The 56,866-nt window shown below is 64.2% G+C and carries 55 protein-coding genes, 2 tRNA genes and 1 rRNA gene (1 of these 58 cut by a window edge); 31 read left to right on the top strand and 27 right to left on the bottom strand.

Annotated features, from left to right (window positions below; translation table 11 throughout):
* Positions 1-523 carry the 5' portion of a creatininase family protein gene (locus KF857_11320; protein MBX3112588.1) on the bottom strand. The gene continues 179 nt to the left of window position 1, outside the view, so only the first 523 of its 702 coding nucleotides appear in the window; the start codon lies at positions 521-523; its stop codon lies beyond the left edge, outside the window.
* A gap of 97 nt (positions 524-620) precedes the next feature.
* On the opposite strand from KF857_11320, the gene KF857_11315 reads away from it, so the two are divergent.
* Genes KF857_11315 through KF857_11300 form a run of 4 tightly spaced genes read left to right on the top strand, consistent with a single transcriptional unit; the run spans position 621 to position 4,840 of the window.
* Positions 621-1,616 (top strand): substrate-binding domain-containing protein, encoded by a 996-nt coding sequence (locus KF857_11315; protein ID MBX3112587.1) that lies wholly within the window; start codon positions 621-623, stop codon positions 1,614-1,616.
* A 4-nt stretch (positions 1,617-1,620) separates the two neighbouring features.
* Positions 1,621-3,069, top strand: coding sequence for a sugar ABC transporter ATP-binding protein (locus KF857_11310; GenBank protein ID MBX3112586.1), 1,449 nt, complete (start codon positions 1,621-1,623; stop codon positions 3,067-3,069).
* On the top strand, positions 3,066-4,028 hold the full coding sequence (locus KF857_11305) for an ABC transporter permease (GenBank protein ID MBX3112585.1): 963 nt from the start codon (positions 3,066-3,068) through the stop codon (positions 4,026-4,028). Before KF857_11310 ends, KF857_11305 begins: the two co-directional genes overlap by 4 nt.
* The gene (locus tag KF857_11300; protein ID MBX3112584.1) at positions 4,025-4,840 is read left to right on the top strand and encodes an amidohydrolase family protein; all 816 of its coding nucleotides are present in this window, start codon (positions 4,025-4,027) and stop codon (positions 4,838-4,840) included. The genes KF857_11305 and KF857_11300 overlap by 4 nt, the downstream gene beginning before the upstream one ends.
* Here KF857_11300 and KF857_11295 read toward each other — a convergent pair.
* Genes KF857_11295 through KF857_11275 form a run of 5 tightly spaced genes read right to left on the bottom strand, consistent with a single transcriptional unit; the run spans position 4,822 to position 9,147 of the window.
* Positions 4,822-5,904, bottom strand: a complete 1,083-nt coding sequence (locus tag KF857_11295) for a Gfo/Idh/MocA family oxidoreductase (protein ID MBX3112583.1) — start codon at positions 5,902-5,904, stop codon at positions 4,822-4,824. The genes KF857_11300 and KF857_11295 overlap by 19 nt on opposite strands.
* Entirely contained in the window at positions 5,901-6,410 is a 510-nt protein-coding gene (locus KF857_11290) for a VOC family protein (GenBank protein ID MBX3112582.1), read from the bottom strand. Before KF857_11290 ends, KF857_11295 begins: the two co-directional genes overlap by 4 nt.
* Before the next feature lie 3 nt (positions 6,411-6,413).
* Positions 6,414-7,178 (bottom strand): SDR family oxidoreductase, encoded by a 765-nt coding sequence (locus KF857_11285; GenBank protein MBX3112581.1) that lies wholly within the window; start codon positions 7,176-7,178, stop codon positions 6,414-6,416.
* Positions 7,175-8,164 carry an alpha-ketoacid dehydrogenase subunit beta gene (locus tag KF857_11280; GenBank protein MBX3112580.1) on the bottom strand — a complete coding sequence of 330 codons (990 nt, stop codon included), beginning with the start codon at positions 8,162-8,164 and terminating at the stop codon, positions 7,175-7,177. Before KF857_11280 ends, KF857_11285 begins: the two co-directional genes overlap by 4 nt.
* Positions 8,161-9,147: a thiamine pyrophosphate-dependent dehydrogenase E1 component subunit alpha gene (locus KF857_11275; protein ID MBX3112579.1), complete on the bottom strand. Its 987-nt coding sequence runs from the start codon at positions 9,145-9,147 to the stop codon at positions 8,161-8,163. The genes KF857_11280 and KF857_11275 overlap by 4 nt, the downstream gene beginning before the upstream one ends.
* Positions 9,148-9,260: 113 nt before the next feature.
* Between KF857_11275 and KF857_11270 the strand changes: the two genes are divergently transcribed.
* Positions 9,261-10,007: a hypothetical protein gene (locus tag KF857_11270; GenBank protein ID MBX3112578.1), complete on the top strand. Its 747-nt coding sequence runs from the start codon at positions 9,261-9,263 to the stop codon at positions 10,005-10,007.
* Here KF857_11270 and KF857_11265 read toward each other — a convergent pair.
* Genes KF857_11265 through KF857_11255 form a run of 3 tightly spaced genes read right to left on the bottom strand, consistent with a single transcriptional unit; the run spans position 10,004 to position 12,748 of the window.
* Positions 10,004-11,083, bottom strand: coding sequence for a glycosyltransferase (locus tag KF857_11265; GenBank protein ID MBX3112577.1), 1,080 nt, complete (start codon positions 11,081-11,083; stop codon positions 10,004-10,006). The two genes, KF857_11270 and KF857_11265, sit on opposite strands and share 4 nt — an antisense overlap.
* Positions 11,083-11,931: a hypothetical protein gene (locus KF857_11260; GenBank protein MBX3112576.1), complete on the bottom strand. Its 849-nt coding sequence runs from the start codon at positions 11,929-11,931 to the stop codon at positions 11,083-11,085. The genes KF857_11265 and KF857_11260 overlap by 1 nt, the downstream gene beginning before the upstream one ends.
* A 4-nt stretch (positions 11,932-11,935) precedes the next feature.
* Positions 11,936-12,748, bottom strand: coding sequence for a UDP-2,3-diacylglucosamine diphosphatase (locus tag KF857_11255; protein ID MBX3112575.1), 813 nt, complete (start codon positions 12,746-12,748; stop codon positions 11,936-11,938).
* A gap of 123 nt (positions 12,749-12,871) precedes the next feature.
* Between KF857_11255 and KF857_11250 the strand changes: the two genes are divergently transcribed.
* From KF857_11250 to KF857_11235, 4 genes are all read left to right on the top strand, one after another.
* Positions 12,872-14,443 carry a glycosyltransferase family 39 protein gene (locus tag KF857_11250; protein ID MBX3112574.1) on the top strand — a complete coding sequence of 524 codons (1,572 nt, stop codon included), beginning with the start codon at positions 12,872-12,874 and terminating at the stop codon, positions 14,441-14,443.
* A 135-nt stretch (positions 14,444-14,578) separates the two neighbouring features.
* Positions 14,579-15,112: a hypothetical protein gene (locus tag KF857_11245; GenBank protein ID MBX3112573.1), complete on the top strand. Its 534-nt coding sequence runs from the start codon at positions 14,579-14,581 to the stop codon at positions 15,110-15,112.
* Between the two features lie 45 nt (positions 15,113-15,157).
* Complete coding sequence (locus KF857_11240) at positions 15,158-16,342, top strand: rhomboid family intramembrane serine protease (GenBank protein ID MBX3112572.1); 1,185 nt, start codon at positions 15,158-15,160, stop codon at positions 16,340-16,342.
* 317 nt (positions 16,343-16,659) lie between these two features.
* Positions 16,660-18,171, top strand: a 16S ribosomal RNA gene (locus tag KF857_11235).
* Positions 18,172-18,300: 129 nt separating this feature from the next.
* On the opposite strand, the gene KF857_11230 is transcribed toward KF857_11235, so the two are convergent.
* Positions 18,301-19,320 (bottom strand): c-type cytochrome, encoded by a 1,020-nt coding sequence (locus KF857_11230; GenBank protein ID MBX3112571.1) that lies wholly within the window; start codon positions 19,318-19,320, stop codon positions 18,301-18,303.
* Positions 19,321-19,393: 73 nt separating this feature from the next.
* Here KF857_11230 and KF857_11225 point away from each other — a divergent pair, with 73 nt between their 5' ends.
* From KF857_11225 to KF857_11210, 4 genes are all read left to right on the top strand, one after another.
* Positions 19,394-20,446 (top strand): 3-deoxy-7-phosphoheptulonate synthase, encoded by a 1,053-nt coding sequence (locus tag KF857_11225; GenBank protein ID MBX3112570.1) that lies wholly within the window; start codon positions 19,394-19,396, stop codon positions 20,444-20,446.
* 71 nt (positions 20,447-20,517) lie between these two features.
* A complete protein-coding gene (locus tag KF857_11220; protein MBX3112569.1) occupies positions 20,518-21,381 on the top strand; it encodes an SPFH domain-containing protein in 864 nt (287 codons plus the stop codon).
* A gap of 7 nt (positions 21,382-21,388) precedes the next feature.
* Positions 21,389-21,601: an Arc family DNA-binding protein gene (locus KF857_11215; GenBank protein MBX3112568.1), complete on the top strand. Its 213-nt coding sequence runs from the start codon at positions 21,389-21,391 to the stop codon at positions 21,599-21,601.
* A 9-nt stretch (positions 21,602-21,610) separates the two neighbouring features.
* Positions 21,611-22,051: a hypothetical protein gene (locus KF857_11210; GenBank protein MBX3112567.1), complete on the top strand. Its 441-nt coding sequence runs from the start codon at positions 21,611-21,613 to the stop codon at positions 22,049-22,051.
* A 5-nt stretch (positions 22,052-22,056) separates the two neighbouring features.
* On the opposite strand, the gene KF857_11205 is transcribed toward KF857_11210, so the two are convergent.
* The 4 genes from KF857_11205 to KF857_11190 form a co-directional block, all read right to left on the bottom strand.
* Complete coding sequence (locus tag KF857_11205; GenBank protein ID MBX3112566.1) at positions 22,057-22,677, bottom strand: acetyltransferase; 621 nt, start codon at positions 22,675-22,677, stop codon at positions 22,057-22,059.
* A gap of 10 nt (positions 22,678-22,687) precedes the next feature.
* A tRNA-Gly gene (locus KF857_11200) sits at positions 22,688-22,762 on the bottom strand.
* A gap of 13 nt (positions 22,763-22,775) precedes the next feature.
* Positions 22,776-22,849: transfer RNA gene (locus KF857_11195), tRNA-Gly, on the bottom strand.
* Positions 22,850-22,914: 65 nt separating this feature from the next.
* On the bottom strand, positions 22,915-23,721 hold the full coding sequence (locus tag KF857_11190; GenBank protein MBX3112565.1) for a hypothetical protein: 807 nt from the start codon (positions 23,719-23,721) through the stop codon (positions 22,915-22,917).
* 49 nt (positions 23,722-23,770) lie between these two features.
* Here KF857_11190 and KF857_11185 point away from each other — a divergent pair, with 49 nt between their 5' ends.
* Genes KF857_11185 through asnB form a run of 6 tightly spaced genes read left to right on the top strand, consistent with a single transcriptional unit; the run spans position 23,771 to position 30,941 of the window.
* The gene (locus tag KF857_11185; GenBank protein ID MBX3112564.1) at positions 23,771-25,018 is read left to right on the top strand and encodes a hypothetical protein; all 1,248 of its coding nucleotides are present in this window, start codon (positions 23,771-23,773) and stop codon (positions 25,016-25,018) included.
* The gene (locus KF857_11180) at positions 25,015-26,211 is read left to right on the top strand and encodes a hypothetical protein (protein ID MBX3112563.1); all 1,197 of its coding nucleotides are present in this window, start codon (positions 25,015-25,017) and stop codon (positions 26,209-26,211) included. The genes KF857_11185 and KF857_11180 overlap by 4 nt, the downstream gene beginning before the upstream one ends.
* Complete coding sequence (locus tag KF857_11175; protein MBX3112562.1) at positions 26,208-27,716, top strand: hypothetical protein; 1,509 nt, start codon at positions 26,208-26,210, stop codon at positions 27,714-27,716. The genes KF857_11180 and KF857_11175 overlap by 4 nt, the downstream gene beginning before the upstream one ends.
* Entirely contained in the window at positions 27,713-28,579 is an 867-nt protein-coding gene (locus KF857_11170; GenBank protein MBX3112561.1) for a hypothetical protein, read from the top strand. The genes KF857_11175 and KF857_11170 overlap by 4 nt, the downstream gene beginning before the upstream one ends.
* Entirely contained in the window at positions 28,563-29,117 is a 555-nt protein-coding gene (locus tag KF857_11165; protein MBX3112560.1) for a sugar transferase, read from the top strand. The genes KF857_11170 and KF857_11165 overlap by 17 nt, the downstream gene beginning before the upstream one ends.
* A gap of 6 nt (positions 29,118-29,123) precedes the next feature.
* Positions 29,124-30,941 (top strand): asparagine synthase (glutamine-hydrolyzing), encoded by a 1,818-nt coding sequence (gene asnB / locus KF857_11160; GenBank protein MBX3112559.1) that lies wholly within the window; start codon positions 29,124-29,126, stop codon positions 30,939-30,941.
* Here the strand turns inward: asnB and KF857_11155 are convergent.
* From KF857_11155 to KF857_11110, 10 genes are all read right to left on the bottom strand, one after another.
* Positions 30,925-31,995: an acyltransferase gene (locus tag KF857_11155; GenBank protein ID MBX3112558.1), complete on the bottom strand. Its 1,071-nt coding sequence runs from the start codon at positions 31,993-31,995 to the stop codon at positions 30,925-30,927. The genes asnB and KF857_11155 overlap by 17 nt on opposite strands.
* Complete coding sequence (locus KF857_11150; protein MBX3112557.1) at positions 31,992-32,978, bottom strand: hypothetical protein; 987 nt, start codon at positions 32,976-32,978, stop codon at positions 31,992-31,994. The genes KF857_11155 and KF857_11150 overlap by 4 nt, the downstream gene beginning before the upstream one ends.
* 12 nt (positions 32,979-32,990) lie before the next feature.
* Entirely contained in the window at positions 32,991-34,145 is a 1,155-nt protein-coding gene (locus KF857_11145; protein ID MBX3112556.1) for a LegC family aminotransferase, read from the bottom strand.
* Positions 34,135-35,118: an SDR family NAD(P)-dependent oxidoreductase gene (locus KF857_11140; protein ID MBX3112555.1), complete on the bottom strand. Its 984-nt coding sequence runs from the start codon at positions 35,116-35,118 to the stop codon at positions 34,135-34,137. Before KF857_11140 ends, KF857_11145 begins: the two co-directional genes overlap by 11 nt.
* A complete protein-coding gene (locus KF857_11135; GenBank protein ID MBX3112554.1) occupies positions 35,115-36,119 on the bottom strand; it encodes a nucleotidyltransferase family protein in 1,005 nt (334 codons plus the stop codon). Before KF857_11135 ends, KF857_11140 begins: the two co-directional genes overlap by 4 nt.
* Positions 36,120-36,319: 200 nt before the next feature.
* Entirely contained in the window at positions 36,320-37,474 is a 1,155-nt protein-coding gene (gene neuC / locus KF857_11130) for a UDP-N-acetylglucosamine 2-epimerase (hydrolyzing) (GenBank protein MBX3112553.1), read from the bottom strand.
* Positions 37,456-38,460: an N-acetylneuraminate synthase gene (gene neuB / locus KF857_11125; GenBank protein ID MBX3112552.1), complete on the bottom strand. Its 1,005-nt coding sequence runs from the start codon at positions 38,458-38,460 to the stop codon at positions 37,456-37,458. The genes neuC and neuB overlap by 19 nt, the downstream gene beginning before the upstream one ends.
* Entirely contained in the window at positions 38,457-39,212 is a 756-nt protein-coding gene (locus KF857_11120) for an SDR family oxidoreductase (GenBank protein ID MBX3112551.1), read from the bottom strand. Before KF857_11120 ends, neuB begins: the two co-directional genes overlap by 4 nt.
* On the bottom strand, positions 39,209-39,931 hold the full coding sequence (locus tag KF857_11115; GenBank protein ID MBX3112550.1) for an acylneuraminate cytidylyltransferase family protein: 723 nt from the start codon (positions 39,929-39,931) through the stop codon (positions 39,209-39,211). Before KF857_11115 ends, KF857_11120 begins: the two co-directional genes overlap by 4 nt.
* A complete protein-coding gene (locus KF857_11110; GenBank protein ID MBX3112549.1) occupies positions 39,898-40,884 on the bottom strand; it encodes a Gfo/Idh/MocA family oxidoreductase in 987 nt (328 codons plus the stop codon). Before KF857_11110 ends, KF857_11115 begins: the two co-directional genes overlap by 34 nt.
* 48 nt (positions 40,885-40,932) lie before the next feature.
* Between KF857_11110 and KF857_11105 the strand changes: the two genes are divergently transcribed.
* From KF857_11105 to KF857_11080, 6 genes are all read left to right on the top strand, one after another.
* Positions 40,933-42,309, top strand: coding sequence for an SLBB domain-containing protein (locus KF857_11105; protein MBX3112548.1), 1,377 nt, complete (start codon positions 40,933-40,935; stop codon positions 42,307-42,309).
* Position 42,310: 1 nt separating this feature from the next.
* Positions 42,311-44,167, top strand: a complete 1,857-nt coding sequence (locus KF857_11100) for a polysaccharide biosynthesis protein (protein ID MBX3112547.1) — start codon at positions 42,311-42,313, stop codon at positions 44,165-44,167.
* A gap of 224 nt (positions 44,168-44,391) precedes the next feature.
* Positions 44,392-46,524: an ABC transporter ATP-binding protein gene (locus KF857_11095; GenBank protein ID MBX3112546.1), complete on the top strand. Its 2,133-nt coding sequence runs from the start codon at positions 44,392-44,394 to the stop codon at positions 46,522-46,524.
* A complete protein-coding gene (locus tag KF857_11090) occupies positions 46,521-47,108 on the top strand; it encodes a GNAT family N-acetyltransferase (GenBank protein MBX3112545.1) in 588 nt (195 codons plus the stop codon). The genes KF857_11095 and KF857_11090 overlap by 4 nt, the downstream gene beginning before the upstream one ends.
* Positions 47,105-47,566 carry a DUF1854 domain-containing protein gene (locus KF857_11085; GenBank protein MBX3112544.1) on the top strand — a complete coding sequence of 154 codons (462 nt, stop codon included), beginning with the start codon at positions 47,105-47,107 and terminating at the stop codon, positions 47,564-47,566. The genes KF857_11090 and KF857_11085 overlap by 4 nt, the downstream gene beginning before the upstream one ends.
* A 44-nt stretch (positions 47,567-47,610) precedes the next feature.
* Positions 47,611-47,718: a type II toxin-antitoxin system VapB family antitoxin gene (locus KF857_11080; GenBank protein MBX3112543.1), complete on the top strand. Its 108-nt coding sequence runs from the start codon at positions 47,611-47,613 to the stop codon at positions 47,716-47,718.
* Positions 47,719-48,103: 385 nt separating this feature from the next.
* Here the strand turns inward: KF857_11080 and KF857_11075 are convergent, their stop codons facing one another.
* From KF857_11075 to KF857_11065, 3 genes are all read right to left on the bottom strand, one after another.
* A complete protein-coding gene (locus KF857_11075) occupies positions 48,104-48,607 on the bottom strand; it encodes a hypothetical protein (protein ID MBX3112542.1) in 504 nt (167 codons plus the stop codon).
* A complete protein-coding gene (locus KF857_11070; GenBank protein MBX3112541.1) occupies positions 48,586-49,326 on the bottom strand; it encodes a TIGR04255 family protein in 741 nt (246 codons plus the stop codon). The genes KF857_11075 and KF857_11070 overlap by 22 nt, the downstream gene beginning before the upstream one ends.
* A gap of 124 nt (positions 49,327-49,450) precedes the next feature.
* Entirely contained in the window at positions 49,451-50,116 is a 666-nt protein-coding gene (locus tag KF857_11065; protein ID MBX3112540.1) for a hypothetical protein, read from the bottom strand.
* Positions 50,117-51,281: 1,165 nt separating this feature from the next.
* Between KF857_11065 and KF857_11060 the strand changes: the two genes are divergently transcribed.
* From KF857_11060 to KF857_11035, 6 genes are all read left to right on the top strand, one after another.
* Positions 51,282-51,710 (top strand): hypothetical protein, encoded by a 429-nt coding sequence (locus KF857_11060; protein ID MBX3112539.1) that lies wholly within the window; start codon positions 51,282-51,284, stop codon positions 51,708-51,710.
* 2,119 nt (positions 51,711-53,829) lie between these two features.
* Positions 53,830-54,024 (top strand): hypothetical protein, encoded by a 195-nt coding sequence (locus tag KF857_11055; protein MBX3112538.1) that lies wholly within the window; start codon positions 53,830-53,832, stop codon positions 54,022-54,024.
* 52 nt (positions 54,025-54,076) lie between these two features.
* A complete protein-coding gene (locus KF857_11050) occupies positions 54,077-54,388 on the top strand; it encodes a hypothetical protein (protein ID MBX3112537.1) in 312 nt (103 codons plus the stop codon).
* Between the two features lie 167 nt (positions 54,389-54,555).
* Complete coding sequence (locus KF857_11045) at positions 54,556-54,798, top strand: hypothetical protein (GenBank protein ID MBX3112536.1); 243 nt, start codon at positions 54,556-54,558, stop codon at positions 54,796-54,798.
* Positions 54,799-55,789: 991 nt separating this feature from the next.
* Positions 55,790-56,488: a hypothetical protein gene (locus KF857_11040; protein MBX3112535.1), complete on the top strand. Its 699-nt coding sequence runs from the start codon at positions 55,790-55,792 to the stop codon at positions 56,486-56,488.
* A 43-nt stretch (positions 56,489-56,531) separates the two neighbouring features.
* A partial coding sequence (locus KF857_11035; protein MBX3112534.1) for a DUF1343 domain-containing protein occupies positions 56,532-56,866 on the top strand: 335 nt, incomplete at its 3' end.

Genomic DNA, 56,866 nt, shown 5'->3' with positions numbered 1-56,866 from the left:
GGGGCTCGGCACCCTCGACCCGGGTCCAGGGGAAGTTCTCCATCCAGTTGGCGTGGGTGCCCTGGGGGTCGAGTTCGTCCACCTTCGCCCGGGTCAAAGGGGCGTTCCACCAGTCGTGCCAGGCCACGCGGACTCCCGGGAGCGGGCAGGCCGCCGCCCATTCGTAAGCCGTCGCGGCACAAGGGGTGTTGCCGCCGTGGCCGTTCACAAAGAGGAACCGGCGGAAGCCCTGGCCCGACAGGCATTCGAGGATGTCGACGATGATCGCCCCCAATGTGGTGACGCGGAGACTCACCGTGCCTGGATATGCGGAAAAGGCCGGTGTGACACCGTAAGGCTGGACGGGGAACACGGGCACGCCAAGAGGCCCGGCAGCCTCGACGGCGACCCGGAACGCCAAGGTGCTGTCGGTGGCGAGGCTGAGGTAGGCGTGCTGCTCGGTACAGCCCAGCGGGACGACGCACCGGTCGTCCTCGGCCAGCCGAGACTCAACCTGCCGCCAGTTGCACTCGTCAATTCTCATCTTGCGCTTGTACCTCCGGCCACGGGGCGGCCGCGGCGGTCCGATTCACGGAGAATGCGGCGATCTGAGCCCAAAATCGGGCAAACTGGGCTTCACCATGAAACGGCTCGCATTGCCGCTGGCCCTGGTCGGGCTGGCCGGCCTCTTCCTGACCGCCTGCAATCCGCCGGCCGAACCCGCGAAAGACGGGGCGGCGGCAAAGCCTGCCGCCTCGGGCAAGCTGACGATCGCGATGATCCCCAAGGGCACCTCCCACGTCTTTTGGAAATCGGTCGAGGCCGGGGCCAAGAAGGCGGGCGACGAGTTGGGCGTCGAGGTGATTTGGAAAGGCCCCCTGAAGGAGGACGACAAGGACGGACAAGTCAAAGTCGTCGAAGACTTCACCGCCAAGAAGGTGAGTGCTATCGGCCTCGCCCCGCTGGACAACAGCGTCCTGCGCGTGCCGGTGACCAACGCCCAAGACGCCGGCATTCCCGTGCTGATCTTCGACTCCGGCCTGAAAGACGTCGACACAGTTAGCTTTGTCGCCACCGACAACAAGGCGGCGGGCAAGCTCGGCGGCGAACGTCTGGCCAAGCTCTTGGGTGGTAAGGGCAAGGTCATCCTCCTCCGCTACATGGAGGGCTCGGCGAGCACGATGGAACGTGAGGACGGCTTTATGGAAGCGATGAAGGAGAACCCCGGGATCACCGTCATCAGTGAGAACCAGCACGCCGGGGCGTCGGTGGAGTCGGCCCAACAGGTTGCCGAGAACCTGCTGCAGCGGTTCAAGGACGTGGAGGGCATCTTCTGTCCCAACGAGTCAAGCGCTTTCGGCATGCTCCGGACGCTCCAAAACGCCGGGCTGGCCGGAAAGATCAAGTTTGTCGGCTTTGATGCCAGCGACCAGTTGCTCACCGCGCTGGAGAAGGGCGAGATCGACGCCTTGGTGGTGCAAAACCCCGAAAAGATGGGTTACCTGTCGGTCAAGACCCTCGTCGCCCACCTGAAGGGTGAGAAGGTCGAGAAGCGCATCGACACGGGCGCGGCGGTGGTCGACAAGGAAAACATGAAGACCCCTGAGATCAACGACCTCCTGCACCCCAAACTCTGACGGCATGGCTCTGCTGGAGGCCCGCGGGATCCGCAAGGCGTTTGGCGCCAACCTTGCGCTAGACAACGTGGATTTCACCCTTGACCAGGGTGAGATCCACGCTCTTGTTGGCGAGAACGGCAGCGGCAAGAGCACTCTGATGCGGATACTGCACGGGGAACTGGCCCCTGACGCGGGGACCCTTACCCTTGACGGCAAGCCATACGCGCCACGCTCGGTCGGGGACGCCCGCGAGGCGGGGGTCGCCCTGGTCCACCAGGAACTCGCCGTGTGCGCCCACCTCACCGTGGCCGAGAACATCTTTCTGGGACAAGAGGTCCGGAGCGGCCTGTTGCGCGACCGACGTAAGATGGACGCGGAGGCCCGCCGGCACCTGGGGGCCCTTGGGGTGGGAGACCTCGCCCCGGACCGGATGCTGTCCAGCCTGTCGCCCGCCCAGCGCCAGCTCGTCGAGATCGCGCGGGCGATGATGTCAGACGCACGGGTGGTGCTCTTTGACGAACCCACGTCGAGTCTGGGCCAGAAAGACGTCGGCCACCTTTTCGAAGTCGTCAAGCGGTTGGCCTCGTTGGGCAAGGGGGTCGTCTACATCAGTCACTTCTTGGACGAAGTCAAGGAGGTCTGTGACCGGGCGACCTTCCTTCGCGACGGGGTCTTGGTCGGCCACGTCGAGGTCTCGGAGACTGACACCGACGGGATGACCCGGCTGATGGCGGGGCGCGAGATCGGGCAGATGTACGTCCGGTCGGACCGCTCGCCAGGCGAGGTGGTGCTGTCGACATCCGGCCTGCACGGCCCCCGGCTGCCCCTCGGAGTTGACCTAGAGCTTCGCTCGGGCGAGGTGCTCGGGCTTGCCGGGCTTAACGGGTCGGGCCGCACGGAGTACGTCCGGTGTCTCTTTGGTCTCGACCGGCTGAAGGCCGGGAAGGTCTCGACGGCGACGGGCCGGGCGGTGGGATGGCCGTGGGCCGGTATGGTCAGCGAAGACCGTAAGACCGAGGGGCTCGCCCAGGCGCTCAGCATCGCCGACAACCTGACATTGCCGCGTCCGGGCCGGGTGAGCGTGCGCGAATCCGACTTGCGGCAACGCACCGACGCCGTCGTCACCGCGCTCAACGTCAAGTGCCGTTCGCCTTGGCAGCCGATCGGGTCGCTGAGCGGGGGTAACCAGCAAAAGGTCGCGATCGGGAGGCTGTTCGACCAGTCTTCGTCGGTGTGGTTCTTGGACGAGCCGACGCGCGGGATCGACGTGGGGAGCAAGGCAGAGATCTACAAGATCATCGACCGGGGGGCGTGCGAAGGGAAGGCGGTGTTGCTGGTCAGTAGCCACCTTCCGGAGTTGCTGGGTCTCTGTGACCGCATCGCCGTCTTCCGGCGCGGCGAGGTCGTGACGGTTTTGGACGGGAGGGCGACGGACGAACAGACGTTGCTCGGGTGGTGCACTGGCGCATGAAGGCGTGGAAGAAAGCTCTTGGACTGGTCTTGGTTTGGGTGGCGATTGTCATCGCCTTCAACGTGGCGTTGAACGGATCGTTCGCCACGCCGGTGAACTTCGAGATCATGATCCGGCAGACGGTCATCACCGGCTTCACCGCCATCGGAATGACCTTCATCATCATCACGGGGGCGATCGACCTTTCGGTCGGGTCCTTAGTGGCCTTGGTCACGGTCGTCATTGCCTTTTGTCTCAAGTCGGGGATGGCCCCATTGCCTTCCGCATTGGTCGGTGTTCTGTCGGGAGGGGTAGCCGGATGGGCGAACGGGTTCCTGACGACCAAACTAAAGGTCGGATCGTTCATTGTCACCCTTGCGACCTTGTTGGCGTTCCGGGGCATCGCCAAGGGCGTTGCGAACGAACAAAAGATCGACGTGCCAATGAACTGGCTGCGCAACATGACCGGTGCGCTGCCCCCAGACCAACGGTGGCAGATCCTGCCGCCAGGGGGATGGATGGTCATCGCCCTGGGGGTGCTGGCCCACTGGGTGCTCAACTCGTCCGTTTTCGGCCGCCACGTCGTGGCGACGGGCTCGAACGAAGCGACGGCGCGGATGTGCGGGATCAACACCGACCGGGTGAGCCTGTGGGTGTTCGGCCTCGCCGGGTTGTGCTTCGGGCTTGCCGGCCTCACCCAGTTCTCGCGGTTGACGGTGGGTGACCCCACCGTCGCGGTCGGACTGGAACTCTCGGTCATCGCCGCCGTGGTCATCGGAGGAGCGAGTTTGAACGGGGGCGAGGGGTCGATCTTCGGCTCGCTGGTCGGGGCGCTGATCATGACCACGATCGCGTCGGGAGGCTCTCAGTCCGGTTGGCCCAACTGGGTCCAGGAGATCGTGACCGGCGCGATCATCCTCACGGCGGTGGCCCTCGACCGGTGGCGGCTGGCCCGAGCGGCGGCGGCCGGGGCCGAGTGACCGTGCGGATCGACGCCCACCAACACTATTGGCGCTACGACCCGGTCGAGTTCGCGTGGATCACGGACGAAATGGCGGTGTGCCGCCGTGATTTTCTGCCTGCCGACCTCGCGCCGCTCTTGGCCGAGGCCGGGATGGTCGGGTCGGTCGCGGTGCAGGCGCGGTCGTCAGAGGTCGAGAACGATTTCCTGCTCGGCCTCGACGACTCGGTCCTTGGCGTCGTCGGCTGGGTGGACTTGACGTCCCGCGACGTGGACGACCGGCTCGCCAAGTGGGCCTCCCGACCGCGCTTCCGCGGGGTCAGGGAGGCGGCCCAGGGCGAACCTCCTGGGTTCTTGACGCGCCCCGAGTTCATCGCCGGGGCGAAGCGGCTGGCGGCGCACGGGCTCACCTACGACCTGTTGGTCTATGCCGACCAGTTGGTCGAGACTTGCCAGTTTGCCGACGCGGTCAGTTGTCCGCTCGTCTTGGACCATTGTGCCAAGCCTGGGATCAGGCGCGGCGAGTGGGAGCCGTGGGCGACCCACGTCCGCGAGTTGTCTCGGCGCGAGCACGTGTGGTGCAAGGTTTCGGGCCTGGCCTTTGAAGCGGACTGGCCGACGTGGGACGAGGCGACCCTCGGCCCCTACGTGCATCACGTGTTGGAATGTTTCGGCCCGGGTAGGTGCATGGTCGGTTCCGACTGGCCGGTGTGTCTGCCGGCCGGCTCTTACGGACGGGTGGTCGGATCGCTTGAGTCCTGCCTCTCGGGGACCGACCGCGACGGTGTCATGGGACTGAACGCGGCCCGGTTCTACGGGCTCGGCCAGTAGGAGCGGGGGTCGACCCCGGGCGTGGCCGCGTCGGTGTAAGCCGCCTCGACCAAGGCCATCGTGCGGAAAGCGTCCTCAAAGTGGGTCTCGGGGACGGCCTGTGGGTCGGCCGCCCATCGCATCATGGCGGCCATGGGGCCGCGGAAAGCGTGGGGGAACCAACTCCCCTCAAGCGGGACCGCCTCCCAGCCGGCCCCGGTGTTGACCTCCAGCCAGTCCGGTGCGCCAGTGGGGTAGTCCATGTTCAGTCCCATTTGGAAATGGAGCGCGCCCTCGGTGCCCTCAAGGGCGACCCGGCTGGTCTGGTGCTTGAGCCCGTAGTCGTGGGCGTGGAAGGTGACGACCTGGGCGCGGACGGCATGCCCTTGGGGCGAGGCCCCGAAGTCCATGAGCACCGCCGACCGGCTCGAATGCAATTTGGGGCTGGCGGGGTGCCGGTGGGTGGTCGCCTTCACCCACCGGGGTTCGCCGAGGAGCGCCCGCACGAAGTCGAGGTAGTGGATGGAGTGGTAGACGATTTCCATCCTCGGCGACAGTTCAAGGAACGGCCAGATCGCCCAGGGCATATGCACGTGGACCTTGATGTCGACCTCGACGAGGTCGCCGAGGAGCCCTTGGCCGACAGCGTCCCGAGCGGCCAACGCATAGGGTGCGGACCGGAGTTGGAAGTTGACCGCCGCCCTCAACCGTTTGGTCAGGCAGATGTCGTGGATCTCTCGGGCCTGTCCGAGGTCTTCGCCCATCGGCTTTTGCATGAGGACGAGGGACTGGTCGGGCAGTTGCCGCAGGACGTCGGCGGTGGCCTTGGCGGGGACGGCCAGGTCGTAAACGCAGTCTTGGGAGCCAGCGGCGACGATCTCTTCCACCGTGCCGGCGACAAGGGGGACTCCGAACTCCTTGGCCAGTTCTTCGGCCCTGGGCCGGTCGACGTCGCAGATCGCCTCGACCTTCCAACCGCACATGGCGTAGGCGGGGAGGTGGGCGTGCCTGACGATCCCGCCCGCGCCGATCGACTTGATCGGCAGGGGCTTGACCAAAAGGTCAGGATGCTGACGCAACGTCATGGTTTGGTGACTTCGCGGCCGTCCATCGTGCCCCAAGGCCGGCCGGGTGGCGGTTGCAACATTTCCAGGGTGATGTCGTCAGGGTCAAGGAAGTAGACCGTGTAGCCGCCCTTGTTCACACCGGCGACGATCTCGACGGGGGCAGGGGCGCGGAACCGGACCCCCGCGGCGCTGAGCCGCTCGTAGTCGCCGTGGATGTCGTCGGTGACAAAACACAGGTGGGGCGAACCGGGCCGGTTCGTCGCCACGTCGGTCTTGTCGCCTCGGGGGTGGACGTATTCCACCAACTCCAAATGGTGGTTCGAGGGACCGACAAACGCTCCGGGGATCCGGAGCATCGCGACCTTGAGATGGGCGCCCTCGTAGCCGACCAGCTTGGCGGTGTACTCGTTGTGCTGGACTTGCTGGTGGTAGAGCTCAAGCCCGAGCAAGTCGCAGTAGAAGGCTACGGACGTTTCGATGTCCGAGACGGTGAAACTGGTGTGCCAAACGCCGTTGTATGCCATGGGTCATCTCATGAGGGTGCCGCCGCAGACGTCGATGGTCTGGCCGGTCACATAGCTGGACTCCTCGCTGAGGAGGAACGCGACCGTTTGGGCGACGTCGTCGGGGGTGCCGACGCGCCCCATGGGGACGGTCTTGAGGAGCAAATCGAGTTGTTCTTGTGGGGTCGTGCCGCGCGCCAGCGCCCGGTTTTGGGCGTTGGCCTGGGTCATCGGCGTGTCGATCATTCCGGGGGCGACCGCGTTGAAGCGCACCCCGTGCCCGGCATAGACAAGGGCCAGCGACCGGGTGAGGCTCACGAGGGCGGCCTTTGAGGCGCCGTAGTCGATTTGTTCGAGTTTGGGCAAGAACGCCGACACCGACGCCATGTTGACGACGGCACCCGGTGCGCCTCGGCTGACGAGTCGGTCGGCAACGGCGCGGCTGAGGAAAAACGGCCCGTGGACATTGACGGCGAAGGTCAAGGCAAACTCCTCCGGCGTCACCTTGTCGACTGGCCGGGTCAGGCAGACCCCGGCGACGTTGACGAGGGCGTCGACCGGCCCCAAGTCGGCTTCGATGTCGGCCAGGAGGGCGGGGAAGCGGGCCACATCGGCGACGTCGGCCGCATAGGCCCGGCCACCGACGGTGTCGGCGATGACGCGGGCCGTCTCCGCGGTACGGTCGAGACAGGCCACCTTGACCCCCGCCGCAGCGAGCCGACGGGCGACCGCCGCGCCGATGCCTTGGCCGGCGCCGGTCACCAGGGCGACGCGGGCAGTCAGGGTCATCTTCCGAGGCACTCCAAGACGCGGGCCTTGATCTTGTCGGCCGAAGGCAGCACAGCGTCCTCAAGGTTCTTGGCGAACGGGACGGGCACATCGGCGGCGCACAGGCGCAGGACGGGGGCGTCGAGTTCGTCGAACCACTTCTCTTGCACCTGGGCGGCCAGGTCGGCGCCAAATCCGCACCGGGCGTGGGCCTCGTGGGTCACGACAAGGTGGTGGGTCCGGCGAAGGCTCGCCCCCACGGTCTCCAAGTCGAGGGGATTGAGGGTCCGCACGTCGACGACCTCGGCCTCGACGCCGTCGGCGGCGAGGGACTCGGCGGCTTGGAGAGCCAGATGGACGGTGTACGAATAGCTGACGATGGTGACGTCGCGTCCTTCGCGGACGACCCGGCACTGACCTAGGGGCTGCTCGGCCCCCACCGCCACCGGCCCCGACGTCCCGTACAGTTGCTTGTGCTCGATGAAGAGGACGGGGTTGTCGTCACGGATGGCGGCGAGAAGGAGTCCATGGGCGTCTGCCGGAGTGCCGGGGGTGACGACTTTCAGCCCGGGAATGTGGAGGAACAACGCCTCCAGCATCTGGGAGTGTTGGGCCGCAGCGCCTTTGTAGCCGCCCCCTTGCGTCCGGATGACGAGCGGCACGGGCAGGCCACCCGACATCGCCGTGGTCTTGGCGAGTTGGTTGACCAGCTGGTCCATCGCGACCAGGGAAAAGTCGAAGAACATCAGTTCGACCACCGGACGCAGGCCGGTCATCGCGGCGCCAAGTGCCATGCCGATGAACCCGGCCTCCGAGATCGGCGTGTCGAGGACGCGCTGCGCGCCAAACTCGTCGATCAGCCCCTTCGTGACCTGGAACATGCCGCCGTGGTGGGCGACGTCTTCTCCCAGGAGGACGACCCGGGGGTCACGCCGCATCTCGACTGCGACCGCGGCTCTGACAGCCTGGCTGTAGGTCATCGTCTCCACGGCACCGGCGACGCTCATACGAACACCCCCGCGAGGATCCGGTCGACGGCGGGTTCTGGCGACGCCAGGGCAAACTCAAACGCGGAGTCAACCGTCGCCTTTGCTTGGGCGTCGAGCTGGGCGAGCCCTTTCTTGTCGGTGAGTTTCTCCTGGACAAGCCAGTCGCCGAAGCGCTTGGTGGGTGAAGCCGCCTCCCACTTCGCGACCTCCTCCTTGGTCCGGTAGCCGACGCCAGGGTCGAGTTGGTAGTGGCCGCAGGTCCGGTAGGTCATCGCCTGCAAGAAGTACGGCCCGTCGCCCGCACGGCAACCCGCGGCGGCCTGGGCGACTTGGTCATAGACCTCAAGGACGTCGTTGCCGTCGAAGGTCGCGGTGCGCATGCCAAAGGACGCGAACCGCTTGGCAAGGTCCTCTTCGGCCGTGCTCCGGCTGAGGGGCGTCATCTCCGCATAGAGGTTGTTCTCGCACAGGAAGATGACGGGCAGCTTCATGACGGCGGCAAGGTTGAAGCACTCCATCGCCACGCCTTGGTTGACGGCCCCGTCACCGAAGACGGTCAACGCGACGTTGCCGAGACCTTGGTGTGCCGACGACCACGCCGCGCCGACAGCGGTAGGGATCCCACCGGCGACGATCCCATTGGCGCCGAGGAGGCCGTGGCTCGGGTCAAAGAGGTGCATTTTGCCGCCTTGTCCGCCGCAGAGCCCGTCGCGTCGGCCGAGGATTTCGGCGGCGACGCGGTTCAAATCGACGCCCTTGGCCAGGGCATAGCCGTGGCCCCGATAAGTCATCGTCAGGTAGTCGGTCTGACGCAAGGCCTTGCACGCCCCCGCGGGCAGGGCTTCTTGTCCCCGGGCCAAGTGAAGGGAGCCCCGGAGGTTCCCGGCCTGGGATTCGGCGAGGAGGCGCTCCTCAAACCGCACCATCAAGGCGATCTGTCCGAACAGCCCCAGCAGGTCGTCGCGCGTCAGGTTTGCGCGCGGTTTTTTGGCGGGTGGCACTGGGTAACAATACCCTTGGCCGGGGTCGCCTGAAGCCTCGCGGCGGGACAGGCGTAGTCAGGAGGAGAGGTAAGATGGCCCCTCGCCGACAATAAGACACGGGCTGTCGACACGTGGTGGAGGGCAAGGCGTTCATGGAGCAAGACGCGGCGACAAATGCGGATGTGACCCCCGTCAATCGGGAGGGTGCCGCGATGAAATCCCTTCGCCGCCTTGGGGAGATGCTCAACCCTGCCTATCACGTCCGCCAGATGAAGGAGGACATGGGCGCCTTCAAGCTGGCGATGGCCAACCGCCAGCGGTTGTTGCACGAGGGCGACCACAGCGACCTAGAGGACCTCTTTCGCGGACGCTTGCTCGGCACCTTCTATCTGAGCGGGCCGTCGAACCTCGTCGGCATCGGCCTGACGTCTCTGATCCAGATTGCGAGCGGCCTACCTTACATGGCGCTCCTCATGCCGGTCGTGTGCTACATCACAACCGCGGTCGCCTACCAGGCGGTATGGGCCTACGAGAACCGTAAGCTGTACGCTTGGCTACCGGGCAACTTCGGGACGCGGTTCATGGCCATGGAGCGTGACCTGTGGCCCGTGCATAAGGCGTCGTTCCGCTACGCCCTGTTCTTCTACTTCCTTCTCACCGTCACCCAGCCGATTGTGATCTGGGCAGTGGACAGTTTCAGCCACAAGATCGCCCAGAAGGTGCCGTTCCCCGTGATCATGACCGTGGTCGAGTTCCTCATGATCAGCGCGCCGTTTGTACGGAACATGAGTGACTTCTTTGAGAAGTACGCGCCGGAAATCGCGGAGCGGTACCGGGCCATCTGCGTCGCCCACCAGACGGGCGGCGGGCGCGGCTAGAGGCTGACAAGTCCGTCGACGATCTTCGCCGTCGCGTCGGGCATGGCCTGGGCCTTCGACTGTGCCGCCATGCGCAGACGTCGGCCAGGGTCCGAGACAAGGCCCGCGACCGCCTTGCCGAGTCCGTCCGGGTCGTCGACGATGACGCCGGCGCCCGACTTCACGAGGAAATCAGCGTTGCCCTCTTCTTGGCCCGGGATAAGGAACGGCCGGTAGACGACGAACGGGAGCTCCATCGCCAGGCTCTCAAAGGTCGTCAGGCCCCCCGGTTTGGCGACGATCAAGTGGCTTTGCTCCATCAGCCCCGCCATCGCGGCCTGGTCGACGTGTCCGAAGACCTCGACATGGGGGTCAGCGGCAAATGCGGCACTCGCCGCCTGCCGGAGCGCCTCGTTGCGGCCGGTGACGACAAGGAGCCGGACGCCGGTCTGGGCCACCGCCTGGGTGGCCGCTAGGAGTGGCCCGCCGCCGATACCGCCGCTTGTCATGAGGACGGTGACCGGTGCCTCCGGCGCGGCCTTGGTGCGTCTGAACAGCTTGGACACCGGCATGCCGGACACGGTGACCTTCCCCTTGGACCATGGGGCACGGCGCTCCAGGATATCGCGGGTCCATTCCTGGGGGACGAAGTACCAGTCGGGGCGGCCCCGGAGCCACATCCGGTGGGGGTAGAGGTCGGTGACGACGACGGCGGTGCGGTAGCGGAACTGCCGGCGCAGGGTGGCCAGGGTGGGCTGGGGTAGAGAGTGGGTGCAGACCACCCAGTCCGGCGCCTGGTCGGTCAACAGCCTCCTCAGGCCGCGGCACATCGTCGAGTCCAGTCGGGTTTGGAACCAGTAGTTGAACAGGGGTCGGTCGGAGGTCCGGTAGAGGTGGCCCCACGCCTCTGGCCGGCGGCGCACCAGGGTCTCATAGCCTCCCCGGTACCACGATTGGAAGCCCTTCGGCGTGAAATCGAGGGTGTCGACATGGTCGGCGTGGAGACCTCGGCCCCGAGCTTCGGCAACGATCGCGTCTGCCGCGCTGAGATGGCCGTTTCCCGTCGAAGCGGACAGCACCAGGAGGCGGGGGGCCATCATCTCAGGCTGGCCGCTCCGGTCCGCTCAGTTTTTTTTTGCAGCTTTCGTTGTTCCCTTGCCCGGTAGCGTTCAAGGAGACCGGTGACGCGTAGCCGGTGGAACCGTTGTAGCAGGGCCAGCCAACTGTCGCCCCAGAGAAGGAACCCAAGGTAGACCATCCACGGCCATTCGGTCTTGAAGTGCAGGGCGCAGACCACGACAGGGCCGAGGTCAAGGACGGCAAAGACCCAGTGGGCGAGCTCACCCAGGCGGGTGCCGGCCTCAAACCGTGCGAGGTCGGCAGGTGACTGCTTGCCCAGGTACTCGACTTTTTCGCCGGATTTCCGCTCGACCCGCTTGAGGCGGGTGATCTCGACGTACGTCGTCACGACCTCTTGGAACCAGCCCATACCGAGCCAGTGGTAGAGCGTCTCGGTCTCCCACTTGCGGTTCTTCCAGAACCAGTTGCCCCAGGGGAGGGCTTCGCCGACGGTCAGCACGGAGTGCTCGGAGTGCGAGACGGCGGTCTCGTCCGGGGTGATCCGCCGGGCGACTCCCGACTTGTAAACCTCCAGCACCACGCAGAGGACATGGAACGCGACGATCACCGAGAAGACGGTGAGGAATCCCCGGGCCTGGTTTTGGGCCAAGAACACCAACACGGGCAAGTGCAAGATCAGTCGGACAAAATTGGCGATACCAAAGTACCGGGCGCCTTCGAAGAGTTCATCAAGGTCGGACTTGCTCCAGCCGGGCGTCTCCGCCGCACGCGAGGCGGTGGGGAGGAGTTGCCCCGAGATGTCCCCGCCGGTCAGCCGGTAGACGAACCGGATGCCCAAGAGTTCGAGGATCCGAAGCCACACCATTTCGTCACTTGATCCCCGTCCGGAAGCGTTTGAACAACGGGGCGGCGAGAGCCTCGTCAGCCTGTTCGTCGGGGTCTGTCCACCAGACTAACTCCAGGCGGCCGTCGTCATGCTCGACGACTCCGGTCGAGTGTTCGACCCAGTCGCCCGTGTTGACATAGACGAACCCGTCGGGCTCGACCGAGATACGTGGCCGGTGGACATGTCCGCAGATCACCCCGTCGAACCCGCCTTCCCGGGCAAACGCGATGATCTGGCCTTCGTAGTCGGACTTCTTGGCGATGAACGACTTGACACCCTTCTTGACCGACGCGGCCATGTCGAGAGGGCGTTTGCCCTTAGCCTCGCGGTTCTTGTTGACGGCGGTGTTGATGACGGCCAGGTACTCGTTCATGTAGGCCCCGATGTAGGCGAGGGGCCGGTACTTGGTGACACTTGCGTCGAAGAGGTCGCCATGGACGACGAGGAACGACTTGCCGTCGGCGGTGGTGTGGATGAACGAGTGGTCGATGACCACGTTGCCGAGTTCGCCCCCGTTCAAGCGACGGACAAAGTCGTCGTGGTTACCCGGGGTGTAGAAGATCTGGCAGCCCCGTTTGGCCGCCCCGAGGATGGTGCGGATGACGTCAGTGTGCTCCTGCTTCCACTTCTTGTCCTGTTTGCCCACCCAGCCGTCGATGAGGTCACCGACGAGGTACAACCGCTCGTAGCTGTAGCTGCGCAGAAAGTCCTGGACTCGCGCGCTCTTGCAACCGTGGCTGCCCAGATGGATATCAGAGACAAAGGCCGCGCGGACGTGGGATGGCGAGACGCTCATGCTGGACGTGGGGGTTTGGACACGGGGGAAACGACGTCCACCACATTGTACGCGATCCTTCCGACGGGGTTCCGGCGCGTTTCCCACGGCTAGGACGTCTACGGTTTTGAAGGCAAGGAAGGCATGGGACTGTCGCAGACGATAGACCGCACGCGGAGCGCGGTGGTGACCGGCTCCCGTGCCACGGTCGCCAAACCGGCCGTCGCCGTCCTCCCTCTCGCACTGGCCTCCGTGGCCGTCGCGGTCCTGCACATCGTCTGCATCAGCCAGTACGGCTACTTCCGCGACGAGCTGTACTACCTGGCTTGCGCCAAGCACCTTGCGTGGGGTTACGTCGACCACCCCCCCCTGTGTGTGGGGCTCCTCCGCCTTGTGACCGACTTCTTCGGCGACTCGTTGGTCGCCGTCCGATCGATCGGGGTGGTGGCGGGCTTCCTTTCCGTTTGGGTGGCGGGCCTGGTCGCCCGTGAGCACGGCGGCAAGGCGTGGGCGCAGGGAATGGCGGGCCTCGCCGTCGCCGCGGCCCCGACCGTCCTGGTGGTCACGCACCTCTATTCGATGAACGGGGTCGACGTCCTCCTGTGGGCGCTGACGGCCTTGGTCTTTGCCAAGCTCACGAAAAAGCCCTCGCCGGCCCTCTGGTTGCTGTTGGGCGGGCTGCTCGGGCTCGGACTGCTCAACAAATTAAGCGTCCTGTGGTTGATGGCGGGCCTCGCCGTCGCGGTGGTCGCGACAGACCGGCGCAAGGACCTGCGGTCCCCGTGGCCATGGGCTGCGCTCGTCACCGCGCTCCTTGTCGCCAGCCCGTTCATCATCTGGCAGGTCCAGAACGGGTTCCCTACCCTTGAGTTCGCACGGAACGCCAACGACACCAAGCTCACCCCGATCGAACCGTGGATGTTTCTGGCCCGGGAAGTCTTTGTCTTCAACCCTCTCGCTGTGCCGTTCTGGGTCGTCGGGGCGGTGGTGGGGCTCCGCGAACCCAAATGGCGGGGGACGACTCTGGTGTTCTTGACCGTCTTGGCCGTCCTTCTGCTGAACGGGAGGAGCCGGGAAAACTATCTCACCCCGGCATACGTCTTTGTCCTCGCCCCCGGGGTGGTCGCGGTGGAACGCTGGTTGGCCAAGCGCCCTGGCCTGGCCAAGGCCTATAGCGGGGCTTATGCGGCGACATTGCCGGCGATGGCCGTCCTCACCCTGCCCCTGCTGCCCGTGCAGAAGCTGGCCGAGGTCTACGCGCTGAAGCCGGTCGCGACCCCCGCGAGCGAGAAGAGCGGACAGAGCCCCATCTATGGGTTCGCGGACATGTTCGGCTGGCGGAACATGGCCCGGGCCGTCGAAGCCACATGGGGCAGCCTGCCCGAGGCAGACCGGCGAAGGGCCGTCGTCATCGCGGCGAACTATGGCGAGGCCGCCGCCGTGCAAAGGTTCGCGACGGGCTCCGTCCGTGACCGGGTGGTCGGTCGCCACAACAACTATTGGATGTGGGGGACCAAGGACTGGGACGGCCAGACAGCGGTCGTGGTCGGCGACATGCCGCCAACGCTCCTCGCCCAGTTCAAATCGGTCGCCTTGGTCGGGCGGTTGGACGAGAGGCTTGCCGTCACCGAGGAGGCCCACGCTCCGATCTATATCGTCCGGGGCCTTAAGTCGAGCGTCCCCGATTTTTGGGCCCAGGCCCGGCTCTTCCGCTGAACCCCGGTAATTGGCACGGTTTGTGCCGCACCTTCAGGACGGAGGTTTGACGACATCCTGAGGCCCGGACCGCATAAGACACGTCCCCTTGCGGGGAACGCGGCGGACCTGGCGACGTCTGACCCTAGAGGCACGATGCAGATTCTCACCGGGCTTTATGGCCAGCGGACGAACGGTCACGACCCCGCCGTTCGCCGGACGGTGCCTGTGAACCCGACGCCCTCCGAAGGAAGGGCCGCGACGGTCGACGCGACCGCGCGGGTCGTCGAAGGTGTCTTGGGCCAAGTGGTGGACCTGCTCAAGTCGGTGGCCGCAGGCGTCGAGGCGAACCGGGCGAACCACCGGCCTCCGGTCGCTGACCAGCGCCTTTTCGAGGGAGCCTCGGCGGTCATGGCCGACTTGGTCGAGCACACGCGTGTCGGCGAGGAACGGCCCTTGGCCGGTGACGTCCGTCCCCGCCTTGTCTATGGAGGGGGCGCTCCGGTCGCGGCGAGCCGCGCCTGGCTGGCGGACGTCCGGCAACAGGTGGCGGGGCTGCGGGGGTTCCTCGACCAAGTGGCCTCAGGCGGCCTGAACCCTGCCCGGGTTGAATCTCTCCACGAATGGCAGGAGCGGGTGGCGGGTCTGGTGTCGGCCCCACCCGCCGGACCGCTTGACTTGACCGCCTGACCGTCGCCCTTAGGCTTCGCATTGTCGCATCATGCAGATGCGGCGATGATCCTGCCGATTCGGTCGAAGAACCCTCCCGAGTCCATACCGTGGGCGACGTGCACGCTCATCGGGCTCAACGTCGTCATGTTCCTGGCTACCAGCGAAGGCGGGGAGATCCGGGACAGCGCGCTGCGGGAAGGCGGACTGACCGTCCAGAACGCCAGCCCCCTCACCTTTCTCAGTTCGATGTTCCTGCACGCCGACTTCTTCCACTTGGCGGGGAACATGTGGTTCCTCTACTTGTTCGGGTTCGCCGTCGAAGGACGGCTGAAGTGGTATCGGTTTCTGCCGGTCTACCTCCTCTCCGGGGTCGCGGGAGACCTGTTCCAGTGGGCGTTGGGCGAGGGAGCGAGGAGCGTTCCCAGCCTGGGGGCAAGCGGGGCGATCATGGGCGTCCTTGGTGCAGGCCTCTGGATGTTTCCGTACGCGAAGATCGACGTCGTCTACTTCTTCAGTTGGTGGTGGTACGGGATCTACGAAGCCTCCCTGTGGTTGGTGGGTCTCTACTACCTGGGGGTCGACTTCCTCTTGGGCAGCCTCATGTCGTTGGGCGGGGCAAGCGGGGGCGTCGCCCACTGGGCCCATGTGGGAGGCGCGGTCGTGGGCTTCTTGACCGTGGCCGTCCTCCGCCAGCGCAGGGACAGTTCCCAGACGAGCACGTCCAAGAGCACTTGGGCGGAGTCGAAGGACATCAGGCTCTTGGCACCGTGGGAGCTTCGCGACTTAGCGGAGGGATCGCCGCACGACACATACCTGGCTCATTCGTGGATGTGGCAGAGCCTGCAACGTCGCCAGGTGTCCAAGGAATGCTTGGCGCATTTCTTGGGCCTCTTGCCGGAGTTGGTCGACGAAGAGGACCCCGAAGCCTTGGCCGGGACCCTTGCCGCCCTTTGCACGAGCCCGGTGGTCCTCCCGGCCGGGCCGATCATGGGCGCCGCGGCCTCGCTGGAAGCCAAGGGCGTGAGCAACCATTTGGAGACGGTCTACCTTGCCGTCCGCCAGTGGCGGCACGCCACCGACGCCGACCTGGAAGTCGCCACGTTCCGCCTGGCCAAGCTCAAGCAACGGCGGTCGCGGCGGTCTGAGGACGCGGCGCGCCTCTATGAGGAGGTGGTGCGGAGGTGGCCGATGGGTCCCTTCGCCGGGCCGGCGGCGCAGGCCGTCCGAGAGATCAGGCAAAGCCCCTAGGGAACCTGGGGCGGGAACGGCCAATACATCTTTCCAGACGGTGTTATCCACGGAAATGGACCCGGAAAGAGAAAAACTGACCGGGACCCCTTGACGGGGCCCGTGGTGCCTGCCTATAATTTCCCTTGCCCTCGGGGTGACCCGGAGGCCGCACATTGAAAGCTCCATAGCAGAAAGTGACACAGCGCAACAGCCTTTGGCTCGACGCAGCAATGCGAAGTGACAAAGGAAACTAGAACCAAAAGCTCGTGAACCCAAATTCACAAGTAGAGGTCAACTCAAAAAAGAACACGAACCCGGAAACGGGATCGCAAATTTCTTCGGAGAGTTTGATCATGGCTCAGGACGAACGCTGGCGGCGTGCCTAAGACATGCAAGTCGAACGAGGGAGCAATCCCTAGTGGCGAACGGCGGAGTAAGACATAAGCAACGTGCCCTGAAGACTGGGATATACGGTCGAAAGACCGGGTAATACCGGATGTGGCCGAGACTCGGCATCGAGACTCGACTAAATGGTTTTTCGCTTCAGGAGCGGCTTATGACACATCAGGTAGTTGGTGGGGTAACGGCCTACCAAGCCGACGACGTGTAGGGGGTCTGAGAGGATGATCCCCCCGAGTGGGACTGAGACACGGCCCACACACCTACGGGTGGCAGCAGTTAGGAATCTTGCCCAATGGGGGAAACCCTGAGGCAGCGACGCCGCGTGGAGGATGAAGGATTTAGGTCTGTAAACTCCTTTTACCAGGAAAGACTTAGGACGGTACCTGGTGAATAAGCCCCGGCTAACTCCGTGCCAGCAGCCGCGGTAATACGGAGGGGGCGAGCGTTGTCCGGATTTACTGGGCGTAAAGGGCGCGTAGGCGGTTTGTTAAGTGTGAAGTGAAATCCCCAGGGCTCAACCCGGGAACTGCTTTGCAAACTGGCAGACTGGAGGAAGGTAGAGGTGTGTAGAATTCCTGGTGGAACGGTGACATGTGTAGATATCAGGAGGAATACCCATGGCGAAGGCAGCACACTGGACCTTTCCTGACGCTGAGGCGCGAAAGCGTGGGTAGCAAACAGAATTAGATACTCTGGTAGTCCACGCCCTAAACGATGGATACTAGGCGTTAGGGGTATCGACCCCCCTAGTGCCGCAGCTAACGCATTAAGTATCCCGCCTGGGGAGTACGGCCGCAAGGTTGAAACTCAAATGAATTGACGGGGACCCGCACAAGCGGTGGAGCATGTGGTTTAATTCGATACTAACCGAAGAACCTTACCCAGGTTTGACATCAAGGGTAAGCCTGTGAAAGCAGGCCCCCATCCCACAAGGATGGCCCGAAGACACCTGTTGCATGGCTGTCGTCAGCTCGTGCCGTGAGGTGTTTGGTTAAGTCCAGCAACGAGCGCAACCCTCGTCTTATGTTGCCAGCGGGTAATGCCGGGAACTCATGAGAGACCGCCGGTGTAAATCGGAGGAAGGTGGGGATGACGTCAAGTCAGCATGGCGGTTACGCCTGGGGCTACACACATGCTACAATGGATGAAACAAAGCGCAGCAATACCGCGAGGTGGAGCTAATCGCAAAAATACATCCTCAGTTCAGATTGCAGTCTGCAACTCGACTGCATGAAGGCGGAATCGCTAGTAAACGCAGGTCAGCTATACTGCGTTGAATACGTTCCCGGGTCTTGTACACACCGCCCGTCAAGTCACCCGAATTGTCTTCACCCGAAGCCCGTGGCCCAACCGTAAGGAGGGAGCGGTCGAAGGTGGGGGGGGTAAGGGGGACTAAGTCGTAACAAGGTACCCGTACCGGAAGGTGTGGGTGGATCACCTCCTTAAGAGTAAGAACTTGGAACCCCACCGGGGAACTCCAACATACTCAGGTCGGTCGCGTGTCACTGAAGCATGGAGCTTTCAAAGTGTGAAGAGCACCCAGTCTAACGGCTGGGTGCTCTTTTTTTGTCCCGTCACTTCACCGAGTACTGTTTCGCGTCCACCGACGACTCGACAGTGACCGACGTGTACTTGCGCGAGACCTTCTTCGTCGCAGACTCCCAGTGCGACATCGTCATGGGCACCATCGTCCCGCCGACCGCTTTGTAATCACCGTACTCGTAGATGTCGTTCATTGGGCCGACGATCGAACGGTCGAAGTACACGACACGGAACAAGAGTTTTGTCGTCGGGTCGAAGAACAGCTTTACCGGGGTCGCACCGACCGTCGCCCGGACGACTTTTGCCGGTTTTCCGTCCACCGTCTCGGTGCCGGACGTGGCTTTCTCGAGCGACGGCAGACCAGACCAGAAGGTGCGGCCAAAGCGGACTAAGGCGTCGCTGTCGGGTGGCGGGACCACAGAGCGGCCCGTACCGGCGTCGAACCAGGCGTCCTTGAGGTCGTATCCAATCGTATACCCACCTTTTTCGGACTCATAGAACCGGCCGTCTGATGCCTGGTAAGTCGTCACCTCGTGGGATTCTCCGTCCCCTTCTGTCGTCCCGACAAACTTGAGTTGGGTGGTCCCCGACGGCTTCTTGGTCGCCTCGACAAACGCGGTAAGGACTGGCTCGGCGCTGCTACCGGCACCTCGTAGGCGCGGCGCGACCGGGAAGGGGCTCGCGGTGCCGTCGGGGTGCCCCTGGCCATGGTGGCAGGTGAAGCACGTCACCTCGGGCCGACCGTTGAAGTACTTGTCGTTCAGCTCCTTGGTGAGCTCCACCATTTCGCGTGCGGTGTCTTTCGGCTGAAGGTCGTCCTTGGCGAAGTCCTGGCCCTCGTGGCAGTGGGCGCAGTCGGTGCCCAACGCCTGGCTCATCGCATGCATCGCGGGCATGATCGCGCTGGCGGGCTGACCCTTGAAGGTCTTGATGTTCTTATAGACTTCCTCGGCCTTCTTCTCCTGCTCTTGGCCGGTCGCGTATGACGTGGCGACGGTAAAGCCGAGAAACGCCAAGGCCGAAGCCATTGCAAGTGAGCGGACCCGTGTCATGGCTGATTCTGGCCCAATCGGCCCGCGCGTGTGCTCTTCAGCGAGCGTGGACCGGGTTTATTGATGGCAGATGATGCAAAGACCCGTCGACGACCTGCGCATCCAGGCCACGCGACCCTTGCTGCCGCCGGCGATCTTGATCGAGGAGGTGCCCCAGGGCGCTTCCGCCGCCGAGACGGTCGCCAGCTCGCGTGAATCGTTGCGGGACATCCTTTTGGGGGTTGACGACCGCATTGCCGTGTTCGTCGGCCCGTGCAGTGTCCATGACGTCGATGCGGCCCTCGAATTTGCGCAACGCCTCAAGCCCCACGCAGACCGTCTCGCGGGCGACCTCTTCGTCGTGATGCGGGCGTACTTTGAAAAGCCCCGCACTGTCGGTGGTTGGAAAGGCCTCATCAACGACCCGGACCTAGACGAGTCGTTTCGGATCAACAAGGGCCTGAGGTTGGCGCGGACGCTTCTACGTGACATCACCGATTTGGGCCTGCCCTGTGCGACCGAGTTTTTGGACACGACGGTGCCCCAGCACATCGCCGACTTTGTCAGCTGGGGGGCCATCGGGGCACGGACAGTGGAGAGCCAGACCCACCGGGAGTTGGCCAGCGGCCTCTCCATGCCGGTCGGGTTCAAAAACTGCACGGACGGACGGATCCAGCCCGCGGTGGACGCCGTCCAGGCGGCGCGGATGCCCCACTGGTTCCCCAGCGCGACCAAGGACGGCGTCGCCGCCCTCAGCTACTCCACCGGCAACGACTGCGGCCACGTCGTGCTCCGGGGAGGCGCGGGTGGGCCGAACTACGACGCCGAGACCGTCGCGGCGACGAGCGCGAAGCTTGGCGCGGCCGGCTTGCCGTCCCGCGTGGTCGTCGATTGCAGCCACGGCAACAGCGGCAAGGACCCCGAACGGCAGAAAGTCGTCATGGCCGCCGTCGCCGCCCAGGTCGCCGGAGGCTCGCCTCACGTGATGGGGGTCATGCTGGAAAGCCACTTGGTCGGGGGAAGGCAAGACTACGTGCCGGGGCAGGCCGTCTATGGCCAGAGCGTCACCGACGCCTGCCTTGCATTTGACGAGACCGTCCCGCTGCTCGACGAGTTGGCCGCCGCGGTCCGCCGCGCCAGGTCCTGAGACTCTTGCAACCTGCCGTCCTACCCGCCGTGATATCGATGTGATATCATATTGATATCGAGGTTACATCGGTGAAGGAAAAACACATTAGCGCACTGCCGGGCGGGGTCATGCTTGTCGTCAGCTTGGCGCTCTTCTTTGGATCCCTAGCGACGATCATCGTGGCCGCGTCACAAAACAAGGAGGACCTTGTCCTGCCGGGCGTGATCGGCATCGTCGTCTGGTCGCTCTTGCTCGGTGGCTTCATGGTCATCGAGCCGAACGGCTCCAAAGTCTTGCTGCTCTTCGGAAAATACGCGGGCACGGTGCGGGAACAAGGCTTCTACTGGACGAACCCGTTCCAGAGCAAGCGCAACATGTCGCTTCGCGTCCGGACGTTGAACGGGGAGAAGCTGAAGGTGAACGACCTGGTCGGCAACCCGATCGAGATCGCGGCGATCATCGTCTGGCAGGTCAGCGACACATTTAAGGCCAGCTTTGTCGTGGACAGCTACGAGGACTATGTCCGGCTTCAGAGCGAGACCGCCCTACGGCACTCCGCCAGCAGCTATCCCTATGACGCCGACGACGACCAGCCGAGCCTGCGCCGCAACGCCAGTGAAGTGAGCGACCACCTGCTCGCCGAACTCCGTGAGAAGCTGGCTGTGGCGGGGGTCGAAGTGTTGGAGGCCCGGCTTTCGCACCTCGCCTATGCCCCGGAGATCGCGGGTGCCATGCTCCGCCGCCAGCAAGCGGCGGCGGTGATCGCCGCCCGCCAGCGGATCGTCGACGGTGCGGTGGGCATGGTAGAGATGGCCCTCAACCGCATGGACGCCGAAGGCGTCATCCAATTGGACGAAGAGCGTAAAGCGACAATGGTGCAAAACCTGATGGTCGTCCTTTGCAGCGAGCATTCCGCCCAACCGGTCGTCAACGCGGGCACACTCTACAACTGACACCCGGATGGCGGAACGCAAGAGCTACTTGTTACGGCTGCCGGCCGACCTTTGGGAGCAGATCCAACGGTCGGCCGCGGCCGATTTACGTAGCGTCAACGCGCAGATCGAACTCCTTCTCCGCGAGTCGCTCAGGCGTCGCCTTGCCTCGGGTCCGCCGACCGGCCATGACGGCGGCCATGACGAAGACCAGCCCGAACCTGCCTCCCACGAGGTATAAGCTGATCCGGTGCATTACCTGACCGTCCCCGACCTCGTCTGGCTGAACCTGCAGCTCACGGGTACGCCACAGAAATACAACTACGCGACACTGGAGGAAGGTGTCTTCTACCAGTACGCCTACGGCACGAGCACCGACGTCTTTGGCCAAGCTGCCCGGCTCTTGGGTGGGTTCGCCAAGTTGGCCCCCTTCGCCAGCGGAAACCGTGCGACCGCCCTCGCCGCCACAGCGGGGTTCTTGGCGGTCAACGGGCAAGAACTCGACATATCAGACGCCGAGAACCTCTTCAACGGCGGGGCGGCGGCCCTCGAGGCGGCCAGCCATGCCCACGACGTGCACTTGCGCTACGGGGTGCCGAACTCGCGCGAGGCGTTGCGTCACGTGATGGAGTCGCACAGCGGTTTGCTGGCGGAGATGGTCAAGCAGGAACCCGTCGCCGAGTTGGTGTAGGGCTGCTAAACGACGCGCCTCTTCGCGGGTACGCCGACCCACGTCTCGGCGGCAGGTACCTCGTCGCGGACCACGGCCCCCGCCCCGACCACGGCCCAGGCGCCGACCCTTGCCCCGGGAAGAAGGACCGCCCCCGCCCCCACCAAGGCACCGTCACCAATGTGGACGCCTCCGCACACCGTCGCGCCGGGGGCGATGTGGACCCCGTCCGCGACGACCCCGTCGTGGTCGACGCTGGCCCGGGTGTTCACCACGACATGGTCACCCAGGGTCGTGCCCGGCTGGACGACGGCGCCGGCCATGACCAAGGTGCCGTGGCCGAGGGTCGCCGACGGCGAGACGGTGGCGGCGGGATGGACGAGGGTGGCCCACTTGGTCGGACATTCTGAAGCGACGCGGAGCCTCACGTCGTTGGCACCGATGGCGACGACGGCCTCGAAGTCGTCCCGCGGACGACCGACCAGGTCCATGAGTGTCCCCACGACCGGGCAACCGTCGACGGATTGGCCCTGCTGTCCGGGACGGTCGTCAAAAATCCCCACGATGGTCCGGCCCAGGGCGCGGGCCAGATCGACGACCACACGGGCATGCCCGCCACCACCGATGATGGCGATCCGTGGGGTCAAAGCGGACCTCTGGAGCGGGTGACGGGACTCGAACCCGCAACATTCAGCTTGGGAAGCTGACGCTCTACCATTGAACTACACCCGCTGACTGGTCTGGTTGGAGCGGGTGATGGGAATCGAACCCACATGGCCAGCTTGGAAGGCTGGAGCTTTACCACTAAGCTACACCCGCGCTCGACGCCCATTATGGCACAGCGACGCGGTGCCGGTGCCTTGTCGACCGTGGACCCCTGGCCCTTAGAACCGGACGTTGAATCCCCACAACCCGAACTTGCCCGCTTCTTGGCCGACAAAGGCGACGACCTGGACGGGACGCCGGTCTTTCATCACGGGGCCCGCCACTTTGCCTAGGTCATAGGCGACGATCCAGTTCCAGTTGAACGTGTCGTACTCCGCGACCGCTTTCAGGCGGGGCGTGACGGCGTGGCTGGCGCTGCCGAAGACACCACGAAAGCGGTGCTGGTCGCCGTAACCCAGGGTGACGTAGGTGTCGTCGAGGGCCTGCCAGGTGCCCACTGCATAGACCGACCGGGACCACGCCCGGTCGTCGGGCTGGCCAAACCCCGACGAGCCGCCCCGCCCTCGCCAGTCCTGCACGCCGATGGCAAAGCGGACCGGTCCCGACTGGCCGGGAGGAGTCCATTGGACCGTTCCCGAATTGTCGCCGTGGGAACTCTTGACGAGGACACCGTAAGACAGGGCGCCGAACTTGCCCACGGGTAGCCCGAACTGGAGTTGCACCGAGCCGTTCCCTGAGGTCGAGTCGCCACTTGAAGCGTCCTGAAAGGCAAACCCCCAGTCGTGGGAGACGATCGTCATACCCGTCACCACTTCCCACGGCGCGAGGGCGTAGGCGACCGGTGTCGAATAGGCCATCGCGCCACGAAACCCGGCTTGGCCCCGGGCGGTCACGCCAAACCCGGATCCGGGGAGGGCGGACATGTTCCGAAAGCTGGGGAACTCACCAGACCCGCCGAATTGGGCCAAGGCCAACGCCGAAGGGGACAACAAGCTGGCGAGGCATAAAACCTTGACCCGCGACATGGGAGGAATCCTACCTGCCCACCCGGGGTTAAGGTTAAAATACCGGGTCATGGCCGCGACGCCGACGGAAGACGTGATCGACGTCAGCGACACGCTTCACATACTCCTGCGATCGTGGAAGTTGGTCGGGAGCGTCGCCCTTGGCCTGTGTTTGTTGGTCGGGCTCTTCACATTCATCGTCCCGCCCTTGTACGAGGCACGGTTTTCTGTCCTTTTCCCCCGGGCCCAGAGCACCGGTGCGGGGACCATCGTCCAATTGGCGATCAACACGTCCAGCGACGTCCAGTATCTCGGCGGCGTGGTGAAGAGCCACGACATGCGGAAACTGATCTCGGAGAAGGCCGAGGTCAGAGTCAAAGACGTCGAGAACTCGATGGACATCAACGAGATGCCCGAAAGACGGCAACTCGAAGTCGCCTTCCGCGGATATTCAGACAAGAAGACCCTGGCCGCGGTGGTCGCCGTACTGGACCGGCTCAAGCAATTGGACCAGCGCCTCCTCTTCAATGTCAGCGACCGCATCAGCAGCGACCTAGCCAAGGAGGTCGAAGCCAACAAGACCGCGCTTGACCAGGCTCAAGCTCGGCTGGCGGAGTTCCAGAAGACCGCCAAGACCTCGCCCTCCTCGACCGAGGACTTCACCGGCTCGGAGTACCTGCGCCGTGCGGAGTCGGCCCGTATCGAACATGAAGGGGCCCGCCGGAACCTGCAGGCGAAGATCACGCAAGCGGCCAAGATCGGCCAGGCGATGGACCTGAACCTGCCGACGGGGGACTCGCAGATCGCCGACTGGCGCAAGGACCTGCTCAAGGCGCGCTACAACCTGGACGCCGCGCGGGCGCGGTACCAACCGGGTACCCAGCAGGTCAAGGACGCCGAGGACAACCTTCGGTTCACCCAGAACTCCATCAAACAAGAAGTGCAGGCGAAGGTGACATCGGTCCAAAAGGGGATCGACGAGTCGGCCGCCGCCCTCTTTGCTGCCGAGCTGACGACCCGCTGGTTGGCCGAAGACGCGGCCGAGCGGGCCAAGGTCGCCCCCGAGGAAGCCCGTCGGTACCGGTCGTTGCTCAGCGACATTCGGACGACAAACTCGGCTTACGAGTCCACCCTCGCCGCGTTCCGTCAGGAGGATGTCCGCAACAAGGTCGAGAAGTTGCAGTGGTCGGTGCTGGACGAGCCCTACTTGCTTGAGGAGCCGGTCAACAAAAAATACGGACTGAACATGCTTGCCGGGCTCGTGCTGGGCGGGTTCATCGGCTCGGTCGTGGCGGTCAGGAAGGGCCGAAAGAGATGAGCCGTGTCTTGTGCGTCACCTATGGCGCGGGCCACGCCCAGATCGTCGCCAGCGTCGTGCCCAAGCTGGTCGAACGCGGTCACGAGGTCGTCGTCATGGCGTTGACAACGGCGGCCGGCCTCTTGGCCCGCAAAGGTATCAGCAGCCTGGGTTACGTCGATTTCATCGAACCCGGTGACGCGGAGGCCCTGGAGACCGGAAAGCGCCTGGCCGCCGGGCATCCTCCTCATCCGGACGTGCGCCCGGGTGAGACAGAGGCCTACCTGGGGATCTGCTACTCCGAACTCGTGGCCGACCATGGCGCCGAGCGGGCCGCTTCCCTCTATGCCAGCAATCGACGTCAGGCGTTCCTGCCGAAGCGGTTCATGCGGCGGGTCATCGACAAGGTGCAGCCGGACCTCGTCTTGGCGACGAACAGCCCCCGGTCAGAGCAGGCCGCGATTGAAGTCGCCGCGGAGGCGGGAGTCCCGTCTGTCGTCGTGCTCGACCTTATGGTCTGCGGCAATGAAAGCCGTTTGCGCCGCCCCGGTTACGGCACCAAGGTGTGTGTGCTCGCCGACCTCGTCCGCAAGGCGTTGATCGACGCCGGGCGACAGCCGGAAGAAGTCGTCGTGACGGGTAACCCCGCGTTTGACGAGATGGGCGGGCCACAGGTCGCCGTGGACGCCGCCCACTTGCGGGAGAGTAAGGGTTGGGGGCAGGACAAGGTCATCCTGTGGGCGTCCCAACCCGAGCCGACCGACCCTGACTGGGGAGCCAAGATCGCCCGCACCTTGGCCAAAGCGGTCAGCACCCGCCCTGGGTGGCGGATGGTCTACCGGCCCCACCCCAACGAGAGGTCGGGGGCCGACGCCCTTGACCCAGGCATCGAGACCAGTGGGCGTGACGACGACCTTGCCGCCCTCCTCAAGGCGGTCGACGCGGTCGTCGTGGTGTCGTCGACAGTGGGTTTGCAGGCCGCGTTGATGGGCAAGTTGCTGGTCCAGGTCGACCTTCCAGTATCCGCCGGGCCCATCGACTACCCGTCCGTCGGCGCGGGCCATTGGGCGCGGGACCTCGACCATTGCCTCGAACTCCTCGACGCCCATGTCGCCCGTCCGGTCGTCGGCGACCTGCCGTTCCCGCCGTTGGGCTCGGCCGCCGACCGGGTCGCGGAGCTCGCTGACGAATTGGTCTTGCAAAGGGCGCGATGAGCCGTCACGTCCGGGCGGGGCTCGTCGTCTTTGGCGGTGTCCTCGCCGGGCGGCTCTTGGGCTTTGTCCGCGACCTGCTCGTCTCCGCCATGTTCGGTCGGACGGTGCAGGCCGACGTCGCCGTCCTGGTGATGACCGTCCCCGACGCTCTCTTGGCGATCCTCGTCGGCGGCGCGATCGGCGCCGCGCTGATCCCGGAGTTCAAACGTCGTCCTCCCCAAGAGGCATGGCAACTGTATGTCCAGGCCACCCGGCTTGTCTTGGGCATGGCGGTCGCCTTGACCCTGGTGCTCTCGTTGGGATCGGCCTGGGTGGTCCGGATCGTCGCTCCGGGCGTCGCCGAAAGTGCGATGGCCACCGCGCGTCCGCTGGTCGCCACCTGCCTGTGGGCGGTGCCCGTCACGGCGATGGTGGCGGTGAGCAGGGCGTTCCTGCAGAGCCACGACCGGTTCGGCCCGCCGGCCGTCTCGTCGTTCCTCTACAACCTGGCCCTTGTCGTCGCCTTGGCCTTTGGCTCGGTGTTCCGGCTCCAAGCCGTGTCGGTCGCGGTCGTGGTCGGCGCGTGCCTGGGCTTGGCCGTGCAACTCTCTCCGGCCCGAAAGTACCGCCAACCGGGGGGAGACGCGCGGTGGCTGATCGGACGAAGCATGGTCCTTCGGTTCTTCCAGGCCCTTGGGGCGGGGGTGATGCTCTTGACCATGCCGGTGGTCCTGCGGTCGTTCGCGTCGCGTTTCGGGGACGGCGGGATGACGTTGGCGCACCTCGCCAGCAAGCTGGTGGACCTGCCCTTGGGGGTCGCCCTGACATCGGTGAGCGTCGCCCTCTTTCCCGTGGTCGCCGAACGGCTCGCCATCACGGAGACGCGCCAGGACGGGCTCGTCCTGGCTTCCCAAGGGCTCCGCGTGGTCTTCTCGCTCGGTCTGCCGATCGCGCTCGGCATGGGGTTCTTCGCTCTGGATTGGGCGCGGCTTCTTTACGGGCACGGCAAGATGACCCCGGCGGAGACCGCGCCCATCGGCATGTTTGCCGCGGTGCTGATGGTCGGTCTGTTGCCCCAGGCGCTCAACACGTTGGTCTTGACCGTCTTCGACTCGTTGCGCGACATGGCCACGCCGTTGGTCGTGACCGGGGCTGGACTGCTCGCGACCTGCGGGCTCTCGGCCATTGCCGTCCAACAAGGCAACCTGCCGGGCCTCGCGTGGGTGACCGCCGGAGTGCACTGGGCGATGTTGGTGTCCTTGCTCGCCGTGGCCCGGCGCCGGCACGGGGCCGACCTCTTCCAGGCGGTCTTTGGTAAAACCCCTGTCGTCCAGGCGGCGGTGACGGGCCTCGTGTTCGTCGCACTGGCGTGGCCGCTGCGCTCGATGCACGGGCCCGCCGTGGTCGGCGTGCTCGGTTCGGTCGTCATCGGGGTCGTCGCCGGAGCCGTCGGTTTGACCACAGACGTCGACACGAGGGGCAAGCTTTTGTGGACCATCAAGGGCAAGCTGAAAGGTAACAGATGACACAGGAACGACAGATGCGGCTGATGATGATCACCGCCGACCCTGGCCTGGCCCGGGTGGCGGCCGACGCCGGGGTGGACCGGATCTTCGTTGACCTGGAGTTTTTGGGGAAGACCGAGCGGCAGGGTCACCTGGACACGGTGATCAGCCGCCACACCTTGGCCGACGTCGTCCGGATCCGCGAGGCCGTGGACGAGGGCCAGTTGCTGGTCCGGGTGGACCCGTGGCACGACCAGTCGGCGCAGCAGATCGACGAGGTGGTGCGGGCCGGGGCGGACACCGTCATGTTGCCGATGTTCACGACCTCCGAGGAAGTCCGGTCGTTTGTCGACGCGGTCGGGGGGCGGGCGCGGACCATCGCTTTGGTGGAGACCCCGGCGGCGATGACCCGCCTGAGGTCGGTGGTGAGGACCGACGGTTTGGACGAGGTCTACTTTGGCCTCAACGACCTCCACCTCGCCCTGGGGCTCGACTTCTTGTTCGAGGTGTTGTCGGGTGGCCTGGTTGACTTGATGGCGAGCGAGGCCAAGGCGGCCGGCAAGCCGTTCGGATTCGGCGGCGTCAGCCGGGTCGGCAGCGGTGAGCTTCCCGCCGAGTTGGTCCTGGGCGAGCACGCCCGCACCGGCTCGTCGATCGTGATCCTTTCCCGCGCGTTTTTTGGCGGTGCGAAGCGTCTGGAAGACCTTCCTGGTGGTCTAGACTTAGAAACCGAAGTCCGAAAGGTGCGAGACGCCCTGGCCCTGCATTTCGAGCGGTCGGCGGAACAGATCGCCCTTGACCGGGCCCGGTTGTGCTCGGTCGTCCAGGACGTCGCGGACCGGAGGCGTGCCGAGCGGCGGAGCCGCGTTGAAGAGACTGTTTGACATTGTCTGCAGCACGTTTTTTTTGGTGTTGCTGTTTCCCTTGATGGTGTTGCTGGCGGTATGGGTTTCCCTAGACAGCCCTGGCGGGCCGTTCTACCGCCAAAGGCGCGTCGGTAAGGGGGGGCGCGTGTTCACGATCCTCAAGTTCCGTAGCATGGTCTCGGACGCGGACAAGAAAGGATCGCACCGCACGTCCGTGGGCGACGCCCGGATCACGCGGGCGGGACGGATCCTGCGCAAGACCAGCCTGGACGAACTGCCCCAGTTCTGGAACGTTCTGGTCGGCGACATGAGCCTGGTCGGGCCGCGGCCGGACACCCCGGCGCAAGAGGCCGACTACACCCCCGAAGAATGGCAAAAGCGGTGCAGCGTGAGGCCCGGCATCACCGGTCTTGCCCAAGCGACCAAGCGGAGCACCGCCACACCCCAGGAACGGCTGGCCGCGGACCTGGAGTACGCCGAGGCACCGTCATTGGCCCTTGACTTCAAGATATTGGCCCTGACGGTGAAGCAGGTTGTCTCGCGCGGGGGATACTAGGCACGCATGTGCGGCGTTTACGGCTACTTTGACCGCAAGGGGAGGGGGATGCCCCAGGCATTGGTGGACGACATGGCTGTCTCCCTACGCCACCGGGGGCCGGACGGACGCGGCGAGGACCACCGGGGGGCGTGCGCCGTCGGGAACATGCGCCTGGCGATCATCGACGTCGAGGGCGGCGACCAACCTTTCTTCAGTGACGACGGGGCGGTGTCGGTCGTCCAGAACGGGGAAATCTACAACTACGTGGAGTTGCGTCGAGAATTGGCGGCGGCCGGCGTCGTGTTCCGCACCCACAGCGACACCGAAGTGTTGCTCCACCTCTACCTCCGCCACGGTGCCGCGTTCCTCGACAAGCTGAGCGGCATGTTCGCGATAGCGGTCGCGGACCGGCGGACGGGGACCATGCTCGTCGCCCGCGACCCCATCGGGGTCAAGCCGCTTTTCCTGGCCGACGACGGCGACCGGGTGCTCTTCGCCTCGGAGATCAAATCACTGCTGCGGGCCGGGGTGCCCCGGCAGATGGACGACGAGGCCCTCCACCACTACCTGAGCTACGGCTACGTTCCCGCGCCATGGACGCTGTTCAAGGGTGTCAGGCATCTGATGCCCGGTTGCCTGATCGAGGTCTCGGCGCACAAGACCGAGGTCAGGCGCTGGTGGGACCTGACCAAGCAGGAGCAACGCCCCTGGACCATCGACGAGTTCAAGGACACGTTCCAGTCATTGCTGAGCCGTTCGGTCGAGATCCGGATGCGCGCCGACGTGCCGTTCGGCGCGTTCCTTTCCGGCGGCCTGGACTCCAGCACAGTCGTCGGTTTGATGGGCCGCCACACCGACAAGCCGGTGAGGACGTTTTCGATCGGCTTTCACGACGAGCGGTTTGACGAGAGCGAATACGCGCGGCAGGCGTCGGACCGGTTCGCCACCGACCACACCCTGGACTTTGTCGGGCCGGAGATCGTCGCCGACTGGGCGAAGGCGGTTTACCACTGCGACCAGCCTCACAGCGACGTTTCGTTCTTGCCGACGATGCGCCTTTCCCAACTGGCGGTGGAACACGTCAAGATGGTGCTGACCGGGGACGGTGGCGACGAGTTGTTCGGGGGTTATGAGAAGTACACCGACTTCTTCGTCAAGGACGTCGCTGGGCTCAGTGACCGCCAGTTTGGCGACACGTACCACGACCACATCTCCCTCTTCACCGAGGACCTGAAGAGGTCGCTCTACTCTCCGGCCCAGCGGCGGGTGGCGTCGGACTGGGACACCCGGACGGTGACCCGGGCCGCCCTTGACCAGGTGCCGCATTGGGACCGGCGCAACCAAGCCATGTGGTTGGACGTCGCCCTCCTCCTGCCGGGGAACAACTTGGTCAAGCCCGACCGCATGGCGATGGCGGTATCGCTGGAGGCACGTGAACCGTTCCTGGACCGGGCCCTGGCCGAGTTTGCCTTCCAGGTGCCGGGTGACCTCAAGCTGCAGGGCAATGTGACGCGGTGGGCGTACAAGGAGGCAGTGCGAGACTTGCTCGGGCCGACCCTGACCGACCGCAAGAAGCGCATGTTCACGGTACCGATCGGCGAATGGTTCAAGGACACCCTGCGGCCATTGACCCGTACCCTCCTGACCGAGGGGCCGTTCCTCGACCGGGGGGTCTTCGACCAACAGACGGTCACTGACGTTTTGGCGCGTCACGAAGGGGGCTCGGCCAACCACACGCGCGAAATCCGCCAGCTTGTGGCCTTCGAACTGTGGTGCCGCACGTTCCTCGACTCTGACGGTTCCGCGCCGGTCGATGTCGACGCCCTTATGGCGCCGATCTAGCCGTCCCCAGTCGACGGATCCAGTTCTGGGCGGGCATCTCTAGGTAGGTGTAGACCGCTTGGGCGAGGACAAGGGTGAGGAGCCATGTCGCGCCGACCAAGGCCATAGCCGGCAAGCCCTTGGCCACCAGCCTGAGCCCGTTGAAGACGAACGGGTGCAACAGGTAGACGGCGTAGCTGAGTGCTCCCAAACGCGTGCCCGCTTTGCCAAGTGGACCAGGCCCGACAGGGACGGGCACGACTGCGATGACGAGGGCGAGGCTTGAAGCGACAAGAAGCAGCCGGGCCCATCCCGTGACCACGGCGGTTTCCGTGCCACCGAATAGAAGGGCGAGGGCGACCAGAAGGGCGGTGGCGAGGACCGTTCCCAGCCAGGGTTTGGCGGAGGTCTGACTTGTCCTCGCGGACGTGATGTCGACGACCGCCATGCCCAGGGCGAAGAGCACGGCGTGGTTGGCGACATGGACATAGGCAGACCACTGGTCGGCGAGGGGCAGGGCGGGGTCGAGTCGGGAAGTCATCCACGCGGACAGTCCGGCCAGTGCCCCGACCGTGATGACGAACGGGGCCCGCCCGGCTTGCCGGGCAAGCACGAGCAACGGGAACAGGGCGTACATCACCATCTCGACCCCGATCGACCAACCTCCGACAATGGACGACCGTGCCGGGTCGACGAACCCAAACAGAAGGGTCGCGTTCAGGGCCAGGTTGGCGGGGTCGAGGCCGTGGTCGCTCTTCTGGACGAGCCGAAACGTGGTGGCCACAAGAGTCGCGCAGACGTAAAGCGGCCAGATCCGGGCGAACCGTTTCAGGCCGAAGTCCGCCCACGTCGACCGCTTCTTGAAGTCCTTGCCGCCGTAGACGTAGGCCATGCTGAAGCCCGAGATGATAAAAAAGGCTTCGACGCCGTAGATCCCGACAAAGTGGAGCAACCGCGTGCCCCAATCGGCATGGACAAGCTCCGTCCACGTCAGGGAGTGATAGACCATGATCGCGGCGGCGAACAACCCCCGCAAGACGTCGACGGACTCGACCCTGGCCTTCGGCTTGTTCATGTCGGCAGGGCCGGCGACGGGCCGTTCGTTTGGACGACGTATGCCCCGACCATCGCCCACACGATCGGCATGATGTAGGCGGCGACGGAAAGGCCCTCGAAGAAGAATCCGGGGACCGAGGCCAAGAAGAACAAGAGCAAGAACTTGGGTGTCCGCCGGTTGTTCAGCAAGAGGAAGAGGAAGAAGGCGGAGAACGCGGCGAGGAGCAGATAGACGGCGAACCTTGGTGTGTCGTTCACGACGTAGCTCACCGTGATCGTGTTGCGCTCGATCGCCGCGGCGATCCCCTTTGACTTGGTGTAGCCGACGGTGTCACCCGAGAAGAACGCCAGCTTTTGGATTGCCGAAAAGGTCAGTCCGGTGGCGACGATGAGACACGTCGTGGCCTTGGCGAATGTGCCGACCTTGAACTTTGCCTGGCATAACCAGAACACGATCAGCCAGGCAAGGGCGACGCCGGAACTCAGGAACGACAAGAGGGCGCTCATCACGAAGTACCAAAGAGACCGCTTGTCGGAAAACAGGTGGAGATAGAGATAGGCGAAGCCGCAGACGATCAGGGAGGTCCGGAAGCTGAGTGCGTAGGGGACGAGGAAGACACAAAGCTGGGCGACGTGTTGTTTGCCGTTGAACTTCGCCAGGGCGATCGGCAGGAGGAACGGCAGGAGGAAGATGGACTCAAGGAACGGTGGCCAGTTGCGGACCCAACTGAGCAAGAACGGGCTGACGATGACGAGCCGCACCGAGTGCAGGATGTAGAGCGGGTCGGTGAAGATCTCGCGCGAGTCCTTCATCCACATGTCCTGGACCGTGGTGATCTGGATGAAGAAGCCGTCTTGGACGCCCATGGCGAACATGGACTTCTTGAGGACCAGGTTGAGCGCGACGAACAGAACCGACGCGAGAATGACGTACAGATGGAAGTCGGAGAGCGCCGAGCGGCGTCCCGGGGCCGAAGTCAATGTCCCGCCGGCGCCCGCCATTGGTCGAGGAGTCTACCTAGTGAGGTTGCGGAGGACTTCGACGACGCGCCCTTGGTCGGCCTCGGTAAGGCCCACCGAGCAGGGCAGGCTCAGGCACCTCGCGTTGAGCTCGTCGGCGACAGGGCAGGCGAACCGGTGGAGTCGGGGATGGGCGGGGCTGCGGTGGGCGGGTTGCCACAAGGGGCGGGTCTGGACACCGGCCTCGTGCAGGGCGCGCATCGCCGGGCGGCTCGACTCGAAGGGCACCTTGGTGGTGTAGAGCCACCATGCGGAGTGGGCCCCTTCGGGCGGTGTTTGGGATTCAAACCCCAGAGGGGCGAGGGCGTGGGTGTAGGTGTCGGCGATCCGACGCTTGGTCGCGAGGAACTCGTCGAGACGCTCCAACTGGGCGACGCCGATCGCGGCGGCCACGTTGGGTAGTCGGTAGTTGAAGCCGACCTCGTCATGGACAAACTCGACTTCGTCGAGCTTGGCCTGGGTGGTCAGGTGCTTCGCCCTTCGGGCGGTCTCGTCGTCGTCGGTGACGATCATGCCACCCCCGCCGGTGGTCAGGAGTTTGTTACCGTTGAAGCTGAAGCAGGCGGACACCCCGTGGGTGCCGACGTTCTTGCCGCGGTAGGTGGCGCCCAGACTCTCGGTGGCGTCCTCGACGACCGGGACGCCGAGACGGCCGCAGACCTCCATGAGGGGGTCCATATCGACCGGGCACCCAAGGATGTGCACGGGCATGACGGCCCCGACCCGGGCTCCCGAGGCCTTTTCATACAGGCCGTCGGCCCGTCGCTCGCATTGGGTCTCGAGGTACGCGACGACGCCGGGAACGTCCATTTGCCACGAACGTGGGTCGGCGTCGATCAGGACGGCCTCGGCACCGCAATAGACGATCGAATTGACTGACGCGATGAAGGTCACCGTCGATGTGAGGACAAGGTCGCCTGGCCTCACCCCGGCGCAGATAAGGGCGACATGGAGGGCGGCGGTGCCGCTGGCGCAAGCGACCGCGTGCTTGACTCCTAACCTGGCGGCAAACTCACGCTCGAACCGGTCGACGAACGGCCCCGCCGACGAGACCCAGCCGGTGTCGAGGCACTCCTTGACATAGGCCCATTCGTTGCCCCCGATCTCGGGGACGCTGAGCGGGACCCGGGTCAACGCCTCAGACGGCATAGACACCCGCGCGGTAGTGGCCCTGGTTGGCACGCAGCCATTCGATGGTCCGCGCCAGCCCCTCCTCCAGAGTGACCTTGGACGACCAGCCGAGTTCGCGCTTGGACTTGGTGGTGTCGGCCAGCAACCGCTCGACTTCACTGCCGGTGCGGCGGACACGCTGGGCGTCGGTCGTGATGTCGACGGGTCGTCCCGCGATCTCACCGATCAAGCGAGCGAGGTCGCCGATGCTGATCTCGCGGCCGGTCCCAATATTGAAGGTCTGGCCGGAGGCGTTGTCCGCCGACGCGGCGGCGAGGAACCCGGACGCCGTGTCGGTGACGAAATTGAGGTCGCGGGTCGGGTCGAGGTTGCCCAGCTTGACCGTCTGCCCGGCAAGGCACTGGGAGATGATCGTGGGGATCACCGCCCGGGCTGACTGGCGCGGGCCGTAGGTGTTGAAGGGCCGCACCGTGACGACGGGCAGGCCGAAGGAGAGGTGGTAGGACTCGGCGACCTTGTCCGCCCCGATCTTGCTGGCCGAATAGGGTGACTGGCCCTGAAGGGGGTGTTCTTCGTCGATGGGCACGTGGAGGGCAGTGCCGTAGACCTCGCTCGTCGAAGTGTGGACGACCCGGCCGACGTCGAGTCGGCGACAGGCCTCCATGACGTTCAGGGTCCCCTCGACGTTGGTCCGGACGTAGGAGCGGGGAGCGACGTAGGAGTAGGGGATCGCGATCAACGCGGCCAGGTGGAACACGGTGTCACACCCGCTGACGGCGGCCCAGACCGACTCTTGGTCGGCGACGTCACCGGCGACAAACTCCATCGCATCGGCATGTGGAGAACTGTCCAGCCAACCTCGACGTCCCGCGCCGTTGTAGTGGACGAAGGCCCGGACTGACGCGCCTTCCTCGACGAGCCGCTCGGCCAAATGGCTGCCGATGAACCCGCCCGCCCCCGTCACCAAGACGCGGCGTCCTGACCAGTTCAAAGGGCGATGACCCCGTTGGCGAAGTCAGTTTGGGCGCGTTCGTAGTCACTCATTTGGCCAATGTCGATCCAGTATTCGGTAAGGGGGAACGTGGCGACCCGCCGCCCGACGGCGAGCATGGCGTCCACCAACTGCGTCATATCCAGGCGCCCGTCGTCGCCGATGTGGTCAAACGCCCTCTCGCCGAGCAGATAAATGCCGGCGTTGACAAAGTGGCGGACCGTCGGCTTCTCGACAAGCGAGGTGAGGATGGGGCCGTCCGTCTCGACCACGCCATATGGGATGGTCGTCTCATGTGGGCGCACGGCGAGGGTGAGGTCGGCCTGATGCTCCTCGTGGAACCGCTTCATCCAGCGGAAATCGACGTTCGTCAGGATGTCACCGTTGATCACGAGCAACGGGAAGGTGGGCCGGTCCAGAAGCCGGAGGGCCCCCGCGGTGCCGAGAGGGGTCTGTTCGTTGACGTAGTTGATCGTCACGCCAAACTGGCTGCCGTCCCCAAAGTGGGCCTCGATGATCTCGGGCAGGTAGTGGGTGGTCAGGCTGACTTCGCGGATGCCGGACTCGCGCAGTTGGGAGACGATCCGCTCCAACAGCGGTCGGTCGCCGATGGGCAACATCGGCTTAGGGAGGTCGCTCGTCAGCGGCCGCATGCGGGTGCCGAAGCCGCCCGCCATGACCACCGCCCCCAGCGTCGGCGGAGGCTCCGGGACGAGGTCGTGCATGGTGACGACGCCGGCAAGGCGGTCATCCTCGTCAAGGACGGGTAACTGCTGCACCTGTCGCTCGCGCATCAGGGCGAGCATGTCCTTGTCGCTGGTGCCCTGCCGGGCGGTGACGGCGACTTGGCTCGGGAAGTGGGTGGGAAGCTTGGCGATCGGGACGTCCAGTCGGGCCCCAGAGAGGATGGCGCGGCGAATGTCACCGTCGGTCACCGTGCGCACGAGTCGCTGGTCGGCGTCCACCACGATGGCGATCCCCGTGGTGTTCCGGTTGATCATGCCGAGCAAATCGCGGATCGTCGACGTGGACGTCGTCGCGATATTGTCGATACTCCGAAGCCGAGCTATTGCCTCACCCCCGGGAAATAGCCGGGCCTCCCACCGTCGATCCCAATCATGTCAAACCATCCGCCAAAGGCGATAAGTGAATCTTTACCTGATGGACGGCATACAAGCCACCGGTGTTCCAGGACTTTCCCTTACAAACGGTCGACAAACGGCTTCTTGATGAGTCCAGGTCCCAGCGTGACCGACTCTAAAACGTCGACGATGCGCCGTGCCGCCTGGCCGTCGCCGTAGATGTTCTGACATCCCCTGAGCGCAGGGTCTGTGGCGGCCTGGTGGAGGGCGGCGAGCAGGGGCTCTTCCTGACATGGGACGTCGATGACGTTGCCACTCCTCTCCCGGCCCTGTTGGCGGTCACCGACGTTCACGACGGGCAGGCCAAAGGACGCCGCCTCGATGATGCCGCTGGAGGAGTTGCCCGCCATGACCCCTGCATGGGACATCACGCCGACATAGAACTTGGCCCCCAAGTTCTCGTGGATGTGAAGCCAAGGTTCCCCGGCCCATCGGGCCACCACACGACGCACGGCCAGCCCGCCCGGGTCGGCGTTGGGCATGGTCAAGACGACCGGCCTTCCAAACCGTTTGAGGGCGCGCAGGAAGGTCTCCGCTTGACTCTCGGCCTCACCGGGCTCGGTCGTGACGGGGTGGAACGTCGCGACGACCGAACCCTCTGGGAACGCATGCCCCAGTCGGGCCTCCACCTGTTCCAAGGGCACCGGACCGGCGCGCATGATGCGGTCGACCGCCGGGGCGCCACTGACGGTCACCCGCCAGTCCTCCTCGCCCATTTGCCGGATGCGCCGGGCATGGGACTCGGTGCTGGCAAAGTGAAGGTGGGCCAGCTTGGTCAGGCTGTGCCGGTACACGTTGTCGATCGCCCCCGTGGTCTCCTCTCCCCCGTGGATGTGGGCGAGGGGGAGCAAGAGGGGGACGGCCGCCACGCCCGCCGCGTGCATTTCGTAGCGGTCGCCGAGCAGGAGGAGGATGTCGAACCCTTGGCGGGCGAAGGCTTCCGCGAACATCGCGGTGGCCCGGCCCGCCGCCGCCGCGACCACTGCCGGCGAGTCGTCTTCCGGCGTGAAGTCGAGGCGTTCGACGACCGGATAGCCGTCGGCCACGATCTGGTCGACGGTGTGGCCGAACCGAGGGCTGAGGTGGGCGGCGGCCGCCACGACGCCGAGGTCCATGCCGCGCGCCAGGACCTCGTCAAAGACCGGGGTGTAGAGCCCGTAGTCGCTCCGGGCGACGGTGACCGCGCCGACACGCCTCATTTCAGGTCGGCCCACTGGAGGGTTGCTCCTTCGGGCAGGTCACGGGCGACCGTCCGCCCCACGCATTCCGACATCCGGTCAGGCGTGACGCCGTCGCCGGGGCGGCGTAGGACAAGGTCGCTTGCGCCCAGTACGTGCCCGGAGCTTACTGGACGCGACAGGGTGACGCTCCGGCGCGCGACCCGCGCAGTGTCTTCTTCGCACGGCATCCGTCGCTTGACCCCGTCGCCCAGGGCCGCCTCGACATTCCTGACCGCCGTGACCAGCCGCCTCAACTCGTCAGGCTCGAGCGACGCTTGGTGGTCGGGTCCGGGCAGGCTCCGGTCCAAGGTGAAGTGCTTTTCCAGACACGCGGCCCCGACAGCGGTGGCGGCCACGCACGCCTCGATGCCTTGGGTGTGGTCGCTGAACCCGACAGGTGCGCCAAAGGCCAACTCCATCGTCGCCATCGCGTTGAGGTTCACCTGGTCGAACGGGGCCGGGTAGGAACTGACACAGTGGAGCAGGGTGAGATCGTCGTTACCGGCAGAGCGGACCACTGAGACGGCGCGTTCGACCTCGCCGAGGTCGGCCATGCCGGTGGAGACGTACATGGGCTTGCCTTTCCGCGCCACGTGCTCCAAATAGGGGAGGTTGGTCAGTTCGCCGCTCGGTGTCTTGAAGGCCCGCACGCCGATGTCGGCGAGCAGGTCGGCGTCTTCCAGGTCGAACGGGGTGGACATGAACTCGACATGGCGTTCGCGGCAGTGGCGGGCGAGCTGTCGGAAGTCGTCGGCGGTCAGTTCCAGGGCCTTGAGCATCTCGTATTGGTTGCCCGCGCCGGTGGTCTCGGCCTGGTACGCCGCCTTGCGGGCCGATTTGGTCACCAGCCGGTCGGCACTGAACGTCTGGAACTTGACCGCGTCCGCCCCAGAGTCGGCGGCGACGTCGACCAGCTTCATGGCCAAGTCAAGCGATCCGTTGTGGTTCACCCCGGCCTCGGCGATGATGAAGCAGCTCACCAGGCCCCCCAGCCGCCGTCCACCGGGATGTCGATCCCCGTCACGTAGAGGGAAAGGTCGGTGCAAAGGTAGGCGACCGCACCGGCCATGTCGGCTTCGGTGGCCATACGCCGCATGGGGGTGCGTTGCTCGTAGCGTTCCACAAAGGTGCTGGGCTGGCCGCGGAAGATGCCGCCGGGGCTGATCGTGTTGACACGGACGTCGGGCGCCATCGTGACCGCCATGTGGCGGACGAGTTGCTCAAGGCCCCCCTTGGTGACCCCGTATCCAGCCGGGTTGCCCATCGACGTCCCTTCGTAAAGGCGCATGTCGGGGCCGTGCTTGCCGTAGATCGACGACACCGCCACAACTGAACCCTTGCCACTGGCGGCGAGGAAGGGCCGGGCGGTCTGGACGATGGTGAAAAGCGAACTGACGTTGACGGCCAGGGCCTGCCCCCAGACCTCGGCAGACTGGGACTCGGCCGGTTCGGCCCATCCCGGCAGCTTGGTGGTGCCCACAAACGCGGCGCAATGGACGACGACGTCGAGCCGGCCGTGGTCGGCGGTCACCTGCCGGGTGACGGCTTCGACGGCGCCCTGGTCGGCCAAGTCACAGGCGACGACGCCCTCGGAGGCGGCGCGGTCCAGGGCGACGACGTGGGCACCCAATCCGCGTAAGGTCGTGCAGACGACCCGGCCCAAGTGGCCGTCCCCGCCGGTGACCAACGCCACCCGGCCGTCGAGGGACATAAGGTCGCGGACGTCGCTCATCGGGCCAACCACGGGAGAGTGACCCGTCCCTCCGCAATGGCCCGCGAGGCGGCGTCGAACTCGTCGATCGTGTCGATGTGGATCGCCCGTGACTCGGGGATCTCGTGCAGGAGCATGTGCCCGTCACGCCAGTTGTCGCATGACCGGACGAAGTCGGCGCGCCACAGGTACAAGGAAGCGTTGATGCGGAACACCCTCGGCAAGTCTTGCCGTCGCGTGTACGTCCGTCCCTCAGGCACGAGGTCGGCCATGCGGCCGTCACGCTCGACCACGCAGTGCCAGATCGGGTTGAACTCGGGCTCGGACACGCCGACCACGCCGTCGGCGGCGTCGTCGGCCTCCAGCCGACGGACCGAGGCGGCGATGTCCTCGGGCACGCGCCCGGGGCTCGTTGGGTCCAGGAGCAGGACAGACCCAAAGTCGCCGGGGGTGTTCTCCAGAGCATGGCGGACCACCGGCCACATGGCGGCGGTGTCGCCGCTCAGGCTGTCCGGGCGGAGCCAGGGCACACTGGCCCCGGCCTCACGGGCGACGGCGGCGATCTCCTCCGAGTCGGTGCTGCAGACCACTTCGGCGACGGCGGGGCACATCTTGGCGAGGGCGACAGAGTGGGCGAGCAAGGGTCGGCCCGCGAGCGGGCGGATGTTCTTGCCGGGCAACCCTTTGCTTCCGCCGCGGGCGGGGATCAGGGCGAGGACGGGGTGGAGAGGTCGGGCCATGGCACGGGAGTTGGGCGGCCGGTCGCCGAACTGGATCGTACCGCCTCGACGACAGCCAAGGCCCGGAGACCTTCGGCACCGGTCGCGAGGACGCCGGGGTCACCGTCGCCCCGTACCGCGTTGACAAACGCCTCGGCCTGACGCCGGTACATCTCGTCCCGGTCGACGGGACGGTCAAACACCGTTTCGAGGCTCGTGCCTTGCGCCCGGTGGACGGTCCCCTTCACCAGGTCGAGGGTCAAAGACCCGAAGCCATGCCAAGTCGCATGGACGCCCCGCTTGGTCTCTTCCGCGGCGAGGTCGAGCCTGACCCGGACCGTCGCGCCGGGCTCGTCCGCGTAGTACGCCCACGTCTCGTCGGGGATCTCGATCCGCCAGTGGTGCTCGACGCTTCCCGTCACGGCGGAGGGCCATCCAAAAAGCCAACCGGCCAAGTCCACCTCGTGGATCAGCTCGCGCAGCGCCCCGCCTTGTCCGGCCTGGCCGGAGTAGGCGTCCTGGTAGGGTCGGTCGGGCCGCCACGCCGAAAGGTCGGTCTCGCACGAGACATGGGCGGACTGCAGTCCCTCCCGGGCGGGCAGGGCCGCCCGGAACGCGCCGACGGCAGGGTGGAAGCGCAGGCAACAACCGACGTAGAGGCCGGGGCGGGCGGCGAACTGACGGGCCAACTCGTCGGTGTAGTCGGCGAAGAGCGGCTTCTCCGCCAAGACAGGCAGACGGCCCAAGGTGGCCAGGTCGGCGGCGTGACGTCCGGTGTCGGTGGCCAGGACGAGGGCGTCAAGCCCGGCGGTGCGCCAGTCGGCGGTGGCGGCGTAGCCTTGCTCTTCCCAGAAGGCGACCCGTTCCGCGCGGGTCGGCACGGCGACCGGGGTCACGTCGGGAAGGGAGCGGAGCACCCTGAGATGGCGGGAACCGATCGAACCAGTCCCCCAAACTCCCACCCGCGTCGCCACGTGACGAGGCTACCTGGCCTGCCACGGGGCCTCTGGTAATCTGGCGGTGTGCAGGCGCTTGCGTTGATTGCCCTGGTGATGGCGGGAGGCGGTGTCCAAAACCGGCCCCAGACGGTGCCGCCGGGAATCAAGCTGAAGATCGGCGACTCGTTCCAGGTCATCGTCGACGGGTTCTCCGAATACACCCGCTCGTATTCGATCCTGCCCGACGGCACGGTCTTGGGCTACGGCTTCGACCGGTTTGTCGCCGACGGCCTGACGGTGGACCAGATCAAAGCCCACGTCACGAAAGGTTTGGTCAAGATCATCAAAGACCCTCACATCACGGTCCTGATCGACTCGATCCGTCCCCTGTTCGTGTACGTCACATCGGTGACGGGCCAGGTGATCGGCCCGCTGACCTATGTCCCCGACATGACCCTGCGCCAGGTCGCCGCCTTGGTCGTCGTCCCCGACCGGAAGGAGGACTACGAGGTCAGGGTCTTCCGCGAAGGCAAACTGATCGTCAAGGTCCCCTTCATCGACGTCATCAACGGTTCGAGCGCGGACGGGGCCCTGGAGATGAAGCCGCAAGACGTGGTGTCGGTGCTCGACCGGCCCGTCATCCGGGTCTGGGCGACCGGAGCGGTCAAGCAACCGGCCATGTACCGGGTCGTCGAGGGCACCACCGCCCAACAACTCCTTGTCCAAAGCGGCGGGGTCAAGGAAAACCTCGAAAACACCAACTTCTACACCGTCAAGCTCCGGCGCGGGCCCCAGATGATGGACGTCGACGTGTCGTCCACGGCCAAAGGGTTGCCCCTGGAGCCCGGAGACACCCTCTTCGTCGACACCCCCAAGACCTTGCAGATCACGATCGGCGGCGAGATCGTGACGGCCGGTGAGCGTCGCGTCCGCGAGGGCACCAACTTGATGCAGGTCATCGAAAGCTCCGGCGGCATCAGTGGCGGCGGCAGCTACGAGAACGTCCTTGTCTTCCGCAAGGGCGAGACCTACATCATCGACACCGGCAAGATCCTCTCCGAAGGCAAACTCGTCGATTTCACCGTCCAAGACGGCGACATCATCTGGGTCCAGCTCAACCTCAAGCGCGTCACCTTGCTCGGCGAAGTCCAGGCCCCTGGGGCGTTGCCCCTGCGTCCGGGCTTTGTGATGCGGCTCTCCGACGCCATCGCCGCCAAGGGCGGGATCGGGCCGAACGGCAGCCAACGGCACGTCTTCCTGGGCCGCAAGCAACCGGACGGGACGATGAAGGTCACCGAGTTCCACCTCGACCTTTTCCTGAAGAACGGTGACTTGACCCAAAACCCCGTCCTCGAACCAGGCGACGTCATCATGGTCGGCCAACCTAAGGGCCTGACCATCCAGGGCGCGACCCAGGCCCTCCAGTCGTTCCTGATCCTTGAGACCATCATCCGGCGCTGACATGAAGACCCCTCCCCAAGACACCAGGTTTGTTTGGACCGTCGTCCGCGACGTCGTCCTGATTGTCTTGGCGGTGTCCCTGGCCTCGTTGTTGCGTGGCGGCCCGGTCTACGACTCCGCCCGCGTCGCGGGCTTCGGCTGGACGCTCCTCGCCGCCGGGCTCTCCGGCCTGCTCGTCACCGTGTGGCGGCGGACATACCGGCCCAACGTCGGCTTCCTCGGCATGTCCGACCTCCTCGAACTGGGCGGCGTCGCCGTGTCCACCGTGGTCTCCTGCCTGGTCGTGTTCGCCTTCAGCGGCAAGTCCCCCGCCAGCGGCCACTTGGCGATGTCGTTCCTCGCCGGGTTCTTCTCCTACACGTTCCTCGTCGCCGTGCGGATGCCCCTCAAGTCGCTGTTCCCGAAGCAGAAGGCCGCCCAGGGCCGCGCCGCCCTCATCGTCGGGGCGGGAGGGGCCGGGGACATCCTTTTCCGCGAACTCAGGGCCTCCACCAACCACGGGCTCCGAGTGCTCGGCTTTGTCGATGACGACCCCAAAAAGATCGGCGGCCGGATGCACGGCCTCCCCGTCTACGGCCCCTTGACCCTGGTCAAGCGGCTCGTCGACGACCTCGGCGTCACCGACATCCTCGTCGCCGTCCCCAGCGCCAGCCCGTCCGACCAGCAAAGGCTCCTCGCCGCCTGTGCCGCCACCGGGGCGCGGGTGCGCATGATGCCGTCGATCTCGATGCTCGTCGCCGGCGACCGGGAGATGCTCCCCATCATGCGCCGGGTGGACGTCGAAGACCTGCTCCAACGCCGCAGCGTCGAGACGTCGCCCGCCGTCGCGGCCCGCTACGTCTCGGGCGAGACCGTCCTGATCACCGGCGGCGGCGGGTCGATCGGTTCCGAACTCGCCCGCCAGGTCGCCGCCCTCTCCCCCGCCAACCTCGTCCTCCTCGGCAAAGGCGAGAACTCGATCTTCGAGATCGAGCAAGAGCTGCGCCACCAGGGCCTCTTCATCCCCACCCCGGTCATCTGCGACGTGCGCGACCGCCAGGCCGTCGAGACCGTGTTCCGCCAGTTCCGCCCCACCATCGTCTTCCATGCCGCCGCCCACAAACACGTCCCCCTCATGGAGGCCATGCCTGTCGAGGCCGTCCGGAACAACGTCTTCGGCACTCTGAACCTGGCCGAGGCCGCCGTCCGCCACGGGGTCAAGCGGTTCATCCTCGTCAGCACCGACAAAGCCGTGAACCCAGGCAACGTCATGGGCGCGACCAAACGGGTCGCCGAAATGGTCGTCGGGGCGATGTCCGAGCGCAGTGACACCCGCTTCGCCGCCGTGCGCTTCGGCAACGTCCTCGGCAGCCGGGGCTCCCTCATCCCCATCCTGCGCAAGCAGATCGAACGGGGCGGGCCGGTCACCATCACCCACCCGGACATGACCCGCTACTTCATGACGATCCCCGAGGCGGCCCAACTCATCGTCCAGGCCGGCGCGGCGGGGAGCAATGGCGACGTCTTCATCCTCGACATGGGCGAGCCCGTCAAGATCATCGACGTCGCCTACGACCTTGTCCGCAAGCACGGGCTGGAGCCCGGGCGTGACATCGAGATCAAATACATCGGCGTGCGCCCCGGCGAAAAGATGCACGAGGAACTCAGCTACGCCGCCGAAGAGATCACCCCGTGCGAGAACCCCAAGATACTGCGCGTCAGCGACCCCAACACGACCGGGTGGGCTGTCCTGCGCCCCCAACTCGACATGCTCGCCGGACTGTGCGACGAGGGCGACGCCGACCGCGTCCGCGCCTTTTTGCTGGACTTGGCCTGGGGCAAGAACCTGCCCCCCGTCGAGACGCAAAGCCCGTCCTAGGACCATTCGCGCCCTGACGCCTCCGGGCTGGTAACTTCCGCATCCGCCAGTCCTGTCCGGCCCAGGACTCCGAACCCTCATCGTTCTCGCGCGCCATTCTCGGTGCGCCCACCTGTGGACTCACGACCGACACCGCGCCAGAGCCGCGTCACCCGGCGGCCCCGCGCCCCTGTCCCATGCAGTTGAACGACACAGCCATAGCCATACCTGTCTCTGAAGAGGTCTTGGTCTCGCTCGAAGCAGACCTGACCGAGGACGCCCGTTTCGGCAGTCGCACCCTGGAGGTCACCGCCACCCACGTCACCGTGCGCGACCCCAAGGGCGTCACCCTCGCCCAGGTGCCCGTCGCCGAGGCGCGCGGCGCCCGCAACGAACCGCTCGTCTCGGGAGGCCGACTCGTCGTCCAGACCAAGACCGGGGAAGAGATCCCCCTCGTCACCTACTCCATGACCCGGGCCCACCTCTTCAGCGAGGCCGCCCGCGGCATCGAACAACTCTGTGAGGGCAAGCCCTTCGACATCAACCTCAAGGTCGAGAAGACGAGGTGCGACAAGTGCGGGAGGCTCCTGCCCGAAAAAGACGGCGTGTGCCCCAGTTGCGTCCGCCGCGGCAAGACGATGCTCCGCATCCTCGCCTTCATCAAGCCGTACTGGAAACGCGCCCTGCTCCTCGGCGTCACCGCGACGTGCTCGACCCTCATCAACCTCGCCCCGCCGAAGATCCAGGGCCTCATCCTCGACAACTTCACCAGTGGCGAGAAGAGCGTGCCCACCCTCTTCCAGTTCGTCGGACTCTGGGCCCTCACCGTGCTCGTCGCCAGCCTGCTCCAAATCGTCAACGGACGCACGACGACCTGGCTGGGTTGTTACATCTCCAGCGACCTGCGCACCGCGGTGTACCGGGCCATCGAGTTCCTCAAGCTGTCCTATTTCGACAAAAAACCCGTCGGCGCCATCGCCAGCCGGGTCACCCAGGACACCGAACGGGTCTGGTTCTTCCTCGTCGACGGCCTCCCGTGGATGGGGCTGAACTTCCTCCTCCTCGCCGCCGTCGCCGTCCAGTTGTTCCTCATCAACTGGCCCCTCGCCCTCGCCATCTTGTCGCCCATCCCCGTGGTCGCCGTCATGAGCAGCAGCCTGTGGAAGCCGGTCAGCAACCTCTTCCACAAGGTCAGCCAAAAGGTCGCCCGGGTGCACATGCACCTCAACGAGTCGCTCACCGGCATCCGCGTCGTCAAGGCCTTCGCCAAAGAAGACCACGAGTACGAGCGGTTCCTCGTCCGGTCGAACGAGCTGCGTGACGCCGCCGCCCGCGCCGACATGACCTGGAACACCGCCTTCGGCGCGATGACCTTCTGCGTCGCCCTCGGCACCGTCGTCCACTGGGCCTACGGTGGCTACCTCATGTTCACGGGCAAGCTCACCCTCGGCCAGTTCTACGTCGTCAACGCCTACCTCGCGATGGCGTACGGGCCCCTCCAGTGGTTCGCCATGCTCAACAACTGGTTCACCCGCGCCATGGCCGGTGCTGAACGCATCTTCGAGATCATCGACATGGCCCCCGAGCCCGTCGACGACGACGGCAAAAAGACCCCCGTCACCGGCGAAGTGGAGTTCGACGGCGTCCGTTTCGGCTACGACAAGTCCAACCCCGTCATCAACGGGGTCAGCTTCAAGGTCGCCCCCGGCGAGATGATCGGCCTCGTCGGCCACTCCGGCGCGGGCAAGTCCACCACGATCAACCTCATCAGCCGCTTCTATGAGCCCGACGCCGGCGTCATCCGCATCGACGGCACCGACTACCGCGAGCTCGACCTGCGCCACTACCGGTCGCAGATCGGCATCGTCCTCCAGGAACCGTTCCTCTTCCACGGCACGATCCTTGAGAACATCACCTACGGCAACCCCGAGGCGTCGTTCGAGGAGGCGGTCGCCGCCGCCGTCGCCGCCAACGCCCACGACTTCATCCTCAGCAAACCCGACGGCTATGACACGCTCGTCGGCGAGCGCGGGTCGAAACTCAGCGGCGGGGAAAAGCAGCGCATCAGCATCGCCCGGGCGATCCTCCACGACCCCCGCGTGCTCATCCTCGACGAGGCCACCTCCAGTGTCGACGTCGAGACCGAGAAGCAGATCCAGGCCGCCATCGCCCACCTGGTCAAGGGACGCACGACCTTTGCCATCGCCCACCGGCTGAGCACCCTGCGCAACGCCGACCGCCTGGTCGTCCTCGAAAAAGGCAAGATCGCCGAGATCGGCACCCACGAGGAGCTGATGGAGAAGAAAGGCGTCTTCTACCGTTTGGTCAAGACCCAGACGGAGATCAACGAGGTCATCGGCGTGGGGGCGGTGGGATGACGGCCCCTTGGGCCGAAGGCGGGGTGCACGTCCTGACCGAAAGGTTGGTGCTGCGCACCCCGACCGAAGCCGACGCGGAGCAGTTCGCCGCCTACCGCCTGCGCAACCGCGAGGCCCACGGCTGGACCGAGCCGCCCCGGGCCGAGGAGTACTTCACCGCCGACTATTGGCGGCGGGCCCTCGGCCCTGTCCCCGGGCGCGCCATGGCCGACACCGAATACCGGTTCGCTGCCTGGTCGCTGGCCGACCCTGACCAATTGGTGGGCCTGGTGAACCTCTACAACGTCGTCCGCGGCCCTGTCCAGTGCGCCCTGCTCGGCTATTCGGTGGACGTCGCCCATATGGGCCGGGGCTACGCCACCGAGGGCGTCACCGCCGTCGTCAACTGGGCGTTCCAAGAAGCCGACCTCATGCGGCTGGAAGCCGGCGTCCTGCCCCGCAACGCCGCCAGTGTCCGCGTGCTGGAAAAGTGCGGCTTCCGGCGCGTCGGCACCATGCGGCGGTCGCTGCGCCTCGCCGGCGGATGGGAAGACCACGACCTCTACGACCAAACCAACCCCGCGCACCGGGGCTCCCGACCATGATGGAACTCTTCTATAGACCCGAAGGCCGCCTGCGCCTCACCCTCGACGACCGCAGCTACGTGACCGTCAAGCCCGCCTGGGCCGCCCCCCTCACCCACCCCGGCCGCTACCTCTGCCTGGTGGACGGCAAGGGCAAGCAGATCGTCATGCTCACCGACCCCCAAAAAGAGCTGTCGCCCGAACAGTGGGCCCTGGTCAGCGACGAGCTGTCCCACCGCTACCTGAACGGGCGGGTGACCAAAATCCATGAGGCCAAGGAGGAGTTCGGCGCGACGTACTGGTCGGTCGAGACCGACCGCGGCCACAAAGAGTTCGTCACCCAGAGCCTGCAGGAAAACGCCCAGTGGCTCGGCCCGCGCCAACTGCTCATCATCGACGTGGACGGCAACCGCTTCGAAGTCCCCGACGTCGACGCCCTCGACCCGCAGAGCAGACGCCTGCTCGACCAGGCGGTCTAGCCGCCCGCCGCCACAATTCCTCCATGATCTGATAGATTTCCTCCATGGTGCTCAATATCAAGAATGAGCGTGCCTACAAGTTGGCCGTCGATCTGGCGCGGGCCAAGGGGGTCGGTGTCACCGAGGCCGTGACCGACGCTCGAAGCCCATAAACACGCCTAACCGAACGGTGTCCATTGGAGAACCGTAGAACGGAGCTTCATCGCCAATTCCTTACGCTTCTCCTTTTGAACCGCACTGTCGGCGTCGTTTGGCCATCCACAAATGTTGCAATGCTTATCCGGTGGCTCGCTCGCTATCGGTGTAAGACGGCAACCGCGGACTGAGCCTGCCGAGAAGATTGCCGCCCCCAAAGTGTCATGATGGCCGAGATAGACAATGGCGAGTCGTTTAAGCTCGACCATGTCGGAGCCACATCTGGCCGTGGACAATTCTCCCGAAGCAGGCGGCACAAACGCCCTCCACGTCGCTCCTTCTTGGTTACGCTTGTTGCTCTCGGCAACGAACCGGGCGAGGTGCTCGTCGTCAGCGACGACATCAGGCATTCCGGAGGGTAACACTGGCTCCCGCTACCTCCCGGATTTGCTGCAGGACTGTCTCAGGAATCCTGTCGCCGGTGATCTTGGTGACGGCGTGCCCGCTCGAAGTGCCGTTAAGCCATGCGTAGCCGATGCGGCCGTTCCCGTAAATGCTCACGGAAATCGCCTGCAACCTCCCCAGTGTCCAGTCCAAAGCGACCGCACCGTCGTCCTCAATGACGAACTCGGGTTCCATGACATTCGACGGCAGTGAATTGAGTATCTGATTGGCAAGGCGGACAGTCTGCTCGTCGATGGCAATTGCCGAATCAGCCACCGCTTCCACTAAACCGGTGTTGAGGACGTTGTCTCTTGTGCTGGACACGCTGGAGAAGTCGCTACTCGAACTGGGGCCTCTGAGTCGAGACTCCATGGCAAGTGCCGCCTCAGAAAAGCCCGACGGGCCAAACTTGTGTGGTGAATCCTTAAGCGCCAGAAGTGTCATTGGAACAACTGCAAGCATTTGTCGGTCATGGCCCCCATAAAGAGTTCGTTCTTGAAGCTACGCAGAGTTTGGATGGTCTCAAGCAGTTGTGGCCATTGCGTCGGTTCAAGGCTGACGTCGCTCACGACCCCAATATCGAGGACCACGCCCTGAGGCGTCAGCGGCGCAAGTGAGACTTGGCACCGGGCCTGATACTTCGAACTGCTCCCGGCATAACGAGACAGAAAGTCGGTGATGAGCACGGTGTCGCCCCAAACATTGCTGCTCGAGACTTTGAAATAGTCACTGGTCTCCCACGTGTCGCCTGTAATGGGTAAAACGATGTGGTTAATGTACCTTAAGGCGACCTGTCTCACGATCACAACATTGATCATGGACTGGTAATCTTCCCATCGCGACTTCATTTCAGGCAGGTAAGCGTCAAGCGATTCGTAGGGTGCCAAGCGATTGAACGCGAAGCCTTGCCTACGGACCTGGACGATCTGTTTGCCGTCGTGAGACCGGTACTGCAAGGCATTGAGGGCCGCCGAGCTACTGTGGCTCGTGCCGTCCGGGTCTTTCTGGACACGAAACTCCTGCACCCATTGCCTTTCTTCCGTGGGGTATGAGGCTGAAAACGTCCTCAACGCCTCACCTTGGACCGAGGCGAGCGAGAAGTCCGGGTCAAGCTCACAGTTAAAATCGACAACTGCCTCGACAATGGGGGCCCGTGCCAACTTGATGGGCTTCGTCGTCATTGGCTCTTTGTCCACCCTAATTCAACTGACCACATGCTGGAGAGTTCCCTTGGGCCCGAAAACATGGCAAAGTCTTTGTCGGCCTTCTGACCGGTAGCCAGGTCTGCCATTCTACCGGGACCCCTCACCCCACCCGGACGGGCGCGAAGGCGAGGAGCGGCGACACCTGCCCCGTCGCGGCGCGCACGAACCGCACCGCCGGGGCGACCCAGCCGGCCCGCACCGGGGCGAGCGCCTCTTCTCCGGCCGAGGCGAAGGCGACGAACCCGCGGCTGCGGTACTTCGCCGGGTCGACGGGCGAGACCGCCAGGCGCAGCGGCTGGACAAGGAGCTCGGTGACCACGCCCGGCGCGTCGGGCCCGCTGGCGGTGAAGACGACGCCGACGCCGGTCGCGCCGACCGCGAACGTCACCGCGTCGCCGCCAAAGGGGGCGGACGGGGGCAGCGTGGGCAGGGCCGCCAATGGGTCGACCTGCAGGGCCTTGAGGGCCAGGCGGCGGTAGGCGTTCAGCGCGTTCGGCTGCGCCCGGCCCCCTTGCGCCCAGTCCGCCTCGGCCTGGAGCCGGGCGTAGTCGAGCCACGCCTGCATCTGGGCGGGGTCGAGGGCGGCGAAGGCCGCGCTGGCCCGGCGCATCGCCTCCCGCGCCGCCAGTTGCGCCGCCGTGCGCGGGTCGCGCGGGTCGACCCTCTCGCGCAGCACCACCGACCCGTCGCGCCGGCGCACGAACACGCACGGCCCGCTGCTGCCGCTCAGCCCGCCCGCCGCCACACTCGCCTGGACCTTGGCCATCCCTTCTGATCATCGGCAGGTGCGCCCGTCGTCACGAGGGCCGCCCCCGGGGGCCGCGCCTGCCCCGCGCGGTCTTCCCGCCTCGTGGGGAAGTCGGGAGGGTGACGGGAGGGTGACGGGAGGGTGACGGGAAACCGACGGTCGGACGACGGCTCGGGGACGGGCGCCGCTGGTGCGGCCCGTGCGCCCACCGGGGGCCGACGGCACGGCGGCGCACCGGTTATGATAGGGCCATGGGCCGGTTTCTGCGTCGGCCAAGCCGCGGCCTTGGGTGCGCGCGGTTTGCATCGGCGTGGCCACCGCCTTCACGTACAGATTCCAGGGATCGGTGCCATTAATGCCGTTTTTAAGGCAATCAAGGGGATATATGACCCTCGCTTCAGGTAACTCTAATGTCTGAACACCGAACTGATCAGAAAGCCGTGAGTATCGCCACCTGGCTTGCGATTGTCGCGCTCTTCCTTGTGACTCTCCTTGGCTATAGGCTGATTATTGTGTCAGACCATATTCTGTCCGGTCTTGATCGACAAATCACAAGGAAACCGCGTCAGTGAAGAATCTCCCAAAGCACATTGTCCTGCTCCTTATCTTGTTGGTTCTCCTTGATATTGCGTTGGCCACCCTCATTGTCTTGATTGGGCCGATCGAATCAGGCCTTAAAGAGTTAATCCAAGCTCTTTGAGATGTTGGTCTTGGCGCAGGGTCACGGGACCCTTTCTGATGTCCACCAAGACTTTGATCGGTATGAATAACAAGGCCAGTATGGGGAATTTACATCCTCGATGAACCATTTGGCGAATGTGATCTTCGCAAAGAATACAATTGTAGAGAGCGTTATCTGCAGTTTGGGGCGGACGTTAACCTTGAATTTGAGTCCGGCGAATCCGCAAAGTCCATTGCACTTGCCGATAAGGACGCCCGACTGGCGCAGATTGTCCTGGTGCACGGAGCGACCTTGTCGCCTGAAGAACGAGTTCAGCTTGAGCGGCTCGCTGGGCAACAACCACCTTAAGGACGGGTGGCCCGACTTTGGCTTGACTCTGGATGGGCGCCACTGGTGCAGCCGGTCCGGTCGCCGGGCGACGGGCGGGGCGTGGCCGGCGAGACATCAAGGCGGTGTCAAGACGATTGACATCCGTCGGGCAATCCCCTATACTTGAAACAGATGACGAGAACGGTGCAAGTGAGCGACTACCGACAGAAGAGTTTCTATATGGCAGTCCTTGGCTTGGGCTTTCTTGGCCTTTATGACGCATGCTTGAATCTGGCCCTGCTTCCAACTGCCATCGAGCTGGCTCGCGCGGCAGGTCAAACTACACAACCGGACAGTGAAATATGGCAAGGCCAAAGTACTCCTGGGCAACTCTGGCTGGCAATCGCATTCAATATCCTATGCTCTTTGAGTATGGTCATACTGAGCGTATCATGGCGGCGTCAGAATCACACCACTCGTGCTATTCTCCTCTTCACAGGAGTGCTCTTCTACGGGTTTGCTGAATTCTGCGACTATGGGCCTAACACGACCAGTATCGTCGTTTTAGCAGTATTTGTCGTGGCCGCCGCGAAAGCACTCAGTTTCGTCAGGGACGTCTAGGGCTGGCCGTGTGGTCCGAGCGGAAACATGAACATCAACATATCCAGCAGATGAAGTAGATGGGAGAAGTGCTATGCATTTTTGAAATCATTAGAGGATATGTCATAACACGATCCCATGACGACGCGTCATTGGAAAATGATGCGGACAACTATCGGACTGATGTCCAGTGGAGGCCTCCATTCCAAGAGCAATGAATAGAAAGCCGCTTGTGTTGTGCGGTGTGATGATCGTCGGAACAATTCTGGCGGGTTGTAGTCACCTTACCAGACTAATCATAGTCAACTACACCGACGAAGAAGTCGATGTATATGTAAATGATGCAGGACTAGAGCGTCCGATATCGCCCATGTCTTACTCCTACGCCCGTGTTTATCTAGGGTACAAGCTTTCAATCGAGGCTAGGGGAAGGCGCTCGGGCAAATCAACGCGTCGTGAGTATCTGAAGCCAGAGGTGATGAAAGCCGTGACGGACTATCACCCCGAGTTTGTCGTGGAACTAAAGTAAGATCCGCGCCTGAGGTTCACGAGCAAGGCGTGAGTTGTTGGGCCAAGGTTACATAAAGACAACTTGCATTGCCGCCAAGAACAAACATATGGGACGGCGGCTGTGCCGCGTCTCTCCTGTCCCCTAGTCGGGACGAGGCCGGGTGGCACGGCGGCATACATCGCGAAGGTATGGTGACGATGGTCATCCCATTGTTGATCGAGCCTACGACACAAGCGGTGGTCATGAGTCGATGCCAGACCATAGCCACGACTGGGTTGGCGGCAAGCGAGCCCTGGACGGCAGAGCCCCTTTGCCGAGCGATCCTCCGGTACCTTGGAGGAACCCGCAGAGCCCTCACCATAGGTGAGATGGCCGGTTAACTGAGTAGAAACTTGTAATATGAATGCTGTCCAACACTTACAACTCTATTTTGGAGAGCTCCATGACGCCGAACTCGCAAGCATTTGCAGGAGAGGAGATTCAAGCGTGAATCTGGCATTTACAAAGCGAGACAGGCAATATGATCTTGTCGTGGAAGGTGTAAACGACCCGGTAATCGTCGCGTCGGGAATGGTCTTTCCGTTGATCGTGTCGACCCTAGTGCTTTTTGACATAAGCAAGTTGACGGGATCGGATATACCTTTGATACATGATGCAAGTGGCGTGCTTTTCTGGAATCATTTAAAGTCGGTCAGCCAACTTCCAACGTGGATGCTAGTAACAATTGCCAACTATGGAGATGATTTTGCTGTTCTGGGTATGGGAAATCCGGTATTTTCATTCACTGAAAGCAAGATGAGGCGTCCGACTTGAGTCCCGACGGGCATCGCGGGTGGGTCGTGGCCGGCGAGACATCAAGGCGGTGTCAAGACGATTGACGTCCGTCGGGCGATCCTCTATACTCGAAACAGACATCCGCTTGGAGTGAATATGAGCTTGCTTTCTGAAATGGCGTCGGCCAAGCCGCGGCCTTGGGTGCGCGCGGTTTGCATCGGCGTGGCCACCGCTTTCAGCTTCCAAACGGGGACACCATTGATATTCACTATTGGAATGGTAACGGTAGTGGTGCTGGATCAGGCTTTAAGTTCAAGAACCCAGTGTACGGCACTCCTCCATCTTTGAACCCGTGATGATTATCTATGACTGCTGTATGTAATAAGAACGAATACGTATTTTTCAGTGATGGGCCTGTAAATTACTTGCCACTTGTTGTCGGTCATAATTATTATGTGTTTGGCCTGGCCATAATCAACTCTGAGGCAATGTTGCTAGTTGAAGTAGACGGTATTCCTTATCCTCGGTTCTACCCCATTGAACTATTTGCAATAACTGAAGGTAGGTTTCCGGATTCGTTCTGTTTAAGCGTGTTCGATTTTAGTTATGTTAGATCATTGATCTATTCAGGAGAGTTCTTCCGTGATGAAAGCTTCTATGATAAGCTAACCGATGGCGATCCAACGTGTCTGGAGATTTGGCGTAAGTTTAGAGATAACTGCCTTCTAAACTACTGCTAGTCGTTGTAAAGATCACCTGGCTTGCCGCCAAGAGCAGCCGTAGGGGAGGGTGGCGACGCCAAGCCTCTCCTGTCCCACCGATGGGACGAACATCCACCGAAGGAGAAGCACAACAATGGCAAAGTTCAAACGCACTGTCATCGTCGGCGGGCTGAGCGGCAGCAGTGGCCCGGTCACCTTTAAGCTGACCAGCGAGGGCACCATCGTCAGCGAGCGCACGAGCCCGGCGAACCCGAACACGGCGGCCCCGCAGGCCGCTCGCGGGCGGGGCGTGGCCGGCGAGACATCAAGGCGGTGTCAAGACGATTGACGTCCGTCGGGCAATCCCCTATACTTGAAACAGACATCTGCTTGGAGTGAGGATGAGCTTGCTTTCTGAAATGGCGTCGGCCAAGCCGCGGCCTTGGGTGCGCGCGGTTTGCATCGGCGTGGCCATTTCCGATGGCGTACGAGGCGTACGGAGGATCGCGCTAGAGGAGGCAAAAGGCCAATATATTAGTGGACCCATTGAGGTGGCTGGTGGTAGCATTGCAGGAGGTTTTGTTTCAATTGATGAAAATGGGCTTGGGCCTGCAGACGTCCTGATCGAAGAGGCACGTGATGTTATTGGGAAGGGTGTCTCGAGTGGAATTGATCTTGCCGGTAAGGTGAGGGGCGGAGGTGAGGATGAATAACGAGACTCTCGACGGCGTCGACCAGTCCAAGTGGCTCTATGTCGTGACCATTGTGATCCTTGTGCTCACTATCGGCATTGAACTATTTTCATGCAGGGTGTGCCTTCAGGCACAGAAGGACCTTAACGAAGCGTACCACGCGATGAACGCAAGGGACAAATCATAGTATGACAGTTTCGAAGCGCCGGCTCATCGCCATCTTGGCCCTTTCAGGAGTGAGCCTGCTCTATGCCATTCAGGCTTTACAGTTCACACTGTCACTGGCGGAAAGTAACAAGAAAATGCTGGAGGACATCAAGTTGCTCGACAAGATAGTCACGAAGCAGGGAACGACTAACGCGGCGAAGTCCAAGGATTTGGGCGACGACCACTCGGGCCGAAAGGATGACGAGCAAGGTGCAAAGGGGTAGAGACCGCTCGGCAGACGCACTGGTCAGCATCAGGGGCACGCGTCACATTCTGCGAAGTGTTTGGGATATGTGGAAGCACGGGAACATGTCATGAACATGAATATTCCAAAAAACTCAAGCGAGAACATTAGGCAAGAGACAGTGGGTTGTCTATTCGCTATCAGCAGACTTGAAACATATCTGGATTCGGACAAGGCGATGGTGCTTGACAATACGGAAGCATCATTATCCTGGGCAATCGAACAAACATCTTCCCTAGATGCGTTTGTTGGTAACGTCCTTTCTTCCCCGCAGGAGGCGCGAGCGATGGAGCGGGTCAGAGACGCGTATGACAATTTGATTCCCATCCTGGATGGAAAGCCTTGGTGTGCAGCATATGGAACACCCGAATTGGCCACCTATCAAGAAGCATGTCGGTTAGCTTACAATGTCTTAACCGATTCGAGCAGGAATGGATGAGTTGGGACATTCCAGCCCGTGCAGTTCGTATCTCCAAGTGGAACACTTGGCAACCTATGATTGAGCACGCGAATCTAGTTTGTGCATTGTGTCTGAAAGTTTGGCTATGGCTGACATGCTATAAGATCGAAAATCACTCTTTAGCACTCATGCTTACTGAGCGTAAAGAGGAAACTTCACGTTGCCTTGTTGGATTGAAAATGTTGTCATCAAGTCCTTGATAAGGGGCGGAATATGAGATTGGCCATGCGGCACCAAGGCTTGGTTCGCGACTTCGCCGAAGACAGGAGTGATTGTCGGACATGGCCCCGTTTCTTGGGAGCGGGGAGTATATGCCATTTGTATAGGCTACAGTTGGTAGCGCGTGAGATCGTCGAGCTCTGCCCGCCGTTGAGCAGGCAGGCTTCATATCAAAACACCCATGGAGATTGCCCAGTGATCCTCCAATGATAAAGCCTAGGCGAGGGCGGCAATGCCGGGCCTCTCCTGTCCCAATGATGGGGCGAGCGTCCAATGAAGGAGAAGCACAACCATGGCAAAGTTGAAACGCACTGTCATCGTCGGCGGGCTGAGCGGCAGCAGTGGCCCGGTCACCTTTAAGCTGACCAGCGAGGGCACCATCGTCAGCGAGCGCACGAGCCCGGCGAACCCGGGCACGGCGGCCCAGCAGGCCGCCCGCGGGCGGTTCACCACCGCCGCGACCACCTACCGCGGTCTGACCGCCGCCCAGGTGGAGGCGTGGGACGCCTATGCCCAGAGCCACGTCGAGCACGACCCGGTCACGGGCACACGCAAGTTCGCCGACGGCATCAACGCCTACATCGGCCTGGCGACCAAGTGGCTGCAAGCCAACACGACGGGCACGCCTCCGGCGACGCCGCCGGCCACCGGCTTCACGCCGCCGGACATCACGATGACGGCGGCGGGGGGGACGGGCAAGGTCACGTTCACGGCCAGCGCGGCGACGCCGCTGGGGGTCAAGGCCGAACTGCTCGTGCAACGCTTGTCGGGCGCCAACCGCAAGCCGCAGAAGGGCGGCTACCGCAGCAAGGCGATCGTGGCGTTCACCGCGGGCGGGCTGAGCCAGGACGTCACCGTCTCGTCGGGCTACTGGGCGGCGGCCTACCGGTTTGTGAACACCGCGACCGGGCAAGCCTCCGACCTGCAAGAGATCGGCGTGCAGACGGTGTCCCTTTCCCTCGGCGGGACGGCGGGCAAGAAGGCGGCCTGACCCGGGGACGCAATCCGAGTCCGGGCACGGCCACAATGGGGCCATGCCCCGTGTGCTGACCGGACTCGACCGGTGCCTGGCCGACGGGTTTGCCTGCTTGGCGGGCAAATCGGTCGGCCTGGTCTGTCATCAGGCGAGCGTCGCCGCCGACTACGTCCATATCCTGGACCACCTGTTGCCCCTGCACCGGGCAGGGAAGCTGCGTGTGCAGGCGGTCTTCGGCCCCCAGCACGGCATTTGGGGCCACACGCAGGACAACATGATCGAGTGGGAGGGTTACACCGACCCGCGCACGGGCCTGCGCTTCTATTCACTGTACGGCGAGCACCGCAAGCCGACCCCGGCGATGCTGGAGGGGGTGGACGTGTTGGTCTACGA

This window comes from Fimbriimonadaceae bacterium (assembly GCA_019638795.1).
In the GTDB taxonomy this organism is placed as follows: Bacteria; Armatimonadota; Fimbriimonadia; order Fimbriimonadales; family Fimbriimonadaceae; genus JAHBTB01.
This window is presented reverse-complemented; position numbering and strand designations above follow the sequence as displayed.

Excerpts from the sequence above, each read along its gene's own strand:
- KF857_11315 (MBX3112587.1), top strand. The coding sequence starts at position 621 with ATGAAACGGCTCGCATTGCCGCTGGCCCTGGTCGGGCTGGCCGGCCTC.
- KF857_11310 (MBX3112586.1), top strand. The coding sequence starts at position 1,621 with ATGGCTCTGCTGGAGGCCCGCGGGATCCGCAAGGCGTTTGGCGCCAAC.
- KF857_11305 (MBX3112585.1), top strand. The coding sequence starts at position 3,066 with ATGAAGGCGTGGAAGAAAGCTCTTGGACTGGTCTTGGTTTGGGTGGCG.
- KF857_11295 (MBX3112583.1), bottom strand. The coding sequence starts at position 5,904 with ATGACGTTGCGTCAGCATCCTGACCTTTTGGTCAAGCCCCTGCCGATC.
- KF857_11290 (MBX3112582.1), bottom strand. The coding sequence starts at position 6,410 with ATGGCATACAACGGCGTTTGGCACACCAGTTTCACCGTCTCGGACATC.
- KF857_11285 (MBX3112581.1), bottom strand. The coding sequence starts at position 7,178 with ATGACCCTGACTGCCCGCGTCGCCCTGGTGACCGGCGCCGGCCAAGGC.
- KF857_11280 (MBX3112580.1), bottom strand. The coding sequence starts at position 8,164 with ATGAGCGTCGCCGGTGCCGTGGAGACGATGACCTACAGCCAGGCTGTC.
- KF857_11265 (MBX3112577.1), bottom strand. The coding sequence starts at position 11,083 with ATGGCCCCCCGCCTCCTGGTGCTGTCCGCTTCGACGGGAAACGGCCAT.
- KF857_11260 (MBX3112576.1), bottom strand. The coding sequence starts at position 11,931 with ATGGTGTGGCTTCGGATCCTCGAACTCTTGGGCATCCGGTTCGTCTAC.
- KF857_11255 (MBX3112575.1), bottom strand. The coding sequence starts at position 12,748 with ATGAGCGTCTCGCCATCCCACGTCCGCGCGGCCTTTGTCTCTGATATC.
- KF857_11250 (MBX3112574.1), top strand. The coding sequence starts at position 12,872 with ATGGGACTGTCGCAGACGATAGACCGCACGCGGAGCGCGGTGGTGACC.
- KF857_11245 (MBX3112573.1), top strand. The coding sequence starts at position 14,579 with ATGCAGATTCTCACCGGGCTTTATGGCCAGCGGACGAACGGTCACGAC.
- KF857_11240 (MBX3112572.1), top strand. The coding sequence starts at position 15,158 with ATGATCCTGCCGATTCGGTCGAAGAACCCTCCCGAGTCCATACCGTGG.
- KF857_11230 (MBX3112571.1), bottom strand. The coding sequence starts at position 19,320 with ATGACACGGGTCCGCTCACTTGCAATGGCTTCGGCCTTGGCGTTTCTC.
- KF857_11225 (MBX3112570.1), top strand. The coding sequence starts at position 19,394 with ATGCAAAGACCCGTCGACGACCTGCGCATCCAGGCCACGCGACCCTTG.
- KF857_11215 (MBX3112568.1), top strand. The coding sequence starts at position 21,389 with ATGGCGGAACGCAAGAGCTACTTGTTACGGCTGCCGGCCGACCTTTGG.
- KF857_11190 (MBX3112565.1), bottom strand. The coding sequence starts at position 23,721 with ATGTCGCGGGTCAAGGTTTTATGCCTCGCCAGCTTGTTGTCCCCTTCG.
- KF857_11185 (MBX3112564.1), top strand. The coding sequence starts at position 23,771 with ATGGCCGCGACGCCGACGGAAGACGTGATCGACGTCAGCGACACGCTT.
- KF857_11180 (MBX3112563.1), top strand. The coding sequence starts at position 25,015 with ATGAGCCGTGTCTTGTGCGTCACCTATGGCGCGGGCCACGCCCAGATC.
- KF857_11175 (MBX3112562.1), top strand. The coding sequence starts at position 26,208 with ATGAGCCGTCACGTCCGGGCGGGGCTCGTCGTCTTTGGCGGTGTCCTC.
- KF857_11170 (MBX3112561.1), top strand. The coding sequence starts at position 27,713 with ATGACACAGGAACGACAGATGCGGCTGATGATGATCACCGCCGACCCT.
- asnB (MBX3112559.1), top strand. The coding sequence starts at position 29,124 with ATGTGCGGCGTTTACGGCTACTTTGACCGCAAGGGGAGGGGGATGCCC.
- KF857_11155 (MBX3112558.1), bottom strand. The coding sequence starts at position 31,995 with ATGAACAAGCCGAAGGCCAGGGTCGAGTCCGTCGACGTCTTGCGGGGG.
- KF857_11150 (MBX3112557.1), bottom strand. The coding sequence starts at position 32,978 with ATGGCGGGCGCCGGCGGGACATTGACTTCGGCCCCGGGACGCCGCTCG.
- KF857_11145 (MBX3112556.1), bottom strand. The coding sequence starts at position 34,145 with ATGCCGTCTGAGGCGTTGACCCGGGTCCCGCTCAGCGTCCCCGAGATC.
- KF857_11135 (MBX3112554.1), bottom strand. The coding sequence starts at position 36,119 with ATGATCAACCGGAACACCACGGGGATCGCCATCGTGGTGGACGCCGAC.
- KF857_11120 (MBX3112551.1), bottom strand. The coding sequence starts at position 39,212 with ATGAGCGACGTCCGCGACCTTATGTCCCTCGACGGCCGGGTGGCGTTG.
- KF857_11115 (MBX3112550.1), bottom strand. The coding sequence starts at position 39,931 with ATGGCCCGACCTCTCCACCCCGTCCTCGCCCTGATCCCCGCCCGCGGC.
- KF857_11100 (MBX3112547.1), top strand. The coding sequence starts at position 42,311 with ATGAAGACCCCTCCCCAAGACACCAGGTTTGTTTGGACCGTCGTCCGC.
- KF857_11090 (MBX3112545.1), top strand. The coding sequence starts at position 46,521 with ATGACGGCCCCTTGGGCCGAAGGCGGGGTGCACGTCCTGACCGAAAGG.
- KF857_11085 (MBX3112544.1), top strand. The coding sequence starts at position 47,105 with ATGATGGAACTCTTCTATAGACCCGAAGGCCGCCTGCGCCTCACCCTC.
- KF857_11080 (MBX3112543.1), top strand. The coding sequence starts at position 47,611 with ATGGTGCTCAATATCAAGAATGAGCGTGCCTACAAGTTGGCCGTCGAT.
- KF857_11075 (MBX3112542.1), bottom strand. The coding sequence starts at position 48,607 with ATGCTTGCAGTTGTTCCAATGACACTTCTGGCGCTTAAGGATTCACCA.
- KF857_11070 (MBX3112541.1), bottom strand. The coding sequence starts at position 49,326 with ATGACGACGAAGCCCATCAAGTTGGCACGGGCCCCCATTGTCGAGGCA.
- KF857_11065 (MBX3112540.1), bottom strand. The coding sequence starts at position 50,116 with ATGGCCAAGGTCCAGGCGAGTGTGGCGGCGGGCGGGCTGAGCGGCAGC.
- KF857_11060 (MBX3112539.1), top strand. The coding sequence starts at position 51,282 with ATGACGAGAACGGTGCAAGTGAGCGACTACCGACAGAAGAGTTTCTAT.
- KF857_11055 (MBX3112538.1), top strand. The coding sequence starts at position 53,830 with ATGGCAAAGTTCAAACGCACTGTCATCGTCGGCGGGCTGAGCGGCAGC.
- KF857_11050 (MBX3112537.1), top strand. The coding sequence starts at position 54,077 with ATGAGCTTGCTTTCTGAAATGGCGTCGGCCAAGCCGCGGCCTTGGGTG.
- KF857_11045 (MBX3112536.1), top strand. The coding sequence starts at position 54,556 with ATGACAGTTTCGAAGCGCCGGCTCATCGCCATCTTGGCCCTTTCAGGA.
- KF857_11040 (MBX3112535.1), top strand. The coding sequence starts at position 55,790 with ATGGCAAAGTTGAAACGCACTGTCATCGTCGGCGGGCTGAGCGGCAGC.